The sequence below is a fragment of the Dactylosporangium siamense genome (genome assembly GCF_016862795.1).
GTDB classification, from domain to species: Bacteria; Actinomycetota; Actinomycetes; order Mycobacteriales; family Micromonosporaceae; genus Dactylosporangium; species Dactylosporangium siamense.
Window position 1 is genome coordinate 1 of the sequence record NZ_BONQ01000105.1, and the last position, 54740, is coordinate 54740.

The 54740-nt window shown below is 72.8% G+C and carries 54 protein-coding genes and 1 pseudogene; 30 read left to right on the forward strand and 25 right to left on the reverse strand.

Going from position 1 to position 54740, the window contains the following annotated elements; all coding sequences use genetic code 11:
* Positions 1-887, reverse strand: a pseudogene (locus Dsi01nite_RS32600) (hypothetical protein); the annotation flags it as partial.
* A 137-nt stretch (positions 888-1024) separates the two neighbouring features.
* Here Dsi01nite_RS32600 and Dsi01nite_RS32605 point away from each other — a divergent pair.
* Positions 1025-2176, forward strand: coding sequence for an RICIN domain-containing protein (locus Dsi01nite_RS32605; protein ID WP_239136338.1), 1152 nt, complete (start codon positions 1025-1027; stop codon positions 2174-2176).
* Positions 2177-2235: 59 nt separating this feature from the next.
* Here Dsi01nite_RS32605 and Dsi01nite_RS32610 read toward each other — a convergent pair whose 3' ends face one another.
* Entirely contained in the window at positions 2236-2880 is a 645-nt protein-coding gene (locus Dsi01nite_RS32610) for an RICIN domain-containing protein (protein WP_203850163.1), read from the reverse strand.
* 229 nt (positions 2881-3109) lie between these two features.
* Between Dsi01nite_RS32610 and Dsi01nite_RS32615 the strand changes: the two genes are divergently transcribed.
* From Dsi01nite_RS32615 to Dsi01nite_RS32660, 10 genes are all read left to right on the forward strand, one after another.
* Positions 3110-3640, forward strand: coding sequence for a COG4315 family predicted lipoprotein (locus Dsi01nite_RS32615; protein WP_203850164.1), 531 nt, complete (start codon positions 3110-3112; stop codon positions 3638-3640).
* A 70-nt stretch (positions 3641-3710) separates the two neighbouring features.
* Positions 3711-5159, forward strand: a complete 1449-nt coding sequence (locus tag Dsi01nite_RS32620; protein ID WP_203850165.1) for a rhamnulokinase — start codon at positions 3711-3713, stop codon at positions 5157-5159.
* A 43-nt stretch (positions 5160-5202) separates the two neighbouring features.
* Positions 5203-6096 carry a DeoR/GlpR family DNA-binding transcription regulator gene (locus Dsi01nite_RS32625; protein WP_203850166.1) on the forward strand — a complete coding sequence of 298 codons (894 nt, stop codon included), beginning with the start codon at positions 5203-5205 and terminating at the stop codon, positions 6094-6096.
* A 267-nt stretch (positions 6097-6363) separates the two neighbouring features.
* Positions 6364-7437, forward strand: coding sequence for an ABC transporter substrate-binding protein (locus Dsi01nite_RS32630; protein WP_203850167.1), 1074 nt, complete (start codon positions 6364-6366; stop codon positions 7435-7437).
* Positions 7438-7445: 8 nt separating this feature from the next.
* Positions 7446-8957, forward strand: a complete 1512-nt coding sequence (locus Dsi01nite_RS32635; protein WP_203850168.1) for a sugar ABC transporter ATP-binding protein — start codon at positions 7446-7448, stop codon at positions 8955-8957.
* Positions 8954-9910, forward strand: a complete 957-nt coding sequence (locus Dsi01nite_RS32640; protein ID WP_203850169.1) for an ABC transporter permease — start codon at positions 8954-8956, stop codon at positions 9908-9910. The genes Dsi01nite_RS32635 and Dsi01nite_RS32640 overlap by 4 nt, the downstream gene beginning before the upstream one ends.
* On the forward strand, positions 9907-10872 hold the full coding sequence (locus Dsi01nite_RS32645; RefSeq protein ID WP_203850170.1) for an ABC transporter permease: 966 nt from the start codon (positions 9907-9909) through the stop codon (positions 10870-10872). The genes Dsi01nite_RS32640 and Dsi01nite_RS32645 overlap by 4 nt, the downstream gene beginning before the upstream one ends.
* A complete protein-coding gene (locus Dsi01nite_RS32650; protein ID WP_203850171.1) occupies positions 10869-11897 on the forward strand; it encodes a Gfo/Idh/MocA family protein in 1029 nt (342 codons plus the stop codon). Before Dsi01nite_RS32645 ends, Dsi01nite_RS32650 begins: the two co-directional genes overlap by 4 nt.
* Positions 11898-11903: 6 nt before the next feature.
* Positions 11904-12662: a DeoR/GlpR family DNA-binding transcription regulator gene (locus Dsi01nite_RS32655; protein WP_203850172.1), complete on the forward strand. Its 759-nt coding sequence runs from the start codon at positions 11904-11906 to the stop codon at positions 12660-12662.
* A 158-nt stretch (positions 12663-12820) separates the two neighbouring features.
* The gene (locus Dsi01nite_RS32660; RefSeq protein WP_203850173.1) at positions 12821-13360 is read left to right on the forward strand and encodes a DoxX family protein; all 540 of its coding nucleotides are present in this window, start codon (positions 12821-12823) and stop codon (positions 13358-13360) included.
* Between the two features lie 81 nt (positions 13361-13441).
* Here Dsi01nite_RS32660 and Dsi01nite_RS32665 read toward each other — a convergent pair whose 3' ends face one another.
* The 3 genes from Dsi01nite_RS32665 to Dsi01nite_RS32675 all read right to left on the reverse strand — a co-directional run bounded on the left by Dsi01nite_RS32665 (position 13442) and on the right by Dsi01nite_RS32675 (position 17425).
* Positions 13442-14707, reverse strand: a complete 1266-nt coding sequence (locus Dsi01nite_RS32665; protein WP_203850174.1) for a condensation domain-containing protein — start codon at positions 14705-14707, stop codon at positions 13442-13444.
* Positions 14708-14798: 91 nt separating this feature from the next.
* Complete coding sequence (locus tag Dsi01nite_RS32670) at positions 14799-16880, reverse strand: NACHT domain-containing protein (protein ID WP_203850175.1); 2082 nt, start codon at positions 16878-16880, stop codon at positions 14799-14801.
* Between the two features lie 65 nt (positions 16881-16945).
* Positions 16946-17425, reverse strand: a complete 480-nt coding sequence (locus Dsi01nite_RS32675) for a hypothetical protein (RefSeq protein ID WP_203850176.1) — start codon at positions 17423-17425, stop codon at positions 16946-16948.
* A 205-nt stretch (positions 17426-17630) separates the two neighbouring features.
* On the opposite strand from Dsi01nite_RS32675, the gene Dsi01nite_RS32680 reads away from it, so the two are divergent.
* Both Dsi01nite_RS32680 and Dsi01nite_RS32685 read left to right on the forward strand, forming a co-directional pair.
* Positions 17631-19439, forward strand: a complete 1809-nt coding sequence (locus Dsi01nite_RS32680; protein WP_203850177.1) for an Hsp70 family protein — start codon at positions 17631-17633, stop codon at positions 19437-19439.
* Positions 19440-19497: 58 nt separating this feature from the next.
* Complete coding sequence (locus Dsi01nite_RS32685) at positions 19498-20124, forward strand: lipoprotein (RefSeq protein ID WP_239136342.1); 627 nt, start codon at positions 19498-19500, stop codon at positions 20122-20124.
* Between the two features lie 4 nt (positions 20125-20128).
* Here Dsi01nite_RS32685 and Dsi01nite_RS32690 read toward each other — a convergent pair whose 3' ends face one another.
* The 3 genes from Dsi01nite_RS32690 to Dsi01nite_RS32700 all read right to left on the reverse strand — a co-directional run bounded on the left by Dsi01nite_RS32690 (position 20129) and on the right by Dsi01nite_RS32700 (position 24648).
* Positions 20129-20911 (reverse strand): OmpA family protein, encoded by a 783-nt coding sequence (locus Dsi01nite_RS32690; RefSeq protein ID WP_203850179.1) that lies wholly within the window; start codon positions 20909-20911, stop codon positions 20129-20131.
* A 59-nt stretch (positions 20912-20970) separates the two neighbouring features.
* Positions 20971-21756, reverse strand: coding sequence for an SAM-dependent methyltransferase (locus tag Dsi01nite_RS32695; RefSeq protein ID WP_203850180.1), 786 nt, complete (start codon positions 21754-21756; stop codon positions 20971-20973).
* Positions 21757-21846: 90 nt separating this feature from the next.
* Positions 21847-24648, reverse strand: a complete 2802-nt coding sequence (locus Dsi01nite_RS32700) for a ricin-type beta-trefoil lectin domain protein (protein WP_203850181.1) — start codon at positions 24646-24648, stop codon at positions 21847-21849.
* A 244-nt stretch (positions 24649-24892) separates the two neighbouring features.
* Between Dsi01nite_RS32700 and Dsi01nite_RS32705 the strand changes: the two genes are divergently transcribed.
* Together Dsi01nite_RS32705 and Dsi01nite_RS32710 are read left to right on the forward strand one after the other, a co-directional pair.
* A complete protein-coding gene (locus Dsi01nite_RS32705; protein ID WP_203850182.1) occupies positions 24893-26599 on the forward strand; it encodes an MOSC and FAD-binding oxidoreductase domain-containing protein in 1707 nt (568 codons plus the stop codon).
* Positions 26600-26782: 183 nt separating this feature from the next.
* Positions 26783-27955 (forward strand): PP2C family protein-serine/threonine phosphatase, encoded by a 1173-nt coding sequence (locus Dsi01nite_RS32710; protein WP_203850183.1) that lies wholly within the window; start codon positions 26783-26785, stop codon positions 27953-27955.
* A gap of 3 nt (positions 27956-27958) precedes the next feature.
* Here Dsi01nite_RS32710 and Dsi01nite_RS57610 read toward each other — a convergent pair whose 3' ends face one another.
* The 3 genes from Dsi01nite_RS57610 to Dsi01nite_RS32720 form a co-directional block, all read right to left on the reverse strand.
* Positions 27959-28498: a GNAT family N-acetyltransferase gene (locus tag Dsi01nite_RS57610; RefSeq protein ID WP_239136339.1), complete on the reverse strand. Its 540-nt coding sequence runs from the start codon at positions 28496-28498 to the stop codon at positions 27959-27961.
* Positions 28495-29409: a YxiH-YxzG fusion protein gene (locus tag Dsi01nite_RS57615; RefSeq protein ID WP_239136340.1), complete on the reverse strand. Its 915-nt coding sequence runs from the start codon at positions 29407-29409 to the stop codon at positions 28495-28497. Before Dsi01nite_RS57615 ends, Dsi01nite_RS57610 begins: the two co-directional genes overlap by 4 nt.
* A gap of 88 nt (positions 29410-29497) precedes the next feature.
* Positions 29498-31759, reverse strand: coding sequence for an exo-beta-d-1,3/1,6-glucosidase (locus Dsi01nite_RS32720; protein ID WP_203850185.1), 2262 nt, complete (start codon positions 31757-31759; stop codon positions 29498-29500).
* Positions 31760-31894: 135 nt separating this feature from the next.
* Between Dsi01nite_RS32720 and Dsi01nite_RS32725 the strand changes: the two genes are divergently transcribed.
* The 5 genes from Dsi01nite_RS32725 (at position 31895) to Dsi01nite_RS32745 (ending at position 36347) form a co-directional block, all read left to right on the forward strand.
* Positions 31895-33994 (forward strand): MMPL family transporter, encoded by a 2100-nt coding sequence (locus Dsi01nite_RS32725; protein WP_203850186.1) that lies wholly within the window; start codon positions 31895-31897, stop codon positions 33992-33994.
* 200 nt (positions 33995-34194) lie between these two features.
* Positions 34195-34866 (forward strand): DUF6193 family natural product biosynthesis protein, encoded by a 672-nt coding sequence (locus Dsi01nite_RS32730; RefSeq protein ID WP_203850187.1) that lies wholly within the window; start codon positions 34195-34197, stop codon positions 34864-34866.
* Positions 34867-34882: 16 nt separating this feature from the next.
* Complete coding sequence (locus Dsi01nite_RS32735; RefSeq protein WP_203850188.1) at positions 34883-35302, forward strand: YfbO family protein; 420 nt, start codon at positions 34883-34885, stop codon at positions 35300-35302.
* A 149-nt stretch (positions 35303-35451) separates the two neighbouring features.
* Positions 35452-35745 carry a metallophosphoesterase family protein gene (locus Dsi01nite_RS32740; RefSeq protein WP_203850189.1) on the forward strand — a complete coding sequence of 98 codons (294 nt, stop codon included), beginning with the start codon at positions 35452-35454 and terminating at the stop codon, positions 35743-35745.
* The gene (locus Dsi01nite_RS32745; RefSeq protein WP_203850190.1) at positions 35745-36347 is read left to right on the forward strand and encodes a LysE family translocator; all 603 of its coding nucleotides are present in this window, start codon (positions 35745-35747) and stop codon (positions 36345-36347) included. Before Dsi01nite_RS32740 ends, Dsi01nite_RS32745 begins: the two co-directional genes overlap by 1 nt.
* A gap of 13 nt (positions 36348-36360) precedes the next feature.
* On the opposite strand, the gene Dsi01nite_RS32750 is transcribed toward Dsi01nite_RS32745, so the two are convergent.
* The 3 genes from Dsi01nite_RS32750 to Dsi01nite_RS32760 are packed head-to-tail and all read right to left on the reverse strand — an operon-like array spanning position 36361 to position 38832.
* Entirely contained in the window at positions 36361-36960 is a 600-nt protein-coding gene (locus Dsi01nite_RS32750; protein ID WP_203850191.1) for a dihydrofolate reductase family protein, read from the reverse strand.
* Entirely contained in the window at positions 36957-37802 is an 846-nt protein-coding gene (locus Dsi01nite_RS32755; protein WP_203850192.1) for a metalloregulator ArsR/SmtB family transcription factor, read from the reverse strand. The genes Dsi01nite_RS32750 and Dsi01nite_RS32755 overlap by 4 nt, the downstream gene beginning before the upstream one ends.
* Before the next feature lie 46 nt (positions 37803-37848).
* Positions 37849-38832, reverse strand: a complete 984-nt coding sequence (locus tag Dsi01nite_RS32760; RefSeq protein WP_203850193.1) for an aminoglycoside phosphotransferase/kinase family protein — start codon at positions 38830-38832, stop codon at positions 37849-37851.
* 133 nt (positions 38833-38965) lie between these two features.
* Here Dsi01nite_RS32760 and Dsi01nite_RS32765 point away from each other — a divergent pair, with 133 nt between their 5' ends.
* The gene (locus Dsi01nite_RS32765) at positions 38966-39496 is read left to right on the forward strand and encodes an RNA polymerase sigma factor (RefSeq protein ID WP_203850194.1); all 531 of its coding nucleotides are present in this window, start codon (positions 38966-38968) and stop codon (positions 39494-39496) included.
* Positions 39496-40584 carry a CU044_5270 family protein gene (locus Dsi01nite_RS32770; RefSeq protein WP_203850195.1) on the forward strand — a complete coding sequence of 363 codons (1089 nt, stop codon included), beginning with the start codon at positions 39496-39498 and terminating at the stop codon, positions 40582-40584. Before Dsi01nite_RS32765 ends, Dsi01nite_RS32770 begins: the two co-directional genes overlap by 1 nt.
* 244 nt (positions 40585-40828) lie before the next feature.
* Here the strand turns inward: Dsi01nite_RS32770 and Dsi01nite_RS32775 are convergent, their stop codons facing one another.
* Entirely contained in the window at positions 40829-41398 is a 570-nt protein-coding gene (locus tag Dsi01nite_RS32775) for a dihydrofolate reductase family protein (RefSeq protein ID WP_203850196.1), read from the reverse strand.
* A 139-nt stretch (positions 41399-41537) separates the two neighbouring features.
* Here Dsi01nite_RS32775 and Dsi01nite_RS32780 point away from each other — a divergent pair, with 139 nt between their 5' ends.
* Entirely contained in the window at positions 41538-41840 is a 303-nt protein-coding gene (locus Dsi01nite_RS32780; protein ID WP_203850197.1) for a DUF1905 domain-containing protein, read from the forward strand.
* 110 nt (positions 41841-41950) lie between these two features.
* Here Dsi01nite_RS32780 and Dsi01nite_RS32785 read toward each other — a convergent pair whose 3' ends face one another.
* Positions 41951-42220 (reverse strand): hypothetical protein, encoded by a 270-nt coding sequence (locus tag Dsi01nite_RS32785; protein WP_203850198.1) that lies wholly within the window; start codon positions 42218-42220, stop codon positions 41951-41953.
* A gap of 51 nt (positions 42221-42271) precedes the next feature.
* The gene (locus Dsi01nite_RS32790; protein WP_239136341.1) at positions 42272-43189 is read right to left on the reverse strand and encodes an AraC family transcriptional regulator; all 918 of its coding nucleotides are present in this window, start codon (positions 43187-43189) and stop codon (positions 42272-42274) included.
* Positions 43190-43337: 148 nt separating this feature from the next.
* Between Dsi01nite_RS32790 and Dsi01nite_RS32795 the strand changes: the two genes are divergently transcribed.
* A complete protein-coding gene (locus tag Dsi01nite_RS32795) occupies positions 43338-44111 on the forward strand; it encodes an SDR family NAD(P)-dependent oxidoreductase (RefSeq protein WP_203850199.1) in 774 nt (257 codons plus the stop codon).
* A 4-nt stretch (positions 44112-44115) separates the two neighbouring features.
* Here the strand turns inward: Dsi01nite_RS32795 and Dsi01nite_RS32800 are convergent, their stop codons facing one another.
* Together Dsi01nite_RS32800 and Dsi01nite_RS32805 are read right to left on the reverse strand one after the other, a co-directional pair.
* Complete coding sequence (locus Dsi01nite_RS32800) at positions 44116-44925, reverse strand: polysaccharide deacetylase family protein (RefSeq protein ID WP_203850200.1); 810 nt, start codon at positions 44923-44925, stop codon at positions 44116-44118.
* A gap of 74 nt (positions 44926-44999) precedes the next feature.
* Entirely contained in the window at positions 45000-46316 is a 1317-nt protein-coding gene (locus Dsi01nite_RS32805; protein WP_203850201.1) for an MFS transporter, read from the reverse strand.
* Positions 46317-46361: 45 nt separating this feature from the next.
* On the opposite strand from Dsi01nite_RS32805, the gene Dsi01nite_RS32810 reads away from it, so the two are divergent.
* The 3 genes from Dsi01nite_RS32810 to Dsi01nite_RS32820 are packed head-to-tail and all read left to right on the forward strand — an operon-like array spanning position 46362 to position 49144.
* Positions 46362-46997, forward strand: a complete 636-nt coding sequence (locus tag Dsi01nite_RS32810; RefSeq protein WP_203850202.1) for a TetR/AcrR family transcriptional regulator — start codon at positions 46362-46364, stop codon at positions 46995-46997.
* 33 nt (positions 46998-47030) lie between these two features.
* Complete coding sequence (locus tag Dsi01nite_RS32815) at positions 47031-48332, forward strand: flavin-containing monooxygenase (protein WP_203850203.1); 1302 nt, start codon at positions 47031-47033, stop codon at positions 48330-48332.
* Positions 48329-49144 carry an SDR family NAD(P)-dependent oxidoreductase gene (locus Dsi01nite_RS32820; RefSeq protein ID WP_203850204.1) on the forward strand — a complete coding sequence of 272 codons (816 nt, stop codon included), beginning with the start codon at positions 48329-48331 and terminating at the stop codon, positions 49142-49144. The genes Dsi01nite_RS32815 and Dsi01nite_RS32820 overlap by 4 nt, the downstream gene beginning before the upstream one ends.
* Before the next feature lie 90 nt (positions 49145-49234).
* On the opposite strand, the gene Dsi01nite_RS32825 is transcribed toward Dsi01nite_RS32820, so the two are convergent.
* Both Dsi01nite_RS32825 and Dsi01nite_RS32830 read right to left on the reverse strand, forming a co-directional pair.
* Positions 49235-49705, reverse strand: coding sequence for a TIGR00725 family protein (locus Dsi01nite_RS32825; protein WP_203850205.1), 471 nt, complete (start codon positions 49703-49705; stop codon positions 49235-49237).
* An 18-nt stretch (positions 49706-49723) separates the two neighbouring features.
* Positions 49724-50479, reverse strand: a complete 756-nt coding sequence (locus Dsi01nite_RS32830) for an SDR family oxidoreductase (RefSeq protein WP_203850206.1) — start codon at positions 50477-50479, stop codon at positions 49724-49726.
* 100 nt (positions 50480-50579) lie between these two features.
* On the opposite strand from Dsi01nite_RS32830, the gene Dsi01nite_RS32835 reads away from it, so the two are divergent.
* The 3 genes from Dsi01nite_RS32835 to Dsi01nite_RS32845 are packed head-to-tail and all read left to right on the forward strand — an operon-like array spanning position 50580 to position 52159.
* Positions 50580-51443, forward strand: coding sequence for a helix-turn-helix transcriptional regulator (locus Dsi01nite_RS32835; RefSeq protein ID WP_203850207.1), 864 nt, complete (start codon positions 50580-50582; stop codon positions 51441-51443).
* Between the two features lie 27 nt (positions 51444-51470).
* Positions 51471-51764, forward strand: coding sequence for a hypothetical protein (locus Dsi01nite_RS32840; protein WP_203850208.1), 294 nt, complete (start codon positions 51471-51473; stop codon positions 51762-51764).
* Positions 51761-52159, forward strand: coding sequence for a hypothetical protein (locus tag Dsi01nite_RS32845; RefSeq protein WP_203850209.1), 399 nt, complete (start codon positions 51761-51763; stop codon positions 52157-52159). The genes Dsi01nite_RS32840 and Dsi01nite_RS32845 overlap by 4 nt, the downstream gene beginning before the upstream one ends.
* 30 nt (positions 52160-52189) lie before the next feature.
* Here Dsi01nite_RS32845 and Dsi01nite_RS32850 read toward each other — a convergent pair whose 3' ends face one another.
* The 4 genes from Dsi01nite_RS32850 to Dsi01nite_RS32865 are packed head-to-tail and all read right to left on the reverse strand — an operon-like array spanning position 52190 to position 54681.
* The gene (locus Dsi01nite_RS32850; RefSeq protein ID WP_203850210.1) at positions 52190-52657 is read right to left on the reverse strand and encodes an SAM-dependent methyltransferase; all 468 of its coding nucleotides are present in this window, start codon (positions 52655-52657) and stop codon (positions 52190-52192) included.
* 9 nt (positions 52658-52666) lie between these two features.
* Positions 52667-53161 (reverse strand): GNAT family N-acetyltransferase, encoded by a 495-nt coding sequence (locus Dsi01nite_RS32855; RefSeq protein ID WP_203850211.1) that lies wholly within the window; start codon positions 53159-53161, stop codon positions 52667-52669.
* A gap of 42 nt (positions 53162-53203) precedes the next feature.
* Positions 53204-54019, reverse strand: coding sequence for a hypothetical protein (locus Dsi01nite_RS32860; RefSeq protein WP_203850212.1), 816 nt, complete (start codon positions 54017-54019; stop codon positions 53204-53206).
* Positions 54016-54681 (reverse strand): hypothetical protein, encoded by a 666-nt coding sequence (locus tag Dsi01nite_RS32865; RefSeq protein WP_203850213.1) that lies wholly within the window; start codon positions 54679-54681, stop codon positions 54016-54018. The genes Dsi01nite_RS32860 and Dsi01nite_RS32865 overlap by 4 nt, the downstream gene beginning before the upstream one ends.
* Between the last annotated feature and the right edge of the window lie 59 nt (positions 54682-54740).

Sequence of the window (54740 nt, forward strand, 5' to 3'; positions counted from 1 at the left end):
GCCGCGGGGGAGCCCGCACCCGCCTCCGGGCAGCCCGCTCCGGTCTCCGGGAGGCCTGCGCCCGTCTCCGGGAGGCCTGCGCCCGTATCCGGGAGGCCTGCGCCCGTATCCGGGAAGCCCACATCGGCCTCCGGGAAGTCCGCCCCCGGGTAGCCCGCGCCCGGCGCTGGGAGTTCGTCGTCCGGCGCTGGGAGTTCGTCGTCCGGCTCTGGGAGTTCGTCCGGTTCGGAGGCATCGTCGTGCGGTGACGGCTGTGGTGCGGCAACGAGATCGGCGGGCACGTCCGGGACCGGGACGGCGCTCAGCACGGCGACCGCGCCGGGCCGCGCCGCCATCGCGGCCCGGCACGCCGGGCAGTCGGCCAGATGCGCCGCGACGGCCTTGCGCAGCGAGGGCCGTAGCCGCTTCGCCGCCGCGACGACCGCGGCGAGCCCCGGGCAGTCCGGTTCCCCGGTGGTCGCATCGGCGGTGAACATGGCGACGTCCAGATAACCGCCCGGTGCCGTCAGCCGGTCGACCGCCTTCCGGGTGACCTCCACCGTTTTACCCAGCGCCGCGGCGACCGCCGTCAGGTCGAGCTGCCGGTGCCGGGGACGGTTCGCGAACTCGGGCAGCACCAGCGCCAGGAGGTTCCAGTGCTGTTCCTCCAGCGCCGGCCGCGCGGCGAACACCCCGTCACCCGGTGGTGTGGTCGCCTTCCGCTCGCGCAGCTCTGCCTTGACGGCGGCGCGGACCAGCGTGAACAGCGCGGCCGGGTCGTCCTCGCCACCCTCGCCACCCTCGCGCGCCGCGAAGGCGCGCAACGCCTCGGCGGTGGCGGCGCGCGCGGCGGGCTCGTCGCCGCACGCGAGGGTGACGCAGCAGCGGTACACCTGGATGTCCTGCATCGGCCGCCTCCTTCGCCTGGGTCCGCGGGCTCAACGATCGGGCCGGGTCGCAGGTGGCGACCGAAACAATTGCGAAACCTCTATGGGTTACGCCGCGGCGTCGCCGATGCTGACCGTCACCCGATCGGAGGTTGTCCATGCACCGAGCACGATCCAGGCGGACCGGGCTGCCCATGTTGCTGGCGGCGCTGGTCGTGCTGCTCGGCTTCACCGGCGCGGCCGCGATGCCGGCCGCCCAGGCCGCCGCGGCGCCCGCCGTCACCCTTCGCTTCCTGATGATCGTCAAGCCGGTGTCGCAGGTGCCCGGCCTGACCGCCACGCTCAGCCAGGCACAGGTCGACGCGGCCCGCACCGCGTTCCTCAGCACGTTCCCCCGGATGGTCGAGGACCTCACCGGCGGTGCCGTCGACATGAACACGTCAGTGGTCGTCTCGTCCCGGCCGCTCACCACGATCGGCTACCAGGGCCTCATGGTCGAGCCGGGCAACGTGCCCGACGACGTCGCGCAGTACGTCCACCCGCAGGAGTGGGACGGCGTGTTCGTCTACAACGCGTTCCGCCCGCACGCGTACTTCTCCAGCGGCGCACCCGGGCCGCACAACACCGGGTGGACCAGCGTGAACGCCCGCGACGACCTCGGCTACAACCAGGACGCCCTGGCCGGCTGGGTGCACGAGCTGCTGCACCAGCTCGGCGAGCAGTTCTACTTCCAGCAGCTGCACGTGCCCGGCGCGGTCGACGTGCACGCCGGCGAGGCCCACGGGTACAACCAGAACAGCAACGGGCTGCCCTTCTGGCTCGGCTGGTACCGCGACTACCTCAACGGCACCATCCCCGGCAACCTGGGTCTCGGCCTGAAGGCGTGGAGCCGGGGCAACCGCCGCGGCGTGGTGGACACCCCCGCCGGTCAGATGATCGTCGGCGCCGGCTCGAACCGCTGCGTCGACGTCGCCGGCGGCCGGGACGCGGACGGCACCAAGGTCCAGCTGTGGGACTGCCACGGCGGCCCCGAGGTCCGCTGGAGCTGGCAGGGCGGCACCCTGGTCAACAGCCGCACCGGCAAGTGTCTCGACGTCTCCGGCGGGCGCACCGCCGCCGGCACCAAGGTGCAGCTGTGGACGTGCCTGAACAACGGCGCCCAGCAGTGGCAGCTGGTCAACGGTAACCTGCGCAACCCGCAGTCCGGCCGGTGCCTGGACGCCGACGCCTGGGGCACCACGAACGGCACCCAGCTCATCATCTGGGACTGCGGCGCCGCCCAGTCGAACCAGACCTGGCGTTTCCAGTAGAAGGCCGGAAGGCCCGGCCTCGCGGGGTGCGGGGCCGGGCCTTCCTTTCGGCAACAGGATCACGCGCCGCCGACGCCGACCTCGCGCGGGCCCACCCGGAACAGCTGGGTGTTGGTGAGGCGGTTGCGCTCGCGGGTCTGCTCGCGAGACTCGTTCGGGACCCGCTTGAAGAAGCCGCGCTGCACCACGGTGCCATTGGCCTCGACGGTCATCTGCAGGCCGCTGCCCGCGTTCTGCACGAACGTCTGCGCGTCGTTGGTCAGGAACACGAACGCCTGGCTCGGCGTGCCGTCGCACGGCCGCAGCTCCAGGGCCGCGCCGGCCTGCTGCGAGTCGCCGACGACGTCGATGCACAGCGGCCGGCTGCCCGGCTGCAGGCTCGGCTGGAAGGCGTAGGACGTGGTGTTCCGCACGACCTTGCCGTTGGCGTCGATGACCTTCGGGAACAGCTTCGTCCACACCTGGGAGTCCGGCGTCTGGGCCGCCTTGCCGATGCGGGGCTTGGACACGATCCTCGCACCCGCGTTGGCGCCGTTGGGCACCAGCACGTTCGCGGTGCCGGCCGGCTCGATCACCTGGCTCTTGACCGGCGGCCGGACGTCCTCGGCCGCGGCCGGGCCGGCGGTGAAGCCGGCGAGGAGCCCGGTGGCGAGTGCGGCGCCGCCGATGAGGGACGCGGTGCGGCGGAAGGTCTTCGTAGGCATATCGGTGCTCACTTTCCTGTGATCGGCTGAGGGTTGATCGACGTTCGCCACCAGATACGGGCGGGCGGCGGGGTCCGGTTCAGCGAAGGGCCCGCGAATTGTGGTGCTGGCACGAGTTGAGGAGTGATACCGGCCGGGTTGTCGCGTTCCTGACCGGCGAAGGTCAAACCGGTCCGCCGGCTGCCGCGTGTGTACCGGCAATGCACCGCTGCCGATTTGGAGAACTCCCGTGAAAGCCCTTTCCGCTGCACTCGTGTTCGTCGTCGCGCTCGGCGGCCTGACCGCGTGCGGGTCCGATGACCCGCCCGCCGCGAACCCGCCCGCGTCCGCTGCCGCCGAGGTGGACCTCACCGACGGGCCGGCCGTGGCGATCCCGACGCCGAAGCCCGAGCCGATCGGCCTGACCGCCGGCAAGGCGAAGGTCGGTGACGCCGAGGCCGACGTGGTGCGGTTCAAGGACCGCGTCGTGTACCGCTTCGAGGCCGACGAGAACAAGCCGCCGAAGGTGAACTGCGTCGGCGACTGCCTCGTCATCTGGCCGCCGCTGCTCACCGACGGCACCCCGGTCAAGCTCGCCGGGGTCAACCCGGCGCTGGTCGGCTCGGTCCAGCGCGCCGACGGCCTCACCCAGGTCACGCTCGACGGCTGGCCGCTGTACCTCTACAAGCAGGACGAGTCTCCCGCCGACACCAAGGGCGAGGGCGTCGGCGGCAACTGGAGCGTCGTGCGCCCCGACGGCAAGCCCGTCGTCAAGAAGTAGGCGGTCCCGGGCCCGCTGCCGGCTCGGCGGCGGGCTCGGCGGCCGGCTCTGGGCGGTCTAAGCTCGGCCGGTGCCCGACTACCTGGCCGTCGACCTCGGCGCGGAGAGCGGCCGCGTGCTGCGCGGTGCGCTGCGCGACGACCGGCTGACGGTCACCGAGGTGCACCGGTTCGTCAACCGGCCGGTGGCGCTGCCCGAGGGCCTGCACTGGGACGCGCTCGCGCTGTTCGCGGATCTGTCGGAGGGGATCGCCGCCGCTGTCGCCGGCGGCGGGGAACCCGTCGCCGGCATCGGCATCGACGCGTGGGGCAACGACTTCGGCCTGCTCGACCGGGCCGGGCACCTGATCGGCAACCCGTTCCACTACCGGGACCGGCGCACCGTGGCCAGCACCGCCGTCGTCGCGGCGAGGGTCGGCGCCGCCGCCCTGTACCGGGCGACCGGCACCCCGCCGTTGCCCATCAACACCGCCAGCCAGCTGGTCGCGATGGAGGGCTCCGCGCAGCTCGACATCGCCGAGCGGCTCGCCATGCTGCCGGACCTGTTCGGGTACTGGCTGACCGGCGAGCTCGCGACCGAGCAGACCATCGCCAGCACCAGCCAGCTGCTCGACGTCACGACCCGCACCTGGGCGGGCGGGGTCATCGACCGGCTCGGCATCCCGCGGCGGCTCTTCGCCGGCGGTGTCGTGCCCGCGGGGACCAGGGTCGGGCCGCTGCTCGGGCACCCGCAGGTTCCACTGTGGACGGTGGCCGGGCACGACACCGCCGCCGCGGTCGCCGCCGTGCCCGCGACCGGTCCCGGGTTCGGGTACATCTCCTCGGGCACCTGGTCGCTCGTCGGCCTGGAGCTCGCCGCGCCGGTGCTCACCGACGAGGCCCGGTTGGCCGGGTTCTCCAACGAGGCGGGGGTGGACGGCACGACCCGGTTCCTGCGCAACGGCACCGGGCTGTGGCTGTTGCAGCGGTGCCGGGCGGCGTGGGCGGACACCTCCTACGCCGACCTGGTCGCCGCCGCGGCGGCCGTGCCCGGCTTCCGGTCGCTAGTGGACCCCGACGACCCCGCGTTCGTCGCGCCGCCGGACATGCCGGCGCAGCTCGCCGCCGCGTGCCGGGCGGCCGGGGAGCCGGTGCCGGTCGGTCGGGCCGCCCTGGTGCGGTGCGTGCTGGACAGCCTCGCGTGCAAGCACCGGTGGACCCTGGAGCGGGCCGAGGCGCTCGCCGGCCGCCGGGCCGACGTCGTGCACGTCGTCGGTGGCGGTGCCGCCAACCCGCTGCTGTGCCAGCTCACCGCCGACCTGACCGGCCGGCCCGTGCTCGCCGGCCCGGTCGAGGCGACCGCGGTGGGCAACCTGCTCGTGCAGGCCCGCGCCGACGGGCGGCTGGGCACCCTGGAGGACCTGCGCGCGGTCGTCGCCCGGTCGTTGCCACCGCGCCGCTTCGAGCCGGCCGGCGGCGCCGTGATCGACGACGCGTACGCTCGCTTCCTCGCCCGGCTCGACGCGGGTGACCGGATCTGACATATTCTGCAACAGACGTGTGGGTGCAAGGGAGGTGTCGTCGGTGCTGATCGCCGAGCGGCGTCGGCGGCTGCTGGAGCAGGTGCACGACCGCGGGTATGTGTCGTTCCGTGAGCTGGCCGATGCCCTGGACATCTCCGAGTCGACCGTGCGCCGGGACTTGCGCTCGATGGTCGACGAGGGGCTCCTGGCGGCGACCCGGGGCGGCGTCGGCCCGATCCGCCCGGCCCGGCCCGTCGCACCGCTGTCGGCGCCGCGTGCTCCCGCCGGCGGCCCGGACGCTGACCTCGCCGGGGGCGCCGACGACGGCCACGGTGCGGGCGGGGGCGTCACCGACGGTGGCGCGAAGGGCCGGGCCGGCGGCGGACGCCTTCCGGCCGAGCATCGCGCCGACCCCGTGCCGGACCAGCGGGAGGCGATCGCCGCGCACGCCGCGTCGCTGATCGTGCCGGGCACGGCGATCCTGCTCGGCCCGGGCCGCACCACGACCGCGCTCGCCCGCCGCCTGGGCGGGATCGAGCAGCTCACGGTCGTCACCAACTCCGTGTCGGTGACGCAGGCGCTCATCGACCTGCCGCAGATCGACGTCGTCCTGGTCGGCGGCGCCCTGCGGCGCTCCATCGGCGCCGTGGTCGGCCCGATCACCGAGCAGGCGCTGCAGGGCCTGCGCGGCGCCCAGGTGTTCCTGTCCGGCGAGGGTGTCACCGCGGCCCGCGGCCTGACCACACCCAACGTCTTCGCCGCGGCCACCGATCAGGCCCTCATGACCGCGGGCCGGCAGGTGATCGTGCTCGCCGACCACACCAAGGTCGGCCACGACACGATGTGCCAGACCGTGCCCAGCGACCGGATCGACGTCCTGGTCACCGACACCGCCGCGGACCCGGACACCGTCCGCCGCCTCCGTGCCGAGGGCGTCGACGTCCGCCTCGTCTGACCCGCCGCCATCTCCGTGATCCGGAAGACCCTGTGCGCCCCTGGGTACACGAGGTCCTCCGGATCACGGGAGGGGCACCGCAGTACCAACCAGAAAACGTCAACAAATTCCAACGCTTGACAACAGTTGGCATCACCTGACTACCATCTGGCAAGTTCGAATCAAACTCTTTCACTTCTTGGCATCATGCCTGAGCGGCATTCCCGCCTGTCCAAGGCCGCTCGCGCCGGGTGCTGATCCGCCATGCCCGCGTGAAGGGAAAGCCAGATGTCGCAGTCCCGTAACTCCGCTGCCCTCGCCACCGTCCTGGTCCTGTTCGCCGCCGCCGGCACCGCCTGCACCAAGACCGCCGACGACACCGCCGCCCCCGCCGCCACCGGCTCCGCCGCCCAGCAGGTCCAGGCGACCTCGGGCACCACCGGCTGCACCCCGGAGCGCTACAACGGCGGCGTGCCGAAGGTCGACCTCAAGGGCATCACCGTCGGCTTCGCCCAGTCCGAGAAGGAGGCCAACCCGTTCCGGATCACCGAGACCCAGTCCATCAAGGACGAGGCGGCCAAGCGGGGCATCAAGCTCATCACCACCAACGCGCAGTCCGACCTCAACAAGGAGATCGCCGACATCCAGGGCATGATCGCGCAGGGTGCCAAGGCGCTGATCATCTCGCCGCTGAACTCCGAGGGGCTCGACCCCGCGCTCAAGGCCGCGCAGGACGCGAAGGTGCCGGTCATGACGATCGACCGGCTGCTCACCACGAAGACCGCCTGCAAGGACTACCTCGGCTGGATCGGCTCGGACTTCGTCGTCCAGGGCCAGCGCGCCGCCGACGCGCTCATCACCGCCACCGGTGACCAGGGCCAGGTGGCGATCCTGCTCGGCGCGTCCGGCGTCAACGTGACCGTCGACCGCACCAAGGGCTTCAAGGACCAGCTCACCGCCAAGGGCTCCAAGCTGAAGATCGTCGCCGAGCAGACCGGCGACTTCACCCGGGAGAAGGGGCAGAAGGTCACCGAGCAGCTGATCTCCGCCAACCCCGGCATCACCGCCATCTACGCCGAGAACGACGAGATGGCCCTCGGTGCCGTCGCCGCCCTCAAGGGCGCCGGCAAGAAGGCGGGCGACGTCAAGATCATCACGATCGACGGGACCAAGGGCGCGGTCCAGGGCATCCTGGACGGCTGGATCGCCGGGGTCATCGAGTCCAACCCGCGCTTCGGCCCCCTCGCCTTCCAGGCCCTGGAGGACTTCTACAGCGGCAAGGGCGTCGCGGAGAAGACCATCATCTCCGACAAGGAGTACACCAAGGCCAACGCCCAGGCCGAGCTCGTCAACGCCTACTGAGCCGGACGATGACACCCGACGCCACGTTGGAGGTCCGCGAGGTGCGCAAGCACTTCGCGGGCGTCCAGGCCCTCGACAACGTCGACCTCATCCTGCGCCCCGGCGAGGTGCACGCCCTCGTCGGCGAGAACGGCGCCGGCAAGTCGACCCTGATCAAGCTCATCACCGGGGTGCACCGGCCGGACGGCGGCGCCGTGCACTACCGCGGTGCCCCCGTCGCGTTCAGCGGTCCGCGCGAGGCGCAGGCCGCCGGGATCAGCACCATCTACCAGGAGGTCAACCTGGTCCCGCAGCGCAGCGTCGCCGGCAACCTGTTCCTCGGCCGGGAGCCGGTCAACCGGTTCGGCCTCATCGACCGGCGCCGGATGCACCGCGAGGCGCGCGACATCCTCGCCCGCTACGGCATCACCGTCGACGTGCGCAGCCGCCTCGGCGAGCTCGGCCTCGGCGTGCAGCAGATGGTCGCGGTCGCCCGGGCCCTCGCCACCGACGCGCACGTCGTCATCATGGACGAGCCGACCTCCTCGCTCGAACCGCGCGAGGTCGACCTCCTCCTCGACGTCGTGGACCTGCTGCGCCAACGGCAGGTCGCGGTCCTGTACGTCACGCACAAGCTCGACGAGGTCTTCCGCGCCTGCGAGCGGGTCACGGTGCTGCGCGACGGCCGGCTCGCGCACACCGGCGAGGTCGCCGCCACCGACCGGCTCCGGCTCGTCGCCACGATGCTCGGCCGGGACGTCGACTTCGTCCGGCGGCACGGCGCCACCACGTTCACCGACGAGCACCGCACCGCCGCCGGCCCGCCGGTGCTGCGCGCCGAGGGTCTCACCCGGGCCCCCCGGCTGCGCGACGTGAGCCTCGACGTGCACGCCGGCGAGGTCGTCGGCCTCGCCGGGCTGCTCGGCTCCGGCCGCACCGAGACGGTGAAGGCCGTGTTCGGCGCGGCGCCGGTGGACGCCGGGACCGTCACCGTCGGCGGGCTCCGGAAGAAGCGCTGGGACCCCGCCGCCGCCATCCGCGGCGGCCTCGCGATGGTCCCCGAGGACCGCAAGGCCGAGGGGGTCATCCCGGAGCTGTCGGTCCGCGACAACATCGTCCTCGCCGCGCTGCCCCGGCTCAGCGTCGCCGGGTTCGTCTCCGAGCGCCGCCGGGCCCAGCTCGTCGACACCTTCGTCGAACGGCTCCGGATCAAGGTCGCCAGCCCCGCGCAGAAGGTCCGCGAGCTGTCCGGCGGCAACCAGCAGAAGGTCCTGCTCGCCAGGATGCTGTGCCTGCACCCGAAGGTGCTCATCCTCGACGAGCCCACCCGCGGGATCGACGTCGGCGCCAAGGCCGAGATCCAGGCCCTCATCGACGACCTCGCCGAACAGGGCCTCGGCGTGGTGCTCATCTCCTCCGACCTGGAGGAGGTCGTCGAGGGCGCCGACCGGGTCCTCGTGCTGCGCGACGGCGCCGTCGCCGGCGTCCTGCACGGCGACGGGATCACGGAGGAGGCGGTCATGCGCGTGATCGCCTCGTGAGCCTCGTCCAGGCAGTGCGCCGGCCCGTCGACGTCACGGGCCTGTTCCAGGTCGGCGGGGTCTACGTCGCGATCGCCGTCGTGCTGGTCTTCAACCTGCTCTTCACCCCCAACTTCGCCACCGCCGCCAACCTGCGGCTGCAGCTGGTCCAGGTCGCGCCGGTCGCGATCGTCGCGATCGGGATGGCGCTCGTCATCGCCACCGAGGGCATCGACCTGTCCGTCGGCTCGACGATGGCGATCAGCGCGGCGCTGCTGCCGCTGTACATCGGCTACGGCGCCTGGCCCGCGATCGGGATCGCGCTGCTGGCCGGTGCCGTCGTCGGCGCGGTCAACGGCTCGCTCGTCGCGTTCGCCGGCATGCAACCGATCATCGCCACGCTCGGCCTCCTCGTCGCCGGTCGCGGCCTGGCCCTCGTCATCGCCGACGGCCGGCTCACCGAACTGTTCGACCCGACGCTCGCCGGGCTCGGCAACGCGTCACTGCTCGGCGTCCCGGTCAGCGTCCTGCTGTTCCTGGCCGTCACCGCCGCCGCCGGGCTCACCGTGCGCTACGCCGCGGTCGGCCGCCGGATCCTCGCCATCGGCGGCAACCGGCCCGCCGCGACCCTCGCCGGGCTGCCGGTGCGGCGGACCCTCATCACCGTCTACGTCCTCAGCGGCCTGCTCGCCGCCGCCGCGGGGGTGCTGTCCACGTCCCGGCAGGGCGCCAGCGACCCGTCGTTCGTCGGGCTGCTCATCGAGCTCAGCGCGATCACCGCCGTCGTCGTCGGTGGCACCCCGCTGTCCGGCGGGCGGGTCCGGATCCTCGGCACCCTCATGGGAGCACTGCTCATGCAGCTCATCACCGCCACCGTCATCCAGCAGAACCTGCCGGACTCCACGGCGCGCATGATCCAGGCCGGCATCATCATCGCCGCCGTGTACGTCCAACGTGGACGGAGCCGCACATGACCACGTTCGGCCTCGCGGTGCCCCGCTGGCGGGTCGACCGGGCCGGCGCCCCGATCGTCCTGGGCCTGGTCGTCCTCGCCGGCGCAGCCGTCTTCGGCGGCAGCTTCGCCGGTGGGCAGAACCTCGGCAACATCGCCCTGGACGCCTCGTACCTGCTGCTCATCGCGACCGGCATGACCTTCGTGATCCTCAGCGGCGGCATCGACCTGTCCGTCGGCTCGCTGCTCGCGCTCAGCGGGGTGCTCACCGCGTACGGCGCGCGCTGGGGCACGCTCACCGCGGTCGCCCTGCCGCTCGCCGTGTGCGCCGTGTTCGGCGTCGTCAACGGCCTGCTCATCGGCCGGGCGAGGATAGCGCCGTTCATCGTCACGCTCGCCGCGCTGCTGTTCGCCCGGGGGTTCGCCTTCGCCGTCGCCGACGAGGGCAACCGGGTGTACATCATCCCGGCCGGGCTCACCCTGACCCGGCTCGGCCAGGCCCGCTGGCTCGGCCTCGGCGCGCCCGTCTGGCTCGCCCTCGCGGTGTTCGCGGGCGGGCTCGTGCTGCTCAACCTGACCAGGTTCGGCCAGGCCACCTTCGCCGTGGGGGACAACCAGGAGGCGGCCGAGCTGATGGGCCTGCCGGTGGCCAGGGTCCGCGTCCTCGTCTACGTCATCAGCGCCGTGCTCACCGGCGTCGCCGGGGTCCTCGTCGCCGCGCAGACCCAGTCGGGGCTGCCGACCATCGGCGAGGGCCGGGAACTGGAGGCGATCGCCGCGGTCGTCATCGGCGGCACGCTGCTGTCCGGGGGAGCGGGCTCGCTCAGCGGCACCCTCGCCGGGGTCCTGCTGCTCAAGGTGATCCAGAACCTCATCAACCAGGTCGGCACCCTCACCGCCTACTACCAGCAGGTGGTCAGCGGCACGTTCCTGGTCGTCGTGGTCCTGATCCAGCTGCGGCTGGCCCGAAGGCGGCGGGTGTGAACCGCGCCGCCGGGCACGCGCCCGGTGTCGTCCCGCCCCCGGTCGCCGACGGCCCGCCGTTGCGGGTGGCCGTCGTCGGCACCGGCGACTGGTGGGGCCGCCAGCACGCCGAGCTGTTCGCCGGCCGGCCCGACACCACGCTCGTCGCCGTCGTCGGCCGCGACCCGGGCCGGACCGCGGCGCGGGCCGCCGCCTACGGCGCGATGCCCTACGTCGACCTCGACGTGATGCTGGAGCGGCACCGGCCCGACCTGGTGTCGGTGTGCCTGCCGAACGAGGCGCACTTCGAGCCGACGCTGCGGCTCATCCGGGCCGGCGTGCCGCTGCTGCTGGAGAAGCCGCTGGTGTTCTCCCTCGCCGAGGCCGACGCGCTCATGGCGGAGTCGGCCGGCCGGTTCGTCGGGATCAACTTCAACCACCGCTACGCCCGTCCGGTCCGCCTCGCCGCCGCCGCCGTCGCCCGCGGTGACCTCGGCCGGCTCACGTTCGCCACCTGGCGCTTCGGCGGCGAGGCCGGCACCAGCAGCCACCCGCACGCCAACCTGATCGAGACCCAGTGTCACGGCCTGGACCTGCTGGAACACCTCTGTGGGCCGGTCGAGTCCGTGATGACCCAGGCGTTCGCGGGGGACCGGGGATTCTCGACGCTGGTCGTCGCGCTCCAGTTCGCCGGTGGGGCCGTGGGCAGCCTGGTCGGCAGCTACGACTCGTCCTACGCGTACACCGACACCCACCGGGTCGAGCTCAACGGCACCGCCGGGCGGATCCTCATCCACGACACCGTGCGGCGGTACACGTTCCAGCGGGCCGGTGACGAGACCGCCCAGGTCTGGCAGGCGGGCTACTTCAACGACACCGACCGCGGCTTCCACGCCACCTTCGACCGGCACGTCGACGACCTCCTCGCGGCGCTGCGGCAGGGCCGCGAACCACCGGTGCCGATCGCCGCCGGCCGGCGGGCGCTCCTGCTCGCCGGTGCCGTCATCCGCTCCTTCGAGAGCGGGACCCGGGTGACGATCGGTTGACCGGGGATGCTGTCCCAGCAGCGGCAGGCGATCATCCTCGACCTCGTGCACCGCGACGGCGGGGTGCGGCTGCGCGACCTGATGCGCCGGCTCGGCGTCTCCGACATGACGGTGCGCCGCGACCTCGCCGACCTCGCCGGGCAGGGCCTCGTGGAGAAGGTCCACGGCGGCGCGATCCTGCCCGTCGGGGCCACCGCGGCGGGCCCGCAGGCCGGTGTCGTCGCGGCGATCGCCCAGCACGCCCTGGACCTCGTCGAGCCCGGCGCCGCGATCGCACTGTCCGACGGCCCGCTCACCGCCGCCCTCGCCGAGGCCCTGGCCGACCAGCCGGCGACGACGATCGTCACCAACTCGCTGCGGGTCGCCGGCATCCTGCACGCCGGCGCGGCCCGGCACACCGTGATCCTGCTCGGCGGGGTCCGCGAGGCGTCCGGGGCGCTGGTCGGACCGGTCGCGGAGACCGCCGCCGGGCGGCTCAACGTCGACGCGCTGTTCCTCGACGCGCACGGCATGACCGTCCGGACCGGCTTCACCGCCGGGAGCCTCGCCGCAGCGGGCGTCGACCGCCGGCTGGTCGCCTCCGCCCGCCGGCTCGTCGTCCTCGCCGACCACAGCCGGTGGGGGGTCACCGGCATCGCGACCGTCGCCGGCCTCGACGAGGCGGACGTCGTCATCACCGATGACCGGCTCACCGACGACGCCTACGTGGCGCTCACCGACCACGCGGGCCGCCTGGTCATCGCCGCCACCGGCCCCGGCGGGTGACGTCCCAGCGCACGGCCACGGAACACGGTCATGTTCGCGCTGGTCGGCCGCGTTTCGGGTGTCCCACGGTGTCCCACGCACGGCGCGGACCCCGACCCCTCGATGGTCGGATACCTCCTGTCAGCAACACCCCCGAACGACACACAGGAGGCAGCGCCATGAACGTCCAGGCCGTCAGCACCACCCGCAGGTCCTGGTTCACCCTCAACGGTGTCCTCTGGACACTGCAGATCCTGTGGGGCTTCTTCTTCGCCGGCAGCGGCTTCGGCAAGGTCCTGCTCTACGACGCGACCCTCTACGCCGAAGCGCCCCGGGCCGTGGCCTGGTACGCCGCGGTGCCGCAGCCCCTCATCGTCTTCATCGGCGTCGTCGAGGTGCTCGGCGGGATCGGCCTCATCCTGCCGGCACTCACCCGGGTCACGCCGAAGCTCACGCCGCTGGCCGGCGCCGGTCTCGCGCTCACCATGCTCCTCGCCGCCGGCTTCCACGTCGTGCGCGGCGAGTACGCCCTGGTGCCCGCCACCGTGATCCTGGGTGCGGTCGCCGCGTTCCTCGCCGCCGGCCGGTGGAACCTGCGGCCCGTCGCACCCGAGCCGCTCACCAACCGGCGCACGCTCACGTCGGTGCTGGTGCTCGTGCTGATGGTGCTGACGACGTTCGTCCCGACCTGGTACACCATGACCCACACCCAGTTCTGAGCGCCGTCAGCCGAACTCGGCGGCGACCGCTCGACGTCCGGCTGCTGTCCCGGGTCCCGGCGCAGGGCAGCGGTCGCCGGCTCATACGCCTCGGTCATGACGTGCGAGCCTACGGGCCGCGACCGTCTCCATCGCCCACAGGACCGCGGCGGCGTCGTCGGGGGCGAGGAAGTGGCTGTCGACGAACAGCGTCAGCTCCAGCACCTCGTCGGAGCCGTCGGCGCTGAGGAAGAACCCCGACTGCGGGTCGTCGTGCGCGCTGACCCAGGCGAACTCGCTGTCCGGTCCGGCCGGTCGCGGGACGGGCCGCAGCGAACCGCCGAACCGGCGGTCGTTGAAGTTGACGTCCAGGTCGACGCCGGGACCGCGGTCGGCGACGACGGCGGCGACGCGGGCCTCGAGGTCGCGCCGGTCGTAGTAGGCGTGCTTGTACGCGGCCATCGCCGCACCCCGGGCCCGCCGCACGACGTCGCCGAAGTCGCCGGTCGTGTCCAGCACGCACAGCCCGTTCTGGGACACCGGGCTGACGCTGCCGTCCAGCTCGGCGCGGAACCGGTTGCTCGCCATCAGCCGCAGCGGCAGCACGGCGACGCCGGTCACCTCGGCGAACGCCGTCGCGAACGCGGCGAGGAGCACGGCGCCGGTGTCCGTGCCGTGATCCAGCGCCGCGGCCGACAGCGCCGCCGGCAACGCGGTGGAGCGGAACACGCCGTGGTGGTAGCGGGGGCTGCGCGCGTCCCGCGACGGCGGCATCGCCGGCACCGGGATCTGGCGCAGCCGGGTCTCCCAGTGCCGCAGCGCGGCCGCGTTGTGCCGCTGCGCCGCCGGCAGCGCCTGCTGCCGGGCCTGTTCGAGCGGCGCGACGCCGCGCACCGGGGCGGTGGTGCGCCCGGCGGTCTCCGCCATCATGACGAGCGCGCCGGCGCCGTCGAAGACCAGGTGCGACATGACGAGGACGGCGTGGGTGCACCGGTCACCGTCGACGACGGCGGCCATCCGCACCGGCCACTCGGTCGCATAGTCGAAGGGCGTGGCCCGGTATCGCCGTGCGACGTCCTCCGGGTCCGCGGTGGTGACTTCGAGGTCGATCGTGCCGTGGTCGTGGACGATCTGCCGCGGCGGGTCACCGGCGAACCGGGTCCGCATCGACTGGTACCGCCCCATCAGGTACGCGAGCTCACCGGCGACGTCCTCGACGGTGCTGCCCGGCGGCAGCGGCCGGGCTCCGCCCATCGCGAACGTGCGGCCCAGCCGGCGCATCTTCAACCAGACGTCGAGCTGCCCCCACGAGAGCTCCCCGGCCCCGGAGCCCTCCCCGGCGAACGACACGGTGCGACGGCCATTCATGGCGGTCACTCTAAGCGGTTCCGGGGCCCGCGAACGGCTGCGGCGGTTGCAGGAAATGTGCAGTCCTTCGCGACCCCGGTTACGGTGCGGTTCAGCGGTCGCGGGCGAGGTGGTCCTGCAGGTAGGCGTGGCGAAACTGGTACACCGGACCGACCTGACGCAGAATGCCGCGGCGGTGGGCGTCGTTGAGGAAGCGCAGCAGCCGCCACGGCAGCCGGCCCCACAGCGCGTAGTAGGCCGCGACGAGGCGGAAGCGGAACCACCGCGACACGGCGATCGTCATCGGCGTGATCAGCAGGCTGATGGCGAGCCCCACCACGACGGCGACGAACATGACCGCGACGAATCCGCCGGTCGTCATCGAGTCGTCCGTCATGCTGAAGACCAGGGCGACGGCGACGCCGATGAGCGCGAACGGGATCGGCCCGCTGATCAGGAAGATCACGATGACGCCGGCGATGCCGGCGCGGCGGCCGCCGGCGACGGAGGACTGGACGCTCGCGGGGCCGGCGGATCGGTCCGGTAGGCGCAGCCAGCGGATCAGCCCGACGAGAAGGCCGACCGGAACGGCGGCGGACAGGGTGGCCGCGGTGGCGACGGCCAGGACCTGGATGACCGCCGTCAGGTCGGAGGGCGCCACGAACAGCATCAGCACCAGCAGGGACGCCGTGACCGCGAGGGGGACGGTCAGCAGCATGGCCCACCCCACGGCGATCAGGAGCTGCCTGACGAGGGACCGGATGCCGGAGTCCGGCAGCGGCACCCGGGGACGCCGCACGCCATCGGTCGCCAGCAGGGCCAGCAGCGTGATCACGAGGATGCTGACCAGGACCCAGCGCAGGTCGCCCAGCGGCGTCTGGGTCTGCGGCCGGAACGTGGGACTGGAGGCGGTCACCGGGTCCACGTTCGCGGGCGGGCCGACCTCGACGGACGCGGCGAAGGCGACCGCCCAGAACACCGTGGTGCACGCCGCGACGGCGACGCTGAGCAGCAGCCACAACTCGACGAAGCGGGGCGCGCGGTGCAGCTCCCACCACCGCAGGTCGTACGTGCCGCTGCGATGCAGGTGCCGGGCGAGGAACGACAGCCACCGCCGGGCCCGCACCGGGTCGTACGGGCGGCCGCGATCGGCGTAGACGGCCGGGATGAGCGCGCCGAGCAGGTGCCGCTCGACGGCCGCCTGGTCCGGGAACCGGGTGGCGTCGAACAGCTCCGCGGGTCGGGTGCGGCGGTCGGTGTACACGGTGCGCGCCAGGCTCGCCATCAGTGGGTTCGACAGGGCGGTCGGCACGTGCCCCGGCTGGTTCGCGACGTGGGTGGTGAAGTCGCGCCAACGGTCGTCGCTCGCCGGGGCGCCGGCGGCGAGGAACCCGGTGACGGTCGCCGCCGCGGCGGGCAGCAGCTCGACCACCGCGGCGGCGGCCAGCACGCGTCCCGCCGCCGCGACCGTGGTGAGGTACTCCTCGCGCCGGCAGGTCAGGATCAGGTGGCTGCCGGCGTTGAGCATCGCGTCGAGGGCCGGCAGAGCCAGGGCCCGCCAGGCCGGCGGCATCTCGTCGAGGCCGTCCAGCACCGGCAGGATCCGGTCGTGGGCGAGGAGGCGGCCGATGACGTCGGCGCCGTAGGCGTCAGCGTCGCGCAGGAAGTTGTACTCGGCGCTGATCCGTTCGATCATCCAGTCCAGCGGGCTCTGCGTGGTGGGATTCCACGAGCCGAGCGCCAGCAGTACCGGAGCCGGCCCTTGAAATTGCTCTTGCCCGGAGCCGGCCGCGGCGGCGGACAGCAGGTCGAGGGTGCAGCGCAGCACGGCGGTGGTCTTGCCGGAGCCCGGCTCGCCCAGGATGACGAGCTGCCGCCGCGGCAGGCGCCGCCAGAGCTCGCCGAACTCGGTGACGTCACCGGAGACGCGAAGGTAGCTGACGGAGCCGGCCAGGGACGCGTCGCCGAGGACGACGGCCGGGTGGGCGCCGACCGCGCGACCGGCGGGGGTGGCGGCCGACCAGGTGAGCCGCATCGGGCTGACGTACAGGGAGTCGCGGATGGCGAGCTCGCGCGTCCACTGCAGCCGCGCCGCCGCGGTCAGTGCCGCCACCGCCGCGTCCAGCTGCTCCTGGGGCGACGGCGCGGCGACCCGGCCGTTGATCGTGACGTTGCCGTAGATGGCGCCGGCCATGACCCCGTGGACGTCCCGGGCGCTGGTGCTCTGGTCGGTGCGTCCGCCGGGTGCGGTTGACCTGACTACGCCCCCGGCCGCACTGGGGGGTTCGGCACCTGCCCACCCGACGGAACCTGCCCATACGGCGGGATCTGCCCATCCGGCGGCACCTGCCCGAACGGCGGGACCTGCCCGAACGTGATGTGCACCGGCGCGGAGATGGTGTGCGCAACCGCACCGTAGTTGGTGCGCACGTGCACGTTGCCGCCGCCGCCGGCCGCGGCCAGCAGCGTCCGCGCCGCCGCCAGCACCTGCGCGTCCTCGTCGGCGCCCGTCCCGGTCAGCGCCGCGCGGACCTCGTCCTGCCAGTCGCCGGGCCCGGGTTCGATCGCGTCCAGCACCGCGTCCGAGCGGCCCCGCCGGGTCAGCGTCCGGCGCAGAAGGTCCCGAAGGCCGGCGTAGGCGTCCTGGACGGCGGACTGCGTGGTCGCGGTCACCCCGGCCGCCCCTCCGGCCGTCGCGCCCGCCATCAACGCGGTCAGGATCATGTCAACATCGGACACGTAGATCACCTTCCGTAGACGAGACCCGCCGATTGTGTCACCGCCGGGCAACGGGCCGAGAGAAGGCGTGTCCGCCATGACGCGTCACGTCCACAGCGGCCATCTCCGCCCGCGTCCCGTGAAGTTCGAGGGGAGGGTCGTCGAGGCTGCTGTTCGTGGTGGCCACTGCCAGGGGCGTGTGGTCCGGATCAGTACCGTATCGGGTGTGACGCGGTTGGGGATCGACTTCGGGACGTCCACGACGGTGGCGGTCCTTGCCGCCGACGGGCGGGAGCCACGGCCGTTGCTGTTCGACGGTTCGCCGCTGATGCCCTCGGCGGTCTGTCTGGACGCGGACGGCGGGCTGGTCGTCGGGCGGGACGCGGTGCACCTGGGGATGGCCAGTCCCGGGCGGCTGGAGCCGAACCCGAAACGCCGGGTCGACGAGGCGGTCGTGCTGCTCGGCGACGCCGAGGTGCCCGTCGGGCGGCTGTTCAAGGCGGTGCTCGACCGGGCGGTCGCCGAGGCCGCGGGGATGTCGGGCGGGGCGCTGACCGGCGTCGTCGTCACGTGCCCGGCGGCGTGGGGGCAACGGCGGCGGCAGGTGCTGCTCGACGCGGCGCCGCCCGGGACGCGGCTGGTCGCCGAGCCCGTCGCGGCGGCACACTACTTCGCGGACGTGGCCGGGCATCGGGTGCCGGTCGGTGGGACCGCGCTGGTCTACGACTTCGGCGCCGGGACGTTCGACGCGTCGGTGGTGCGGCGCACGGAGGACGGGTTCGAGCTGCTCGCGACGCTCGGCCTCGACGCCGCCGGCGGCCTCGACGTCGACGCGGCGCTGCTCGCGCACCTGCGGGACCTGGTGCCGGATTCGCAGGGGTACTGGCCGCGCCTGACCAACCCCGCCGACGCCCTCGACCGCAGGGTGGCGCAGCAGGTGTGGGACAACGTGCGCACGGCGAAGGAGATGCTGTCGCGGCTGCCGTCCACATTGGTGCACCTGCCGCTGTTCAACGTGGAGGTGCCCCTGGACCGGGCCACGCTGGACCGGCTGGCGGCGCCGGTGTTGCAGCGGACGGTCAGCACCTGTGTGGAGGTCCTCGCCGTCGCGGGGCAGCCGATGTCGTCGCTGGCGGCGGTGTTCCTGGCGGGCGGGTCGAGCCGGATGCCGGCCGTGGCGGCGGCGCTGGAGCCGGCCCTCGGCGTCGCGCCGGTGGTCGTGGACCAGCCGGAGCTGGCGGTGGCGGAGGGCAGCCTGCGCGGCTTCGACCAGCCGACCCCGGGCGCGGCGGCGCCCATCTCCGCCTCGCCGCAGTCTCCGTCCCCGGCGACCTTCCCGGCGCCGGCCCGGCCCGCCCTGGCCGCCCCGCCCACCCCGCCCGCCTTGGCCACGCCGCAGCCGTTGCCGCAGCCTTCGTGGCGGGGCAGGCGAGGGCTCGTGGTCCTCGCCGCGGTCGTCGCCCTGGTGGTCCTCGCCGGCGGCGGAGCCCTGGCCTGGTCACTGCGCCCCGACCCGCGGGCGGACGCCCTCCCGGCGATCCTGCCCACGCCGTCCGCCTCGGCGTCGCCGTCGCCGTCCGTGTCGCCGTCGCCGGTGGTGAGCGTCGCGGCGGGGCTCGACCCGTGCCTGGTCGGCAAGTGGCGGCAGACCAGCAGCGAGATCCACGTCAACAACGGCTCGAAGCGGGAGCAGTTCAGCGGCGGCGCCGGGATCCTGCAGGAGTTCGACGGCGAGGGTCACATGGTGTACGACACCAACGCCTCCGCCCCGTACCGGGCCACCTTCGACGGCGCGACCTGGGACCAGACGTTCCGTGGCGTCGCCCGGGGCAACTACCGCATCCTCGACGGCGCCGTCGTCCTCAGTGGACAGTCCGGTGAGATCAGCTGGGTCATCAACCGCAACGGCAAGCGCAACAACAGCGGCAAGGGACCGCTCAGCACGAAACCCGAGCGCTACCTCTGCGATGCGCAGAAGCTCATCCAGTACGGCCCGGACGGCGACTACACCAACGAACTGGAGCGCATCCCGTAGGTCTGCCCGCGCGGGTCATCGGCGGCCGGTGGGTTGTGCGAAGATCTCGGCCGTGCGAATGATCCCCCTCGTCGCGGTTGCGGCCTCCCTCGCCCTGGTCGGTGCCTGCGCCGACGACCCCGCCACCCCGAGGGCACAGGCCTCCGGCACGCCGGTCCCGGCCGTATCCGTGTCCGCATCGGGCGCCGCTCCCTCGGCGTCGGCCGGTGCCGCCACCGATCCTGCGTTTGTCGACCCGGCGCCCGCCGCGGCCGCCGGCAAGATCGGTCCCGGCACCGAGTGCGCCATCCCCGCGACGCTGCCGACCGCGGCGAAATGGACCCCGAAGGACGCCTCCTCCTACCGCTGGTCGACCGGCGGGCTGACGCTGCGGTGCGAGATCGACGCCAAGCCGGCCGGCGCGATCGGCTTCATCCGCGTGTTCACCTACGAGGGCACCGACGCGCAGCAGGCGCTCGCGGTGCTGATGATCACGCCGCTGTTCGGTGGGAAGACGACCGGCGAACGGGAGATCACGATCGGCGGCAAGAGCGGCGTGGAGGCCGCGCTCGCCGCGAACATGAACGGCCCCGGCCGTGCGTTCGCCGCCGGCGGTGTCCTGGTGGTGTGGCGCGGGGCGGACGAGGACGAGTTCAAGGCAGGCCTGCCCGCCTACGTCCTGGCCCGCACCGCGATCTCGTTCTGAGCCGTTACTTCGGCAGGCGGATGACCAGTTCGACGCGGCGGTTGAAGGCGCGGCCGGCGACGCTGGCGGAGCCGTCGGTGTTCTTCTCCTCGACGAGGGGCTGGGTGCTGCCCAGACCGACGGCGGTGACGGCGGAGGCGCTGACGCCGTGCCCGGTCAGGTACGCCCGGACGGTCTCCGCCCGGCGCTGTGACAGGGTCTGGTTGCCGGCGGCCGAACCGGTCGCGTCGGTGTGGCCGCGGACCTGGATGGCGCCGTTCGGATACAGCTTGTTGATGACCTTGATGGTGTTGTCGAGGGTGTCGGTGCTGCCGACGTCGGCGCTGCCGGTGGCGAAGAGGGCGTCGCTGTTGAAGGTCACGATGTAGACGTGGACGCCGTTGGGGTCGCGGGCCTCCAGGACCGAGCCGGAGACGCCGGTGAGGTCGATGTCGGGGCCGGGCAGGCGATACAGGGAGTCCTTCACCAGGCGGGTGTCGTTCTCGGGGTCGTGCGCGTTGCCGATCTGGCACGGGATGCGCAGCACGAGCCCGGCGCCGAAGTCCTGGGTCGAGCAGGTGGGGTCCTTCTGCCCGTCGCCGTCGTAGTCGTCCAGGCCCGGTTGGGCGCCCGGCGGCAGTGACACGGGCTCCTCCGCGGCGGGCGCCTCGGTGGTGGCGTCCGCCGCGGCCGAGGTGGCGCCGCCGGTCGGGGTCTCCTTGGAGGCGGAGCCGCAGCCGGTGAGCAGCAGCACGCCGACAACCATGACCGGCAACCAGGCGCCGGCGTGACTCCGCACACGTCTCATGGGCGGGAGCGTAGGTTTCCGGTCGTGCCACCGCTCGTCACAGGCGGGTAGCCGACACCTCAGGGCTTACGGGCCACCCCGGCGTACTCGGACGCGGGCGTGGTGTCGTTGCCGTCGGGGCGCCACTGGGAGCAGGTGACGACGCCGGGCTCCAGGAGCTCCAGGCCGGTGAAGTACGCGGCGATCTGCTGCGGGTCCCGGACCGCCATGGGGGCGGCGCCGCTGCTGTTCCACATCTCCACGGCCCGGTCGACCGCGGCGGCGTTGACCTCACGGGTCGGGTGCGACATGACGAGGTAGCTGCCGGGTGGGACGGCGTCGACCAGGGTCCGGACGATGCCCGCGGCCTCCTCGTCGTCGACCACGAAGTTGATGATGCCGAGCAGCATGATCGCGACCGGCTGGGTGAAGTCGAGGGTGCGGGCCGCCTCGGCGAGGATCGTCTTCGGGTCGCGGACGGTGGCGTCGAGGTAGTCGGTGGCGCCCTCGGGGTTGCTGGTCAGCAGCGCCCGGGCGTGGACCAGGACCATCGGGTCGTTGTCGACGTAGACGATCCGGGCCGCCGGGGCGACGGACTGCGCGACCTCGTGCGTGTTGTCCGCGGTGGGCAGGCCGGTGCCGATGTCGAGGAACTGCCGGATGCCGGCCTCGCCGGCGAGGTGCCGCACGGCCCGGCCGAGGAACTGCCGGTTGAACCGCGCCGACTGCACCAGCTCGGGCATGTAGGCGAGCACCTGCTCGGCCGCTTCCCGGTCGACGGCGAAGTTGTCCTTGCCGCCCAGCAGGTAGTTCCAGAGTCGCGCGGAATGCGCGACGGTCGTGTCGAGCTCCTCGTTGACCGTCATGTCCGTCCTTGGACTGCGATGGGGAAATGTCCGGCCCAGACTAGTCCCCGCGCGGGGGCCCGGTACAGGCGTACCGGGCCCCCACGGCCGTCAGGCCGGGACCACCCACCTCTGGCTGGCCACGTTCGCGTAGTCCCAGATGTGGATCTGGGTGCCGTCGGCGGAGGCGCCGCCGAGGGCGTCGAGGACCTTGCCGGACTGCGGGTTCAGGATCGAACCGTTCGCCTGCGGCTGCCACACCTGCGAGCCGGTGCCGTTGCAGGTCCACAGCTGCACCTTGGTGCCGTTGGCGGTGCCGGCGTTGTCGACGTCGAGGCACTTGCCGTTGGCCTGGTAGGTGCTGCCGACCCGGGACCAGCGCTGGGCGGCGGTGCCGTTGCAGGTCCACAGCTGGATCTTCGTGCCGTCGGCGGTGCCCGCGTTGTCGATGTCGAGGCACTTGCCGGCGATGCCGGTGATCGGGCCGGACGTCGGGCCGGACTGCTGGTAGACCTCCAGCTCGTAGACCCGGGCGTAGGGCGTGTCGGTGGTGGCGAACCGCACGTAGCGGGCGGTCACCCCGCTGAGGTTGTGCGTGGTGATGTTCGCCGTGTTGCCGGTGACGGTCGCCCGGGTCGTCCAGGTGGTGCCGTCGGTGCTGGTCTGCAGCGTGAAGTTGCTGGTGTTGGCGACGGCCTCGCGGCCCGCGCCGGCGTGCCGGACCACGATCTGGCCGACGGTCTTGCTCGCGCCGAGGTCGACCTGCAGCCACTTGTTCGCGCTGTTGGAGCACCACTTGTCGCTGGTGCCGCCGGAGACGGTGCCGTTGACGGCCTTCGCCGGCGCCTCCGCCGCGGTGCAGGAGCTGTCGGCGGTGGCGGGTGCGTTCAGCGCCAGGTTCGCGACCGTGGCACCGCCGGGGATGGCGTTCAGCGTGTACCAGGCCTCGGTGCTCCACAGCGACAGCCCGCTGGTCGAGCTGAACGGCTTCGGCGACCGCACGTGCACGACCCGGCCGGGCTTGCGTCCGGCGACGGTCAGCGAGACCTTCTTGCCGTCCGAGGACAGGGTCGCCGCTGTGACGGTCAGGCTCTCCTCCTCGACCTTCGGGCCGCCGTAGGCCGAGGTCGGCTCGTATCGCCACTGCTTGAACTGATACTTCGACGCCAGATCGGTGGCGGTCGCGGCGGACAGCGGCTGCGTGTACTCCATCTCGAACCCGGCCGCGGTGGCCCGCATCGCGAGGATGTCGAACGTGGCCGTGCTGTTCGGGGTCAGCTTCTGCAGCCCGTAGTTGAGCTTGCCGGCCTGGCCCCAGTTGCCGCCGGCGCCGATCCCGCCGACGTAGATCGCGCCGTCGGGGCCGATGTTCACCTCGGACACGCCGGCCTCGAGACCCTGGGTCATCCGGAACAGGGCGCCCTGGTACTCGCCGTTGACCTTCTCCAGGTAGGCGCGCTGCAGGCCGCCGTACGTGACGTCACCGATGATCAGCTGCCCGGCGTAGACGCCGGTGGGCATGACGATCGGGGTGCTCGGGGAGTTGGCGATCTCGTTCTGCGGCATGTACAGCACCGGCGGCGTGACGGCGTTGTAGTCGAACGGCCCGGCCGGGGTGTTGTAGTGGTTGAAGAAGCGGCCGGGCTTGATCTGCACCAGCTTCGACGCGGGCACCCAGCCGCCCTGGTTGTCGGTGACGAACAGGCCGTTCTCCGGGCCCCATCCGATGCCGTGCGGGGTGCGCAGGCCGCCGGCGACGTACTCCACGGCGCCGGTCGTCGCGTTCACCTTGAGCGACGTGCCGCGGTTGGCCACGGGCTGCGGGACGGTGCTGGCGCCGCCGTAGTCGATCGGGACCGAGAGGCTCAGGTAGAAGAAGCCGTCGCGGTACAGCAGGCCCATCGCGAACTCGTGGAACGCGCCGCTGAACGGCCAGGTGGCGACGGTCTGGTACTGGTCGGCGACCTCGTCACCGGTCGTGTCGACGAGCCGCGTGAGCCGCGCCTTCTCCGACACGTAGACGACGCCGTTGACGACCTTCAGGCCCATCGGCTCCTTGAGGTTGCTGCCGATGCGCTTCGTCGTCACGTTGCCGGGCGAGGTCGCCCCGCCGGTGTTGCCGAGGATCCACACCTCGCCGGCCTGCGACGTGCCGGACTGGTCGCTGCCGCCCCAGGTGCAGATGACCAGGCGCCCGTCGGGCAGCCAGTCCATGCCGGTGACCTTCGGCTGGAACGCCGCGTTGGGACGCAGGTTCGTCAGCGTGAAACCGGGGTGCACCGAGGTCAGCGGCAGGCCGTCGCCGGGGGAGTCGCCGGCGCCCTCGCACTCCTTGCGCCCGGGGGCGGTCACGCGGACCACCCCGGCGTCGGTGCTGAGCACCGAGTTGGGCACGAGCACGAACGCCGACGAGCCGGGCGTCTTCCACTCCAGGGTGATCTGCTGCCCGCCGTCGCGCTCGAAGTGGTCGATGCGCAGCGCGTGGTAGCCGGTGGTGAGGGTGACGGTGCCCTCCTTCGGCGGTGTCGCGCCGTGCAGGCCGTCGTGGTTGATGACGGTGGCGCCGTCGATCGCGAGGCGGGACCCGTCGTCGCTGCTGAGCCGGAACGTGTAGCTGCCGGCGGTGGCGATGTTGACGTTGCCGATGACCTGGGAGACGAAGTTGTTGTCGTATCCGAAGTCGGCGGTCGTGGTCCAGTTGATCGTCGGCATCAGCTTGTCGACGTTGGGCGTCTGACCCGTCTTGAGCGTGCAGATCGCGCTGAGCGCGGTCTGCACGTCATAGACGCGCAGCGTCACCCCGGGCTCCTGGGCGGGGATCGCGCTGGCGGGCGGGGCCCAGATGCCGATGGCGGCAACCGTGGCGGCGGCGGTGGCGGCGATGGTGAACGAGCGCAAAGGCCTGATGCCCATGCTTCCTCCTGGGGGGACGGAGAAACGTCCCCGGATGGCGGTCGGGGGACGCTGAAGCTCGGGCGGGCCTATCGACGCCGACGACTGGACCACCCGCCGGAAGACTAGGCAGTTTCGATCAGCAAGTCCATAGCTTTTGCACGCTTCAGCGAAAGTTTGCTGAGTGCGCGCAGAAGGTCACTGGCGGGCGCCGTCATCCGTCGCAGGGGTGGCGCCGGCGGGTGGCGGCGATAGCGTCGGTTCCGTGGCGACGCTGGTGTCCGTGAACGTGGGCCTGCCGAAGGACGTCGCGTGGCAGGGTCGCACCGTGCACACCGGCGTCTGGAAGGCGCCGGTCGACGGGCCGGTCATGCTGCGCCGGCTCAACCTCGACGGCGACGGCCAGGGCGACCTCGCCGGCCACGGCGGCGAACAGCGCGCCGTCCTGGTCTACCAGCTCGACTCCTACCGGCACTGGCGCGAGTTCCTCGGCCGCGACGACCTGGCCCCGGGCCACTTCGGGGAGAACTTCACCGTCGACGGCCTGCCCGACGACGAGGTCTGCGTCGGCGACCGGTTCCGCGTCGGCGGCGCGGTCGTCGAGGTGACCCAGCCGCGGGTCACCTGCTACCGCGTCGGTCTGCGCCTCGGCGAGCCGCGCATCCCGGCCCTGCTGGTCGCGCACCACCGTCCCGGCTTCTACCTGCGGGTCATCACCGAGGGTGAGGTGCGCGCCGGCGACGACATCGTGCGCGTGGCCGACGGGCCGCAGCGGGTCACCGTCGCCGAGATCGACGCGCTGCTCTACCTGCCCGGGCACGACCGGAGCGCCGCCGCCCGGGCGCTGAAGATCGAGGCGCTCAGCCCCGGCTGGAAGGCGTCCCTGCGGGCCCTGCTCGACCAGCCGGAACACGCCGGCAACCCGGGCCTGGCGGCCGTGGCGGCGCCGCCGGCGTGGCCCGGGTTCCGCCCGCTCGTGGTCACCGCGGTCGAGCCGGAGACCGCCGACGTGGTGTCGCTGCGGCTCGCCGCGCCCGACGGGACCCCGCTGCCGGTGCCCGCCGCGGGGCAGTTCCTGACCTTGCGGCTGGCCCCGGGGCTGGTGCGCAGCTACTCGCTGTCAGGGTCACCGGGCGGGCCGGCGTACCGCATCAGCGTCAAACACGAACCGGGCGGCGCGGGCAGCGGCTACCTCCGCGACAACGTCCGGACCGGCACGACCCTCGACGTGGCCGCGCCGCGCGGCACCTTCACCCTCGACCGGTCGGACCGCCCGGTGCTGCTGGTGTCGGCCGGGATCGGCGCCACCCCGCTGCTCGCCATGCTGCACGACCTCGCCGACCACCCGACCGGCCGCGACATCTGGTGGCTGCACGGCGCCCGCGACGGTGCCGGCCACGCGTTCGCCGCGGAGGTCCGGGCCCTGCTCCCCGGCCGGCACGTGATCTGCTTCAGCCACCCCCGCCCGCAGGACCGCCCCGACATCGATTACGACATCGCCGGCCGCCTCGACGCCGGCGTGCTGAGCGGGCTCGGCCTGCCGCCGTCAGCCGTCGCCTACGTGTGCGGACCGGCGGGGTTCATGCGGGACGTGACCGCCGCCCTGACCACGGCCGGGGTCGCGGAGGTCCACCGGGAGGACTTCAGCACTGTCGCGGCAGTGACGCCAGGTGTACGCCCAGCGGCCGCCGGCCCGCCCCGGTCCCGCCCCGGCCCCGGTCCCACCATCACGTTCGCGCGCAGCGGCGTCACCGCCGGCTGGGCCGACGACGACGGCAGCGTCCTGAACCTCGCCGAGACCTGCGACGTCCCGGTCCGCTGGTCCTGCCGGACCGGGGTCTGCCACACCTGCGAGTCGGGTCTGCTGTCCGGCGAGGTCGAGTCGGTCCCGGAGCCCCTGGACCCACCCGCCGAGGGCACCGTGCTCATCTGCTGCGCCCGCCCGCGGACGGATCTCGTCCTGGACCTGTGAGGGCCGCGGCGGCACGGGTCCGGTGGCGTGCACGTACACCACCCGGCGAGACCGGCATGGTCACGTCCGGTCTGGTGATCGCGGTCGCATTTGGTGTTTCGGGGATGCTGCAGCACCATCGTGGAGGCGTGAGGACAGCAACCGAGGCGAGGGCCTGACCGGGGTGGCAGTGTGACGGGTGCGATGCAGGCGGTTCACAACCTGGTCGACGCGTTGCACCATGCCCGGCCCGAGGACCTGCCGGCCGTGGCCTCCAAGGTCGCGGCCGTGCTCGGGGCCGTGGACATCGAGCTGTACCTGGTCGACTACGGGCAGGTCGAGCTGCTGCCGCTGGCCGGGGCGGGCGGCGTGCCGGGCGAGCCGGTCCGCATCGACGGCACCCTCGCCGGGCGCGCCTACACCAGCGGCGAGCCGGTCCGGGGCGGCACGCCCGACGCGCCGGACGGCGAGCGGATCTGGGTGCCCGTCGTCAGCGGCGCCGACCGGCTCGGCGTGCTGGCCGCGCACCTGGGGACGCTGCCCGACGACGACGCGGCGTTCGTGCGGGACCTGCGGGCCCTGGCGGCGGCGTTCGCCGGGATCGTGGCGACCCGCCGCACCTACGGCGACGCCCTGGAACGCACCCGGCGCCGGCTGCCGATGCAGCTCGCCGCCGAGATCATCTGGAACCAGCTGCCGCCGCTGACGTTCGCGACGCCCGGCGCGGCCGTCGCGGCGATCCTGGAGCCCTGCTACGACGTCGGCGGCGACGCGTTCGACTACGCCATCAACGGGTCCGTGCTGCACGTGGCGGTCTTCGACGCGGTCGGGCACGGGATCGCGGCGAGCGCGCTGACGTCCCTCGCCATCAGCGCGTACCGCAACGCCCGCCGCTGCGGCCTGGACCTGGTCGACTCGTACCGGTCGGTGGACAAATGGGTGCACGCCCAGTATCCGGAGGACTACGTCACCGCGATCCTCGGCGAGCTCGACATCTCCACCGGCGCCTACCGGAAGATCAGCGCCGGGCACCCCGAGGAGCTGCTGCTGCGCGGCGGCCGGCTGGTGCGGACCCTGCCGGGGCCGACCGCTCTGCCGCTCGGCCTGGGGTACCTCGGCGACCCGATGCCGATCGTCGCCGAGGAGCGCCTCGAGCCGGGCGACGCCCTGCTGCTCTACACCGACGGCGTGGTGGAGGCCCGCACCGAGGACGGTGAGCAGTTCGGGATCGACCGGCTGGTCGACTGCGTCACGAAGGCCCTGGCGGATCAGCTCCAGCCGGCGGAGACGATGCGCCGGCTCGTGCGGACCCTGCTCACCCACCAGCAGGACCAGCTGCAGGACGACGCGACCGCCCTGATGCTGACCTGGTCGTAGGGCTCAGCCCGCCCGGAGGTCCAGCATCAGCAGGACCTTGTCGTAGCGGCGGCTGCCGACGGCGACGAAGCCGGGCAGCCGGCCGTACTCGGTGAAGCCCAACGACCGGTAGAGGTGCAGCGCATTGCTGTTGTCGCCGCGGGCGTCCAGCGTCAGGACCTCGATCGCGGCCTGCCGGGCGGCGTCGATCAGCGCCGCCGTCAACGCCCGGCCGACGCCTTGACCGTGGGCGTCGGCGGCCACCGCGAGCTTCTCCAGGTCGGCGTGCGGCCGATGGGTGGGCCGGGCGTACCGCAGCCAGTATCCGAGCCCGACGAGCCGGTCCCCGGCGTAGGCGACCCGCAGCGCACCGTCCCCGGCCCGCGCCGCGGCGGCGACGTGACCGAGCAGGTCCGCGATGTCGGGCAGTGCCGGCGGCTCGACCCAGCCGAGCGCCGCACCGCCCCGGACGAGATCCGCCAGGATGCCGTGCGTCGCCTCGACGAACCGCGGATCGCCGGCCAGCTCCGCCCCGTCCAGCACGGCCGGTCGGGACCGCGTCACAGCAGGTCCTCCAGGCCGAGCCGGAGCCACGCCGTCTCGGTGAACACGTGCAGGTCCGTGCCCCGCCCGACGAACCGGGGCCGCTCCGGCAGCGCCCCACCGTCGGGCAGGACCAGCCGCGTCTCCGTGGCGACCTCGCGCCGGCCGCCGGTGAGCCAGCCGACCGTTGCGAGGTCGCGGCTGCCGGCGTACCCACCGATCAGCGCGCACATGCCCGGCGCGGCGAGCAGCGCGTTGGCGCCCTGACCGCCGGCGTTGCGCCAGCCGGTGACCGCGTCCCCGGCCAGGTGCACGACTGGGAAGTCGCTGTAGTAGCAGGACCATGCGTCCTCACCGTCGACATTGAGGGCGTAGCAGTCGTCGACGGCCCCGAACCCGGTGTCGAACGGGAACAGCCACTCGGTCTCGAGGTCGGCGTCGTACCGGACGATGCCGTGGTGCGCGACGGGGTCGCCGCCGTACACGCCCTCGTCGAAGTAGCCGATCCAGACCCGCCCCGACGGCGTGGTCAGCACGTGCTCGATGCCGTCGCTCACCCGCGCCCGCCGCAGCCGCACCCCGTCACCGTCGAAGATCGCGGCGCCGCCGCCCCTGGCCGCCACCACCAGCAGGCGCCCGCCGGGCAACGGCTGGACGTGGCAGTAGGGCAGGTCCAGGTCGGCGATGGTGGTCACCGTCGTCCCACCCGCCGCCTGCACGACGACCCGGGCCGCGACGGGCCGCTTCGCGCACGACCCCGGCGCCCTTGCGCCCTTGCGCAGCGCCTCCCGCGCGCCGGGCGCCGCCCATAGCGTGATGGCCTCCCCGCCCGCCCCGGCGGACGCCGTCACCAGCACGTCCCCGGACTCCGGCGGCGTGAGCTTCCCGTGCCCCCGCAACGCCACCCGCCGCAACCCGTCAGGTGCATCCATGATCAGACAATGATATTTGCGGGTTGTGACGACGGAAAGCGATCGGCGGTGAGCTGAGCAGCGGGCCCAGCTCACCGTCGCAAAGCCGCTACAACGTCGGGTGGACCGGCTTGCTCACGTTGAAGTCGGCGCGCAGCAGGTCCTCGTCGCGCGAGGAGGATCCGACGAGGAGTTCGAACGCGCCCGGCTCGACGACCCGTACACCTGCCGCATTGACAAACGTGCATTCCGCCACGGGCACTTCGATGGCTACCGAGCGCCGCTCGCCGGGGGACAGGAACACCTGCGTGTAGGCCTTGAGCTCCTTGTCGGCCCAGGTCGCCGAGGTGACGGTGTCGCTGACGTAGGCCTGCACCGTCTCCAGGGCCGGCCGGGTGCCGGTGTTGTGCAGGGTGACGGTGGCCCGCAGCGTGTCCGCGGCGGTCACCTCGGGCTGCTCGATGTGCAGGTCGTCGTAGGCGACGGTGGTGTAGCTCAGGCCCTGCCCGAACGCGAACGTCGGGCGCTGGGTCAGGTCGGCGTAGCGGCTGCCGTGCTGGCCGCGGACCTGGTTGTAGTACGTGGGCTGCTGGCCGGAGTGCTGCGCGAAGGAGATCGGCAGCCGGCCGGTCGGCTCGATGACGCCGAGCAGCAGCTCCGCGATCGCGCGGCCGCCGCGCATGCCCGGGTTGGCCGCGTAGATGATCGCGGCCGCGTTGAGCGCCGACGGCGGCAGGACGAGGGGCTTGGAGCTGATCAGGACGACCACGAGGGGCTTGCCGGTCGCGGCGAGCGCGTCGAGCAGGGCGATCTGGCCGCCGATGAGCTCCAGGGTGGCGGTCGACTTGCCCTCGCCGACGAGCTCGATGTGGTCGCCGACCACCGCGACCATGTAGTCGGCCTCCTCCGCCAGCGCGACCGCGGACGCGATCATCGCGGGGTCGGGGGCGCTGGGGTGCACGACGTGCGGGCGGGGCTGGCCGTCGGGGAAGAACTCGCCCTCCGGGTCCGGCCCGACCGTGAGGATGTCGGCGCCGCGGGCGGTCGTGACGGTCCAGCCCTCGGGGGCCACCAGGCGCAGGCCGTCCAGCACGGTCTCGGTCAGCTCGCGGGGGTGCCCGTCGGGCAGCCACTCGGTCTGGCCGGACGCGCCGGCCCAGTCGCCGAGCTGGGCGTGCTGGTCGTCGGCGTTGGGGCCGACGACGGCGACCGTCTTCGCGGCACCGGACATGGGCAGCGTGCCGTCGTTGCGCAGCAGCACCAGGCTGCGCCGGGCGATCTCGAGGTTGACCGCGGCGTGCGGGCCGGAGCCGATCACGGCGGCCTGGCGGTCCGGGTCGGGGTGGCGGGGCTGCTCGAACAGGCCGAGCTCGAACTTGAGCGTCAGCACCCGGCGCACGGCCTGGTCGATGTCGGCCTCGTCGAGCATGCCCTTGGCGACCGCGTCCTGGGCGCCCTCGAAGAAGCCCGGGGTGGTCATCACCATGTCGTTGCCGGCCTTGACGGCGGCCGCGGAGGCGGAGGCGTAGTCGACGTGGACCCGCTGCTCCCAGACCATCCGCCCGACGTTGTCCCAGTCGGTGACGAGGGTGCCGGTGTAGCCCCACTCGCCGCGCAGCACCTCGTCGAGCAGCCAGCTGTTGACGGTGATCGGCACGCCGTCCATCGACTGGTAGCCGAGCATGAACGTGCGGCAGCCCTCGCGGGCGACCCGCTCGAACGGCGGCAGGAACCAGGCGCGCAGCTTGCGCCGCGAGATGTCGGCCTCGCTGGCGTCGCGGCCGCCCTGCGTCTCGGAGTAGCCGGCGAAGTGCTTCGCGGTGGCCAGGATCGCGGTCGGGTCGGCCAGGCCGTCGCCCTGGTAGCCGCGGACCATCGCGGAGGCGAGCTCGCCGATGAGGAACGGGTCCTCGCCGAAGGTCTCGCTGACCCGGCCCCAGCGCAGGTCCCGGGCGATGCACAGGACCGGGGAGAAGGTCCAGTGGATGCCGGTGGCGGCGACCTCGACGGCGGTGACGCGGGCGACCTTCTCCACGAGGTCCGGGTCCCAGGAGGCGGCCATGCCGAGCTGGGTCGGGAAGATCGTCGCGCCGCTCCAGAAGGAGTGGCCGTGGATGCAGTCCTCGGCGACCAGCAGGGGGATCCGCAGGCGGGTCCGCTCCACCAGGGCGGTGGCCTCCAGGACCCGCTCCGGCGAGGCGTGCAGGATCGAGCCGGCGTGCATGTCCTCGACGAGGTGGCGGACGCCGTCGCGCGCGTTGAGCTGCAACATCTGCCCGACCTTTTCGGGCAGCGTCATGCGGGCGAGCAGGTCGGCGACGCGCTCGGCGACGGCGAGGGATGGGTCGAGGTAGGGCAGGGAGGCGGGCACGGAGTTCCTTTCACACTGGTCCGCCCAGAACGATACGCGGGAGAGCGCTCTCTGGAGAACCCCCTACCTCGGGGCATCACGCAGCGTGTCCTGGGTCACAATGCGTAGCGCGCCTACCTATGTAAGCATCGACGCATGGGGAAGTCTGTCGCCGGGGCGATTTCGGGCCGCCGGATCAAGTACATCTTCGTGATCTTCTGGCTGGCCGTCGCGGCCTTCGCCGGTCCTCTCGCCGGCAAGCTGACCGATGTCGAGCGCAACGACGCCAAGTCGTGGCTGCCCGGTGGCGCCGAGTCCGTGCAGGTCATCGACGTGCAGTCGAGCTTCGCCTCACCCGATACCGTCCCGGCCATCATCGTGTACGAGCGGTCGTCCGGGCTCACTGGTGACGACACCACCAAGATCAAGGCTGACGCCGCCGCGTTCGGCCGGCTCGCCGAACTCGACGGCACCGTCACCGGCCCGATCCCGACGAAGGACGGCCAGGCCGCCCAGATCATCGTCCCGCTCAACCTCGGCGCCGACGGCTGGGCCAAGGCCGGCGCGCTCGCCGACCAGCTGCGGGACACCGCCACGCAGGGTGCCAACGGGCTCGCCGTGCACGTCACCGGCCCCGCCGGCACCGCCGCGGACTCCAGTGCGGCGTTCGAGGGCATCGACAGCAGCCTCCTGCTCGGCACGGTCGCCGTGGTCGTGGTGATCCTGCTCATCACGTACCGTAGCCCCCTGCTGTGGCTTCTGCCGGTGATCTCCTCGGGTGTCGCGCTCATCGCCGCGCAGGCCGTCATCTACCTGCTCGCCAAGCACGCCGACCTGGTCGTCAACGCGCAGAGTGCCGGCATCCTCACGGTCCTGGTCTTCGGCGCCGGCACCGACTACGCCCTGCTGCTCATCGCGCGGTACCGGGAGGAACTCCGCCGGCACGACGACCGGCACGAGGCGATGGCCGAGGCGCTGCACCGCTCCGGGCCCGCGATCATCGCCAGCGCCGCCACCGTCGTGCTCGGCATGCTCTGCCTGTTCTTCGCCGAGACCAACTCGACCAAGGGCCTCGGCCCGGTCGCCGCGATCGGCATCGCGGTCGGCCTCGCCGTCATGCTCACCCTGCTGCCGGTGCTGCTGACCATCTGCGGCCGGTGGATCTTCTGGCCGCTGCGCCCGAAGGTCGGCTCGGCCGAACCGACCGCGACCGGCCTCTGGGCCCGCGTCGGCGACCGCATCGCCCGCCGCCCCCGCAGCGTGTGGGTCGCCACCGCGCTGATCCTCGCCGTCGCGACCGTCGGCGTCGTCCAGCTCGACGCGACCGGTCTCACCAACAAGGAGTCGTTCCGCAGCACCCAGGACTCCATCGTCGGCGAGGAGGTCCTGGCCCGGCACGGCGCCGGCGCCGCCGGCAGCCCCGTCGCCGTCGTCAGCACGGCCGGTGCCGCCGCCGCGACCAGGGCCGCGTTCGCCGGGGTGCCCGGCATCGACCCGGCGTCGATCAGCGAGCCGGCGATCAAGGGCGACTACGCCTATATGACCGGCGACCTCGTCGACCAGGCCGACAGCCAGGCGGCCTACGACACCGTGGACCGGGTCCGGGCGGCCGTGCACGCCGTGCCCGGCGCCGCCGCGAAGGTCGGCGGCACCACCGCGATCAACCTCGACGTCCAGCGCGCCGCGAAGCGCGACCGCAACCTGATCATCCCGATCGTGCTCGCGGTCGTGCTGCTGATCCTCATCCTGCTGCTGCGCTCGGTGCTGGCGCCGGTCATCCTCATCGCGACCGTCGTGCTGTCCTTCGGCGCCGCGCTCGGCGTCAGCGCGCTGGTCTTCCGCCACGTCTTCGGCTTCGGGGGCGCCGACTCGTCGCTGCCGCTGTTCGTCTTCGTGTTCCTGGTCGCGCTCGGGATCGACTACAACATCTTCCTCATGACCCGGGTGCGCGAGGAGGCGGTCAAACACGGCACCCGGCGCGCCGCCCTGGTCGGGTTGTCGGCCACCGGGGGCGTCATCACCTCGGCCGGCCTGGTCCTCGCGGGCACATTCGCGGTCCTCGCCACGCTGCCCCTCACCGCGTTCGCCGAGATCGGTTTCGCGGTGGCGTTCGGTGTGCTGCTCGACACGATCATCGTGCGGTCCGTGCTCGTCACGGCGTTGAATCTCGACGTCGGTGAACGCATGTGGTGGCCCAGCGCTCTCGGCCGGACCACCGGGCCGTCGGTCCTGGAGAAGGACCGGGTGGCCGCCTAGAGGATCGGGCGCCCGTCGCGGTACGGACCGCTGACGTGCTCCTCCTCGACAATCAGCAGATCCTCGTCGTGCTCGAACTCGCGGTACTCACGTTCGTCATGCGACAGCATGCGTGCCTCCCATTCGTTGCGGCAGCACTGGTACCCATGTCCGGAAACAAGCAAACTGTGTCGAATGCCTCAGTCGATAGACTCATGGCCATGTTCGAGGTGGATCCCGGCCTGTATCCCGATGTGGCACCGGCGGGATCCCTCGCCGCGGCGTTGCAGGTCGCCTGCGCCGCGGCGGGGGTGCCGCTGCGGCCCGGGCCGGACCCGGCGCCGGGCTGGGCGGGCAGCGGCGCCAGGGTCTTCAACGGCTCGTTCCTGGCGACGGTGCTGCTCGACCTGGAGGAACGGGCGTTCCGGATGGAGTTCCGGGACGGTGCGACGCTCGTCGCGCACGCGTCCACCACCGAGCTGGCCACCGTGGTCGCCGGCCTGCGCGCCTGGATCCTCGGGACGCGGCTGGAGGAGCTCGCCACCGTCGTGCCGGCGGTGTCTCAGGGTGCGGCTGCGGCGACCCACGGCCGCGGCTCGATCGTCGAGCACTCGTGGCGGCGCTACCTGGAGGCGGGACCGCAACACCTGCTGCCGTTGCTCGCGGCTGCGGGCCGGGAACCGCAGATCCGGTCGCTGATGCCGTACCAGACCAACCGCGGGATGGTGTTCCACCGGACTGTCGGGTATCCGCCCAGCGCCGACAACATCTCCGTCGTCGTTGTGGATGGCGGCTACCAGGTCGAGGACTGGAACGGCGCCGATCTCGGCACCGCCGACGCGGACGGTGCCGTGGCGCTGATGGTGGATGCGCTGCGGGCCCGCTCCACTTGATCATACGATCGACAGCGTGCTGGCAGCGTTGCTCGCCGAGATCGACCGGCAGGGTGGATACGACGCGGGGGTCGGACCCGAGCCGGTCGTCGGGCTGGAGCTCTTCTTCGACGGCAACGACGCATACGGGTCGATCGGCTGCAACCTGATCGAGCATCCCGGGCCGGCCACGTTCTACCGCGTCCTGCGCGCGGTGCGGGACCGTCCCGACGTGCACGGCGTCTGGGTGGGCATCAGTGAGCTCACATTCCCGGACGAGTGGCCCTTCAGCGACCACGTCTACGTGGTGACGACCGCGTCGGCGGAAGCGGTCGCCGCGTGGGCGGCGTCGCTGTCCCCGGACGAGCCCGGCTACGGCTGGTGGGGCAGCGGGCCGCCGCTGCGGCCGATCGAGGTCCCGGCCGGCGCCCACGTGGTGACGCTCTGGTGGGACTGACTCAGGAGTTGCGCTGCCGCTGGTAGTGGCAGGCCATCCCCGGCCGCGACGAGGGCCTCCTCACCGGGGACACCCTGGAGTGGCTCGCCGGCACCCTCGCCGAGCTGGGCGGCGATACCCCGGCGCTGATCGCGTTCCACCACCCACCGGTGCCGCTGCACCACCCACTGCCCGATTCGATGTCGCTGCAGCAGGTGTACGAGTACGCGGCGCTCCTCGACGCGCACCCGAACGTGATCGCGACCCTGGCCGGGCACGCGCACACGGCCGCGGTGTCAACCTTCGCCGGCCGGCCGCTGCTGGTGGCGCCCGGGGTCACCTGGACCCTGCGGCTGCCATGGGAGAGCGACCGGCTGGCGGACCTCGACGCGCCGCCCGCGCTGGCGTACCACATCCTCGACGACGACCGGAACCTCGTCACGCACTACCGCGTCGTGCGCTGATGCCCACGCCCGCCGTCGCCGGTTTCGTGGTGGCGATCCTGCCGCTGATCGTCATGCCCGGCGCCAGCCTGACCCTGCTCACCCACCGGGTCGCCCGCGACGGCGCCCGGCGGGCGGTGCCCGTCATCCTCGGCACCGTCACCGGCCTGTACCTCCACGCCACCCTCGCCGCCGCCGGCCTGTCCGCGCTGGTGATGCGCTCCAGCGAGCTGTTCACCGCGGTCCGGCTCGGCGGCGCCGCCTATCTGATCGGGCTCGGCATCTGGACCTGGCGGTCGCGCCCGCCCGCGGCTTTGGCTTCGGCTTCGTTACAGTCAGCCGGCCCGCCGCAGCCCGCGTATCAGCAGGCGTTGCTCGGCAACGTGCTCAACCCGAAGGCCGCGGCCATCGTCCTGACCCTGGTGCCGCAGTTCATCGACCCGCACGCGGCGGTCGTCCCGCAGATCTTCGTCCTCGCCACCGCGCAGGCCACGCTGATCACCATCTGGCTGCTCGGCTGGACCGTGCTGATCGGCCGCGCCCGCCCGCCGTCGTTCCCGGTGGTGCAGCGGGTCGCCGGGGCGGTCCTCGTCGCCCTCGGCGTCCGCGCCGCGGTGGCGTGAGGCTGAGCGGGGCTTATCGGATCCGGTCGTAGACGAGCGCCAGGGTGCCGTGCTCACCGGCGGTCTGGCTGGTGAGGGTCCACTGCCCGGTGGGCAGGCCGTCGTCGAAGAGGCGCGGCCCGCCGCCGAGGAACACCGGGAAGATGTTCAGCGCCAGCCGGTCCACCTGGTCGGCGGCGAGGAGCGCCTTGATGACGCTCGCGCTGGACAGCACGAGGATGTCGCCGCCCTCGGTCGCCTTGAGATCCGCGACCACCTCGGCGGTCGGCTTGTCGACGACCGTGGTGCGCTCCCACGGTGTCGCGCCGAGGGTCGAGGACAGGACCACCTTGTCGGTGTCGACGAGCCACTGCGCGAACGCCTGGTCCCGTGGGTCGGCGCCCTCCATGCCGATGACGGTCGGCCAGAACCCGAGGAAACCCTCGGCGTTGACCCGGCCGAGCAGCGCCGTCGTGGCCGGCTGCCACAGGCTCGTCAGGTGGTCCCGGGCGACGTCGGTGATGGCGTACGGCATCACCCAGCGCATGTCCACGGGGTTCTCCGGCGCCGCGTAGCGGCCGTCGAGGGAGAGGCTCATGTTGGTGACGACCCTGCGGCCACTGTGCTCGGTCATTTCGCGCTCCTGGTCTCGGTGTTCATTGGGTACGCGGCCACGGCCGCGACGAGCTTGTCGAGGCTCTGGCCGAAGCCGAGCTCGATCCCCGCGATGAAGTCGGCGGAGTCGATCGTGCTGTCGGTGATGCGGTACAGGACGTCGAGCCCCGTGCCCGCGCCGCTGGGCCGCAGGTGCAGGTCCACGTGGGAGGTGAAGGCGGCCGCGCCGCCGGGCAGCAGCGGCGAGTTGTGGTACTGAAGGCGCTCGCCGGGACGCACGTCGTCGACGACGCCCTCCGCACGCCCGACGACCAGGTCGGAGCCGTCGGCGTCCTCGACGTCGCGGTACTCCAGGACGACCCGCCCGCCGGGGCGCGCCTCGAAGACGAGCTCGGAGACCCGCAGATCGTCCGGCGTCCACCAGCGGGCGAGCAGCTCGGGCTCGGTCAGGTGCCGCCAGACGAGCTCCGGGCTGCCGGTCAGGTCCCGGTGGAACGTGAACGACCGGCCGTCGGCCCACCCCTCCTCGTCGGCGGCGAGCCGCTCCGCCTGGACGGTGCGCCCGTGCCGCTCGAACGCCTCGTTCGGCCCGCCGGCCCGCTCGGCGGCGTCGGCGAGCCGGACCAGCTCCATGGCGAGGTCCCGCAGCGGGCCGGGCCGCAGCGCGTAGACGCGGCGCTGGCCGACCCGCTCGGCGGTGACGACCTCGGCGCGCTCGAGGGTCTGCAGGTGCTTCGTCGTCTGCGGCTGGCGCGCCCCGGTGAGCTGAGCGAGGACACCGACCGAGCGGGGGCGCTCGGCCAGCAGCGCGACGAGCCGCCACCGGGCCGGGTCCGCCAGAGCGGTGAGCAGTACGTCCATGCCAGGAAGTATGCTTCCAAAAGAATATTCCTGTCAAGGAATAACTTCAGGCGCCCGCCAGCTCCAGCCGCTGCTCGGCCTCGTCCGGCTCCAGCCACCGGCCACCGTCGAGGTGGGCCTTCTTGGCGTTGAACGCATACACCCACAGTCCCGCGGCCCAACCGGCGGCGACCTCGTCGGCGGACCAGACGCGACCGGCGGCGCGCTGGTAGGCGTCCAGGAACGCGGCCGACTCGGCGACGGTCGCCGCCCTGGGCACCATCCCGCACGGCCACACCGCGGCGGCCAGCCCGACCAGCACGGCCTCCGGTGCCGCGATGACGCTGTCCCAGTCGTGGACCACGAGCGGCCGGTCCCCGTCCCAGCGCAGATTCTGCGCCTCCCAGTCACCATGGCCGATGAGGTTGCGGCGTCCGGCGGGGGTACCCACGAACCGCCGCAACCGGCGCCGCACCCGCATCCCGGCCTCGTCGAGCCAGGGCGTGGCGTGCTCGGGCGCGTTGAGGTCGTCGTCCCGGTCGTCGGCGACCGGCCAGATGCCGGGCAGCGGGTGGTCCCACGCCGTCCAGGGCGGTGCCGGCGCGAGGGTGCCGATCGTTTCCGGCCGTGGAGCGAGGGCGATCAGGCGGGCCAGCAGCCCGGCGAACCGGCCGGCCGGGTCGGAGCCGGGAGCGCTCGACCCTCCCGGCACGTACACCTCGGCGCTCACCGCGAGGCCGTTCCCGCTCGTCGGGCCGTTTTCGGTCGTCGGGCTGCTCTCGGTCGTTCGGCCGTTCTCGGTCGTTCGGCCGTTCTCGGTCGTCGGGCCGGTGAGTGGCTCGGGTGCGGGGAAGCCGGCACTCCACAGCGCGCGCTGCACGGCGGTGCAGGCGGCCAGTCGGGGCAGGTCGGGCCGGACCTTGACGACCACCGAACGGCCGCCTGCCAGCCGCACGCCGTACACCCGGGACAGGTGCCCGGACGTGAACAGCTCGGCGTCGACCGGAGAACCGAGGTGGCGCTCACACCAGCGCCCGACGTCGAAGCTCACACCCGGTCCCGTAGCGGCCATCGTCAATCAATATCGGAACCGTTGACCGCGCACCAGGATCGGCGGTAAGAATCCGGCCCCGGCTCGCACTACTCGTGACGGCGTACCTTCCCTTTCCGAGGAGCTGAAGCCCGTGACAGACGCCGAACGGTTCACCTCGATCTACGACGCGCATCATCGGCAGGTGTACGGGTACGCGGTGACCCGGGCCGGCCGCGAGCACGCCGACGACGTGGTGGCCGACACCTTCCTCGTCGCCTGGCGCCGGGTGCGCGAGATACCGGCGACCCCGCTGCCGTGGCTGCTGGGCGTCGCCCGGAACGTGGCCCGTGAACGATTTCGCGACGAGGTCCGGCAGGGCGCCATCGCCGCCGAGCTGCGGACGTGGATCCGCGAGGCGGAGGACGACGTGGCCGAGCACGTGACCGACCGGGCCGCCGTCCTGCACGCGCTGAGCGGTCTCAGCGAGGACGACCGGGAGCTGCTGACCCTCACCGCCTGGCACGGGCTGTCCGCCCGGGACGCCGCGCGGGTCGTCGGCTGCTCGACGGCCACGTTCTTCGTCCGCCTGCACCGGGCCAGGAAACGGCTGCAGGAGGCCATGACCGCGACACCCCGCACCGACCGCCGGGCCAGGACCGCCCTCACCGAGGAGTACAGCTGATGCCGACCCGACCCGAAGACGTGATGCGGCTGCTGACCGACGCCCGGCCAGGGCGCCTCGACCCGGACGGCCGCCCGGATGCGGCGAACTACACCACGCAATCGATTCCGCGCCGGCGCTCGGTGCCACGGCGCCTGATCCTGGCCGCGGCGCTGCCGGCGGTGGCCGCGGCGACCGCCGCCGCAGTGGTGCTGACCGCGGGCGGCACCGACCCCGCGCCCGCCCCGTCCGGCCTGGGCGGCGCGCCCGGCGGGTCCGGTGCCGCCGCGGCGCCCGGCTCGGCCCGCGAGCTGCTGCTGGTCGCCGCCGCGCAGACCGACGCGAGCGCCACGGCGACCAGCGGCCGGTACTGGGTGCGGGTCCAGGAGCACGGAGAGCGCAAGGAGGTCGGCCGCTACGGGATCGCGTCGCGCCTGCTCATCGAACGGTGGCTGGCGACCGCGGCCGGCGACCCGAACGTCGAGGTGTATCAGGACCTGGGCGCCGCCCCGGTCACCGCGGCCGACGAGGCGGCCTGGAAGGCCGACGGCTCGCCGCAGCAGTGGACCGAGACCGGGCCGAAGGGCACGACGCCGATCGTCCGGACCACCGCGGCCGGGCCGCGGCAGGTGCGTGCCGTTCGCGGGTCGCTGCCGATGATGATCGCCGGCCTGCAGGTGACCGCCGCCGACCTCGCCGGCCTGCCGTCCGAGCCGGGTGCGCTGAAGTCGTGGTTGACCGCGCGGCTGCCGCAGCACGCCGACGGCGACCTGTTCTACGCCGGCCGCGACCTGGTCGCGGAGCTGCCGGTGAGCGCGGCGGTGCGGGCGGCCGCGTACCGGATGCTCGCCGACCTCTCCGGCGTCGACTTCCTCGGCGTGGTCCAGGACCGGCAGGGCCGGTCGGGCCTGGCGGTCGCGTTCACCCGCCGCGGCGACGGCGGCTGGGGCCAGCAGCGGCTGATCGTCGACCCCGGGACCGGACGGGCGCTCGCGCAGGAGTCGTGGTTCCTCGGCTCCGCCGCGACACCCACCGCGCTCGGCACGCTCATGAGCTGGACCGTGCACGTCCGCGCCGGCTTCACCGACGACGCGGCGCCCACCGCCTAGCCCGGTCCGGGTGGCACCGCGCGACCGTCCACGTTGTACGGTGCCACCCGTGACGTCGTGCCACCGGCGGTTCCTGGCCGGCGAACACAGTGCTGTCTGGGCCGGGCTCGGCGGTCTCGATGCGGTCCCGGCGGGCCTCGCCGACGACGTGACGGCGATCCCGGGCCGTTCCGCTTCACGTTCTCGCCCGACGACCTCACCAAGGCGAAGGACGACGTCCCCGCGGAGCTCGGGCGGCTCCGGGTCACGCCTGACTTCTGACCTCGTAGTGGGTCACGGCGACCTGGCCGTCCAGCAGCTGTGAACCGACGGTCCGCAGGTTCAGGCGCCGGTCGGGCGCGGCGAACAGGCGCCGGCCGCCGCCGAGGACGACGGGGTGCACCGCCACGTGGTACTCGTCGATGAGGCCCAGCTCGGTCAGCGCGGCCGCAACGGTGGCGCCGCCGGTCAGCAGCAGGTCCGCGCCCGCCTCGGCCTTCAGCGCGGTCACCTCGTCGCGGAGGTTGTCGCTGATGACGCGGCTGGTCCAGGCGTCGCCCTGGAACGTCCGGGAGAACACGATCTTCGGCGTGGCCCGCCAGAACGGCGCGAAGGCGGTCACGTGCGGATCGTCGGTGAGCTGCTCGGCGGTCGGCCAGAACCCGACCATCATCTGCCACACGGGCCGCCCGAACAGCAACGTGTCGACCCGCTTGTCGAGCCCTTCGGAGTACGCCGACAGCTCCGGGCCCATCGTGGGCCAGTCGAACTCACCGTTCGGCCCGTCGATGAACCCGTCGACGGAGGTGTGCACCCAGTAGATGATCTTGCGCATGGCCGGCTCCTCTGTGGCTTCGTGGTGTGGCTTCATCGTGTCGCCGATTGGTCGGCGCGGCCCGGGACCTCTCGACATGGGCGGGATGTGACGTGGGCCACTCGGGGGTTTTGTCGTACCCCTGTGCGAAGGTGTGCGGGTGGTCGTCGTGTTTGAGGGGCAGCTGTGGTCGTGGGACGCCAGGCGGGCCGACAGCTGGGTGTTCGTGACGCTGCCGGAGGACGAGTCGGAGGAGATCCGGGACGTGGCCGGGGGAGTGCGCCGCGGGTTCGGGTCGCTGCGGGTGCGGGTGACGGTCGGCGGCACCAGCTGGAAGACGTCGATCTTCCCGGGCAGCGGAGGCGGCGCTTACGTGCTGCCGCTCAAGCGACCGGTGCGCAAGGCCGAGTCGCTTGAGCTCGGCGACGTCGCGTCGGTGACGGTCGAGCTGCTCGACGTGTGACCGGGGCGGACCGCGTCGCCGTCGTAGACCCGGAACGTGTGGTCGACGCGTGAACTCCCTGAGATAGGTCGACGCGTGAACTCCCTGAGATAGACGGCGTGGCTTTGCCGCTACCTCGGGGTCGAGCCGTCCACGGTGCGCACCTGCAGCCACATGCCCGAGGACCGTAGCCGTTGCACGAGGTCCAGGCCGGGGCGTTGGTTCGTGCCGGGCAGCACGAAGACGAACTCGGCGCCCTCGCCGCGGCCGCCGGGCCAGACGACCGTCACGGCGGTGCGGGTGAACGTCAGCGCGGCGGCCAGCAGTGCGTGCTCGACCGCGTCCACGCCCTCCGCGACCGTGGTGAGGTGATAGGCGACCACTCCCCGGTATACCTGCACCGGCTCATTGTCGCCGCGCGGCACCCCGTTGCCCAGGGGCAAGCCCGCGCCCTACGGCACGAGTTGCGCGGCGGGCGGGGCGGTGTCGCGGAGGCGGGCGGCGTCCTGGCTCGGCGGCGCGCCGAACTGGCGGCGGTACTCGCGGCTGAACTGCGACGGGCTGTCGTATCCCACCCGATGGCCGACCGTGGTGACGTCGTTGGGGTGGGTGGACAGCAACAGCCGGGCCTGCTGCAGCCGGATCTGTTTCTGGAACTGGATCGGGCTCATCGCGGTGACCGCCTGGAAGTTGCGGTAGAACGCCGACACGCTCATCCCGGCCAGCTTCGCCACGTCCTCGACCCGGAACGCGGAGCGGTAGTTGTCGCGGATCCAGCGGACCGCGTGGGCGACGTGGGAGAGGCTGCTGTCGGCGAGGCCGAGCTGGCGCACCACGGCACCCTGCTCGCCGGTGATGAGCCGCCACAGGATCTCCCGTTTGATCAGCGGGGCGAGCACCGGGATGTCGCGGGGCCGGTCGAGCAGGCGCAGCATCCGCACGGCGGCATCGACGAGCTCGGCCGGAGCGTCGCTGACGGCGAGAGCGGACGGGGCGCCGCCGGCGGACGGGCTGCCGCCGTCGGTGCGGGCGAGGTCGCCGGGTGCCGCCTGCAGGAGCAGTTCGGCGATCGCGGACGGGTCCAGGCGCAGGCCGAACCCGAGGGCCGGGCGGGCCCGGCTGGCCTCCGTGTAGTGGCCGGTCACCGGAAGGTCGACGGACGCGACGAGGTACTGGCCGGCGCGGTACTCGTACACCCGATCGCCCAGCGCGAGGGTCTTCGCGCCCTGGGCGATGAGGGCGAGGACGACGCCCGACATCGACGCCGACGGTTCGTTGGCCCGTTCGGACCGGCCGATGAGGACGCCGTCGACGGCGGTGGTCCAGTCGGGCCGGGCGTGGCGCTCCAGCAGCGTGCGCAGTTCCTCCACATGACGATGACAGCACACGGACAGAGCTCCCGGCAAGGAGAGGATCAGGCAAGTCATCGCGAGCATCGTTCTACCGTTTCGGCTGCTCAGACCGCTTTCGTGAAGGGGACGGAAATACGGGTCAAGCAACGAACAGGCAGGTGCAGCGATGAGCGTGGCAGTCGTCATCGGAGCGAGCTCCGGCATCGGGCAGAGCACGGCGGTCCAGCTGGCCAAGCGCGGGACGGACGTGATCCTGACCTACAGCGGCAATGCGGCGGGCGCAGGCGAGACCGTCGCCGCCGTCGAGAAGGAGGGCCGCGTCGCCGTCGCGCTGCGGCTGGACGTCGGTCGCACGGAGACGTTTCCGGCGTTCCGCGAGCAGGTGGTCGCCGCGCTGCGCGACACCTGGCAGCGGGACACGTTCGACCACCTCGTGAACAACGCCGGGTTCGGCGGGATGGCCAGGTTCGAGGACACCACCGAGGAGCTGTTCGACAAGTTCCTGCGGGTGCTGCTGCGGGGTCCCTACTTCCTGACCCAGCAGCTGTTGCCGCTGCTGGCCGACGGTGGTGCCATCGTCAACGTCAGCAGCAACTCGGCGCTGCCCAGTGGGCTGGTCGAGGCCGGGTACTCGGCGTACGCCACGATGAAGGGCGGCCTGAACGTGCTGACCCGCGTCCTGGCCAAGGAACTGGCCCCGCGGGGCATCAGGGTCAACGCGGTCTCGCCGGGCCCGACGCGCACCAGGATCTCCGACGCCTCAGGGGTGGTGGCGTTCGAGGCGTTTCCGGAGGCCATCCCCATGCTCGCGGCAAAGACCGCGCTGGGGCGGATCGGGGAGCCCGACGACATCGGCATGGTGATCGCCACGCTGCTCGGGGAGGAGGGGCGCTGGATCACCGCGCAGAACATCGAGGTGTCCGGCGGATACGACCTCTGAGGCCTTACAGCGCGACGAACTGGTAGCCGCGCGCCTGCAGTGCCGGGATGACGGTCGCCAGGGCGGCGCAGGTCTGCGCGCGGTCGCCGCCGCCGTCGTGGCAGAGCAGGATCTGGCCGGGGTTGGCGGCGAGCATCCGGTCGGTGATCGAGCGGGTGCCGGGGCGGGTCCAGTCGCGGGGGTCGTTCGTCCAGTTGATCGGCACCATCCGGGACTTCGCGGCGGCGGCGAACACAGCCGGGGAGACGGCGCCGCCGGGGGAGCGGAAGATGGTCGGCAGCTTCCCGGTGGTGTCGTAGATCTTGTCCTGGGCCCGGTCGACCTCCTGCTGGACCCGGTCCGGGACGTACCCGGCGATCTTCGCCGGGTGGCTCCACGTGTGGTTGGCGACGTGGTGACCCGCCGCGACGATGTCCTTGGCGACCGTCTCGTGGCCGAGGACCTGGTTGCCGATGAGGCAGAACAGGGCGGGCACGTGATACCGGTCGAGCAGCCGCAACACCTTCGGCGTCCACATGGGGTGCGGGCCGTCGTCGATAGTGAGGGCCACCGCGTTGGCGGGGAACGGCGGGCCGGGGACCAGCCGGCGGTATTCCTCGAGGGTGAACACCGGCCGGTCCAGGGTCGGCAAGGCGGGCGGCGGGGAGGCGGACGGCGTCGGGCCGGCGGGAGGCCCGGCGACGGGCGTCACCACCGTCGCCGGGAGGGTCGTCGGACGTGGGCCCGCAGAGCCGCCGGCGACGAGCGCTGTGCCCGTCGCGGCCAGGCCGGCGCCGATCAGGCGTCTGCGGGACAGTCCGGCCAACTCGGCCACCTCCGGTGCATGGTCACGTCGCGCCGACGCACTGTTCATGACGCGGTCGCCGCACGATCGGTTGCACACGAGCGTCAGGCGGAGCGGTCCAGCGTGTACCGCCGTTGCAGGATAACGGCCACCGTCATGAGCGCGGCCGGCACCAGGGCGAAACCATACCGGACCGCGGCGAGCGCGCCGGGTGACTGCGCGGTGTGCTCGCCGGCCTCGCTGGCCACGAAACCGCCGATGGCGAGGGCGGCGGCGTAGACGTACGGGCCGAGCGCGCCGCCGGTCGCCTCAGTCGCGGTCCAGACGCCGGTGTAGCTGCCCGCCCGGGTCGTGCCGCCGGGACCGGACGCCGCGATCACGTCGGGCAGCATCGAGAACGGCAGCAGCTGCATCGCGGCGAACGCGACGCCGAGCACGGCGACCGCGCCGACGATGAGCGGCAGGCCGGCCGTGCCGCCGAGGGCCAGGACGAGCGAGCCGGCCACGAACGCGGCCTGCGCGAGGAGCAGCCCGCGCTGCTTGCCGATGCGGCGGGCCACGACGACCCACACCGGTGTCGCGAGGATCGCGGGTGCCACGAATGCTGCGACGAGGACCGTGGTGAGCTTCGGCCGGCCCAGCTCGTACTCCGCGAAATACGGAACGGCGGCCAGCACCAGGTGGGTCGTGGTCGACATGGCCAGGTAGGCCGCGACCAGGGGGCGGAACTGCCGGTCACGCAGGGAGGACAGCAGGCCGTGCGCCGCCTGGCCCGACGGTGCCGCGGCCAGCGGGGCGGCGGTGGTGAGCCGGCGGACCCCGGCGATGCCGACCAGCATCGCGGCCAGCATGGCGGCGCCGAGCAGCAGGCCCATGCGGGTGTACCCGCCGACCGTCGGGTCGTCCTGCCCGGCGATCAGTGGCGCGGCGACCCCGCTGAGCAGGATGCCGACGGTGAGCACGACCATCCGGAACCCCATCAGGCGGGTCCGCTCGTGGTAGCCGATGCTGAGGTCGGCCGGAGTGGCAAGGTAGGGGACCTGGTAGGCGGCGAACAGGAGGTTCCCGGCGATGAACGCGACCGCGACCCACAGTCCGGCCGGGGCGCCGCGCAGGCCGGCGGGCACGGCGAACATCGCGGCGAACGCGACGGCGAGCGCGCAGCCGGCGAGCATGAGCCGCCGGCGGTGCCCGCGCCGGGCCAGGTCGGCGTCGGAGAGGCGGCCGACCCACGGGTGCAGCACCACGTCGACGACTTTCGGCGCGAGCAGCACGAACCCCGCGAGCAGCGGCGGGACGGCGAGGACGTCGGTGAGGAAGTACAGCAGGAGCAGGCCGGGCACGGTGACCCAGACGCCCATGCCGACGGATCCGGTCGCGAACGGGACGAGACCGCGCAGCGGCAGCCGGACGTTCGTCATCAACCACGCTCCCGTAATCCAACGTGCGATGGATAATAGGCGACGATGGACGATCTGAACAGCACGCGACGCCGACCCGGCCGGCCCCGCGCCGAGGATGCCGGACCGACCCGTGACGTGATCCTGCGGGTGGCGACGGACCTGTTCGCGCGCAACGGTTTCGACGCGGTGAGCCTCCGCGCGGTCGCCGACGCCGCGGGGGTCGACGTGGCCACCGTGCACCACCACGCGGGCGGCAAGCTGGTGCTGTACCAGTCCTGCTTCGCGCTCGTCTTCGAGGCCGAACGCCGGGCCCTGGAGCCGGTCATCGCGGCCGCGGCCGACCCCGGCGACGACCTGCTCGCCGCGCTGCACCGGGTCGTGGACGCGTTCGTCGGCTTCCTGGAGGAGCGGCCCGAGACCACCGGCCTGTGGCTGCGCCGGTGGCTGGAGCCGGACCGGCACGCCGGCATCGACGAGCAGTTCTCGACGCCGCTGTATGACCAGGTGGAGCGGGTCCTCGCCGAGGCGGACCGGGCCGGGGTGCTGCACGAGCCGCAGCCGCACCTCGCCGTGCGCAGCCTCATCTGGGCCGTGCACGCGCACGCGGTGACCGGGCTGCACGGTGAGATCCCGGCCGACAGCCGGTTCGCGCTGCGGGCGTTCGTGCACCGCTGGCTGGAGCGCATGTACGGGCCTTGACGCTCCGGCGGTCGGTGGCCCAGAATCCAACGCGTGTTGGAATATCGGGTGGTGGTGATCGGCGCCGGTCCGGCCGGGCTGGCCACGCTCAAGGCCCTGGCCGACGCCGGCGTGCCCGCCGTGTGCTTCGACGCCGGCGACCGGCCCGGCGGCCTGTGGGTGTTCGGCGGCCCGCACTCGTCGGCGTATCGCACCCTGCACCTCAACACCAGCCGCACCCGCACCGAGTTCGCCGACTTCCCGATGCCCGCCGACTGGCCCGACTACCCGGGCCACGCGCTGATCGCGGGATACCTGGCCGACTACGCCCGCACGTTCGACCTCGCCAGGATGATCCGGCCGCGGCACGTCGTCACGCGGGTCCGCCAGAATCCGGCCGGCGGCTGGACGGTGACCGCCGACGGTCCACAGGGGACGGTCGAGGTGACCGCCGAAGCGGTCGTCGTGGCCAGCGGGCACAACACCGTGCCCCGGTTGCCCGATCCACCGCATCCCGGTGAGCCGACCGCCGAGCAGCTGCACAGCCACGACTACCGCGGACCCGAGCAGCTGCAGGGCCGGCGGGTGCTCGTCGTCGGCGGCGGCAACTCGGCCATGGACATCGCCGTCGACGCGTCCCACGTCGCCGCGCGCACCCTGCTGTCGGTGCGCCGCGGCATCTGGATCGTGCCGAAATACCTGTTCGGCAAGCCTTCCGACACGCTCAACGGTGCCCTGGCCAAGCGCCTGCCGTGGCGGGCCCGGCAACGCATCAGCCAGACGATGCTGCGGCTCGCGGTCGGCCCGCCGCAGCGCTACGGACTGCCCGCGCCCCGCCACGGCTTCCTGCAGGACCATCCCACGCTGTCCGACGCCCTCCTGCCCCGCATCACCCACGGCGAGATCGAGGTGCGCCCCGCGATCACCCGCTTCGACGGCGCCGACGTGGTGTTCGACGACGGCCGCACCGACCCGGTCGACCTGGTCGTCTGGTGTACGGGATACCGCGTCGACGTGCCGTTCCTCGACCCCGCGCTGCTCGGCGAGGGTGCCGACCGGCTGCCCCTCTACCGGCACGTGTTCCACCTCGACGCGCCCGGGCTGATGTTCGTCGGGCTGATGCAGTCCACGGGCGCCGCGCTGCCGGTCGTCGAGGCCCAGGCCCGGCTCGTCGCTGGGCACCTCGCCGGCTCCTACGCGCCGCCACCCGTGGCCGCCCAGCGCGAGGACTGCGCCGCCGAACTGCGCGCCGCGAGGGCCCGCTGGGGCGACCGGCGGCCGGCGATGCGGATCGACTTCGACGCATACCTCGACCTCGCCGCGCGCGAGCTGGCGGCTGGACGGAAACGGGCATGAACAGTCTGCACGGCCGGCGGGTGCTGGTCACCGGCGCCAACGGCACGTTCGGCCGGCTGCTCTGCTCGCGGCTCACCACCGCGGGCGCGGTCGTGGCCGGCATCGACCTGGTCGCCGTCGACGGCCCGGTCACCGTGTTCGGGTGTGACCTCACCTCGTCCACCGCCGTCCCGGACGTCGTCGCCGCGGCCGTCGCCCACCTCGGCGGCCTCGACCTGCTCGTCAACAACGCCGGCGTCGGTGGTCCGGCCCCGGCCGAGCTGCCACCGGACGAGGTCGTCACCCGGCAGCTGGAGGTCAACCTCCTGGCCGCCTGGCGGACCACCGCCGCGGCCCTGCCGGCCCTCGAGGCCTCCCGGGGCCGGGTGGTGTTCGTCGCCAGCCGGATGGCGGTCCTGCCGCTGCCGCTCGCCGCCGCCTACGGCGTCAGCAAGCGCGCCCTCGTCGCCTACGCCGACGCGTTGCGGCTCGAGGTCGGCAGCCACGTCGGGGTGAGCGTCGTGTATCCGAGCATGGTCGCCTCCCCGATCCACGACACGACCGCCGCGGCCGGCCTCTCCCTGCAGGGCGTGTCGCGGCTCGAACCGGTCGAGGGCGTGATCGCCGCGATCCTGCGCGCGGCGACGTCCCGCAAGCCTCCGCGCGACGTCGCCACGACCCGCCGTGGCCGCTTCGAAATGGCCGTGGCACGGCACTTCCCGGCCCTCGCCGACGCGATGGTCCGCCGCACCGTGACGTCCCGCCTCGCCGCCGGCGCCTTCGACGGCGCGCCCCTCGCCGCGGGCATGGTCCGCCGGCACCTGTCTCCGTGATCCGGAAGACCTTGGGTAGTCAGGGGTGCACAAGGTCTTCCGGATCATGAGCAACCGCGCGGCGCAACGGCATCGAGCTGGTCGGACCGGTCAGCTGAGCTGCCGCAGCACCAACGAAACCGCCGCCTCGGCGGTCTCGACCGTCGGATAGGACAGCCCGGCCTCGGGACCCGAGACCGTCCAGCTGCCGACCGCGGCGAGCGGCCGGCCGAGGCGCATCGCGAAACCGATTTCGCTCAACGTGCCCCATCCGCCGCCGACGGCGATCAGCCCGTCCGCGGTGCGGGCCACGAGCCCGTTGCGCAGCTCGCCCATGCCGGTCGGCAGCGCGACGGTCAGGAACGGGTTGCCCTCGGCCCGGTCCGCGCCCGGCAGCAGCCCGACGGTCGTGCCGCCGCGCTCATACGCCCCGCGGCACGACGCGAGCATCACCCCGCCACGGCCGCCGGAGACGAGCACGGCACCCGCCTCGGCGAGCAGCGCGCCGACCCGCTCGGCCACCCGCTCCTGCTCCGGCGTGGCCTGCCCGGCCCCGATCACCGCGACGTAGGGCCTGTCCATTCCCCCGACGATACCCAGTCAGCCCTGCTGCGTCGGCACGATGATGACCTCGGCCAGGTTGACCCGGGTCGGCGCGGCGGCCGCGTAAACGATTGCGTCCGCGACGTCCGCCGGGGTGAGCACCTCGAGGGAGTCCCGCCACTGGGCGAGGGTCTCCCGCTGGCCGGTGTCGAGCATGCCGTCGCCGAGCTCGGTGAGGACGAAGCCGGGCTCGATGTTCTTCACCCGCACCCCGCGCGGCCCGAGCTCGGCCCGCAGGTTGCGGGTGAGGTGGGCGACCGCGGCCTTGGTGGCCGTGTAGACGCCGTAGTTGGGAAAGACGGTGTGCCCGCCGATCGAGCCGACGTGCACCAGGTCCGCGGGCCGGCCCTCGGCCGCGGCGGCGAGCAGGTCGTCGATGAAGGCCCGACCCGTGTACAGCAGGCCGCTCACGTTCGTGCCGATCATCTGGTCCCACTCGGCGGTCTGCGCCGACTCGAACGGCGCGGCGAGCATGACGCCGGCGTTGGCGACGACGAGGTCCACCCGGCCGAACGCCGCACGGACGGTCGCCGCCGCGGCCCGCATCGCGTCCAGGTCGCCGACGTCCGCGGCGACCGGCAGGGCGTTGGCGCCGATGCCGGCCGCGAGTTCCTTGAGGCGCCCCTCGCGCCGCCCGACGAGGGCGACGGACGCGCCGCCGTCCGCCAGCCGTTGCGCGGTCGCCGCGCCGATGCCGCTGGTGGCCCCGGTGACGACCGCGACGCGGCCGGCCAGAGCGTTCGTGTTGGTCATGCGTCCACCGTCGCGCCCCTCCAAGGCCGCTGCCAGGACGGTGTTTTCCTAGGGGTACGAGGGCCAGGCAAACCGTCGTCCCCCGGCCTAGCCTGGGAGGATGCAGAGCGACAACCGCCTCGGCGAGTTCCTGCGGGCCCGCCGGGAGGTGGCCCGACCGGAGGACTTCGGCCTGCCGGAGCCCGGCCGCCGCCGGACCCCGGGCCTGCGCCGCGAGGAGGTCGCCCTGCTCGCCGGGGTCAGCGCCGACTACTACGTCCGCCTGGAACAGGGCCGCGACAAGCACCCGTCCGACCAGGTGATCGACGCCTTGGCAAGGGTGTACACCCTGAATGACGACGGCGTCGCACACCTGCGGGAGCTGGCCCGGCCCGCCGCCCGCCCCCGCCGCCGCTCGCGCCAACCGGAACGGGTCAGCCCCGCCCTGCTGCGCCTGCTGGACCTGTGGCCGGACACGCCCGCCCTCGTGGTCGGCCGGCACCTGGACGTCCTGGCCAACAACCGCATCGCGGCCGCCCTCAACCACTGCTCGACCAAGGGCCAGAACATGGTCCGGGCCACGTTCCTGGAGCCCTACACGCGCCGCGTCTACGCCGACTGGCCGCGCGTCGCCGCGGAGACCGTGGCGAGCCTGCGCGCCAGCGCCGGCACCGACCTCGACGACCCCCGCCTGACCGAACTGGTCGGCGAACTGTCCCTGAAGAGCGACGACTTCCGCCGCCTGTGGGCCCGCCACGACGTGGCCGCGAAGACCGCCGGGACCAAGCGCTTCGACCACCCGATGGTCGGCGACCTGACCCTGTCCTACGAGACGTTCACCGTCAACGGCGCCCCGGGCCAGCAGCTGCTCGTCTACCACGCCGCCCCGGACACCCCGTCCGCCCAGGCCCTCACCCTGCTCGGCAGCATCGCCGCTGACCAGCGCATCCGCACGCCCATGGCCAGCGATCAGCAGTCCCGCTGATGTTCATACTGTTGTAGGCTATCCGGTATGACAACGGTCAGGTTCACCGTATCCTTGCCGGAGGACGTCGCCGGTCCTCTCAAGGATCTGCCGGCCGGACAGGTGTCGGCCTATGTGACCGACGCACTGCGGCGCCGGCAACTCGTCGAGCGCATGCAGGCGGCGCTGACCGCGGCTGGGCATCGGCAGTTCACGCCGGATCCGGCCGAGACGGCCGCGTTGCGCGAGCAGTTGCGTGTGCCCGCCAACGTCCGGGAGGACGCCATCGCCCGGCTGAAGTCCGAGGGAATGCTTCCCGACAATTGGCAGCCGCGCCGATGATCGTCGAGGCTGTTCTCGACACGGGCGCCGTCATGGCGTATGTCAATGGCGTCGACCGCGTCGGCGAACTGCTCTTCCGGGCAGCCGAGGACCGTTTTGGTGTGGCGGTGCCGAGCACCTGCCTGCTCGAGGCATATCAGGCGATGCATGTCGAAGACTTCGACATGCTCCGACTGCTGCGACTTCTGCCCATCGTTCTGATCGACGAGCCACAGACGGATGTCAGCGGCGCGGACGATCTGCCGATCATCGGTGGGATGGCAGCACGAGCCGGGCGGATCGGCGCCGGACACGCGGCGTTGACGGCGGCGACCCACTCGGCGGCCGTGTTCACATCGCTTCCCGCGCAGATCGAATCCGTGCTCGGCAAGAGCTGGCCGATCGTCGAGGTGTAGCCGACCGGTAGCACGTCGCGGTTGGTGTCCTTACGGCTGGAAGTAGTCCGACATCACGCGGCTGACCCATTCGGGTTGCCTGGTGCCGGTGGGGAGGAACTCGGTCATCGTCGGCTTCAGGTCGATGACCGGGGTGCCAGAGACCGCGTCGAGGCCCACGACGGTCAGCTCGCGGCCGTGGACGGACTCGATGGCGCAGGTCGTGACGCCGATGCGGTTCGGGCGGCGGGGGCCGCGACCGGCGAAGATGCCGATCGGCGGGAGGTCGGGGCGGCCGCGCCAGGGGCGGGGTTCGCGGTGGTCGCCGCTGTCGGGGAACTGGTCGAAGACGTAGAGGACCTCCACGTGCGAGTAGTCCTCCAACCCCTGCAGGCACGCGTCGCCGAAGCGCTCGTCGACGACGATCGTGCTGCGCACCGCGCCCCAGTTGTCGCTGTGCTGGACGTCCGTCCGGTCGTTGTGGACCGTGCCGATCGAGGCGATCTCGAAGGTGACCATGACCCGAGGCTATCCGGTGACCCGCCGGCCCAGGGAAAGGCCCGAGTCGGCGTACCCGTGACGGCCGTAGAACCGGACGGCACCGGCGTTGCGGTGATGAATCCCGGCCGACAGGTGCGCGATCCCGGCCGCCACCGCCCACCGCTGCGCGGCGATGACCAACGCCGAACCGACGCCCCGGCCACGCGCGTCGTCCGCCACCACAGTGTGGATCTGCGCCGAGGACTCCGGCCGCAGGATCTGATGATCCGGCGGCTCCGGGCTACGGATCACCTCGACCATCCCGACGACCCGGCCCGCCACCTCCGCCACCAGCACCGCGTGCCGCCCCGCCGCCCCGGCCAGGACCGCGGCGAAGTGCCGCCGCACCGCCGCTTCGTCCGGCACGCGATAGATCGCCGGCTCCAGGGCGATGTGCGCCTCGGCATTCGCCACCCGCAGCCGCACGAGGACGTCGATGTCAGCGGGCGTCGCCGGCCGTACCGTGGGCGCTCCGTCTCGCATGTCCCCGACACTATCCGCGACGCGCCCGGATCGTTGAAGGCATCACGGCAGCGCCAGGAGCCGCTCGGCCGCCGGATTGAAGTCGGCCATGGTGCGCAGCGCGGGCATGGCGTCGAGATAGCGCCGGTACGCGGTCGCGTAGTGAGCCGCGACGCGGTCCACTGTGGACGTCGCGGTCGGGGTCATGACGGTGAGGATGTTGTCCCAGTCCGTGAACCACTCGTCGCGGACCGTCGCCAGGCTGACCATCATCTCGCCCGGCCGCAGCAGGGCGGCCGGCGGCGGACGGTCCTGGTCGTCCAGCGCGGCGGCGACCTCTTCGAAGCGGCCGCGGTGCAGGCCGAACACCGTCACCTGGGCGCGGATCTCGTGTTGCACGACCGAGTCCAGCAGCGTCAGGTCGGCGAAGGAGGCCAGGGGGAACAGCCCGGCGAAGTCGCGGTGGTCGAGCTCCCACTGGTCCGGCGGCGGTGAGATCTGCACGCCCGACGCGGCCGCGACGAACCCCGGTCCGCCGTCGGCATCGGCGTCGTACTCCCAGCGCACGAGCCGTACCGCGGACCGCTCGACACCCAACACCGACGCTGCGCTGTTGCGAACCCAGTGCGGGCTCGCGCAGCGGTGCAGGCCCTCCGTGACGGCCCAGGCGACGGCCCGCCACACCGCGAGGCGCTCGCTGACGAAGTTGCTGATGCCGAACCGTTCGGCCGGGTTGAGCTCGGGGTCGTCGTCGGGGTAGGGCGCCAGATACTGCAGCCCGGGCCACTCATGCTCGACCATGGTCCGGCCGGCCCGCGCGGTGTACGTGTGCAGGCCGTCGCGGACCTCGTGCTCGAAGCGCAGGAAGTGCTCGGTCATGGTGTTGCATTGTGGACGTGCGCGCCGGTGTACCCGCATTCGGCGTTGAGGGTCTGCGCCGGGCGCAGGGAGTCCGGGTCGAACGTCGTGCGCCAGGTGGTGCCGTTGTCGAGGGTCAGTTCCACCTCGTGCGCGGCGGCGAAGCGGGCGGACGTGATCCGGATCTTGGGGTGGTCGCCGAAGGTCGCCTGCACGCAGGCGAGGGGACGCGTCGACTCGCGGGTGAGGACGCCGTCGGGGTGGGCGACGCGCAGTTCCTGGCGCCAGGTGAGGCTGTCGTCGGTCAGGCTGACCACCTCGTAGCCGCCGGGCGCGGTGGCGAGCGTGGCCCGTTTCCAGGCCGGGTCGGTCCAGAGCGTGAGACCGGCGCCGCCGCACAGGGCGATCAGCGCCGCCACGCCGCAGACGACCGCGATGGTGACAGCTGCCGCCCTGGTACGCACGAGCAACAGCACCAGCACCCCGGCGGCGGCCGGCAGCACGACCGCGACGGCCACCGGGGCGAGGAGACCGGTGTCGAGGACGACGTAGCCCCGCGGGTTCCACCAGGCGAGGACCGCCGCGACGCACAGCCCCACGGCCACCGTGACGGTCACCCCGGCGGCGCGCTTGCGGGTGCGGGTGAGCGGAGGGACCGGCGGGGGCGGCGTCGTGAAACTCATGCGGCCGATACTGACCACTCCGGCGCCCGCACCGCTCGCGGCTGTCACGATCTTGACAG

Excerpts from the sequence above, each read along its gene's own strand:
- Dsi01nite_RS32860 (WP_203850212.1), bottom strand. The coding sequence starts at position 54,019 with ATGACCGAGCACTTCCTGCGCTTCGAGCACGAGGTCCGCGACGGCCTG.
- Dsi01nite_RS32805 (WP_203850201.1), bottom strand. The coding sequence starts at position 46,316 with ATGACGAACGTCCGGCTGCCGCTGCGCGGTCTCGTCCCGTTCGCGACC.
- Dsi01nite_RS32660 (WP_203850173.1), top strand. The coding sequence starts at position 12,821 with ATGAACGTCCAGGCCGTCAGCACCACCCGCAGGTCCTGGTTCACCCTC.
- Dsi01nite_RS32855 (WP_203850211.1), bottom strand. The coding sequence starts at position 53,161 with ATGCGAGACGGAGCGCCCACGGTACGGCCGGCGACGCCCGCTGACATC.
- Dsi01nite_RS32665 (WP_203850174.1), bottom strand. The coding sequence starts at position 14,707 with ATGAATGGCCGTCGCACCGTGTCGTTCGCCGGGGAGGGCTCCGGGGCC.
- Dsi01nite_RS32745 (WP_203850190.1), top strand. The coding sequence starts at position 35,745 with ATGCCCACGCCCGCCGTCGCCGGTTTCGTGGTGGCGATCCTGCCGCTG.
- Dsi01nite_RS32725 (WP_203850186.1), top strand. The coding sequence starts at position 31,895 with ATGGGGAAGTCTGTCGCCGGGGCGATTTCGGGCCGCCGGATCAAGTAC.
- Dsi01nite_RS32775 (WP_203850196.1), bottom strand. The coding sequence starts at position 41,398 with ATGCGCAAGATCATCTACTGGGTGCACACCTCCGTCGACGGGTTCATC.
- Dsi01nite_RS32645 (WP_203850170.1), top strand. The coding sequence starts at position 9,907 with ATGACCACGTTCGGCCTCGCGGTGCCCCGCTGGCGGGTCGACCGGGCC.
- Dsi01nite_RS32810 (WP_203850202.1), top strand. The coding sequence starts at position 46,362 with ATGGACGATCTGAACAGCACGCGACGCCGACCCGGCCGGCCCCGCGCC.
- Dsi01nite_RS32630 (WP_203850167.1), top strand. The coding sequence starts at position 6,364 with ATGTCGCAGTCCCGTAACTCCGCTGCCCTCGCCACCGTCCTGGTCCTG.
- Dsi01nite_RS32845 (WP_203850209.1), top strand. The coding sequence starts at position 51,761 with ATGATCGTCGAGGCTGTTCTCGACACGGGCGCCGTCATGGCGTATGTC.
- Dsi01nite_RS32830 (WP_203850206.1), bottom strand. The coding sequence starts at position 50,479 with ATGACCAACACGAACGCTCTGGCCGGCCGCGTCGCGGTCGTCACCGGG.
- Dsi01nite_RS32850 (WP_203850210.1), bottom strand. The coding sequence starts at position 52,657 with ATGGTCACCTTCGAGATCGCCTCGATCGGCACGGTCCACAACGACCGG.
- Dsi01nite_RS32770 (WP_203850195.1), top strand. The coding sequence starts at position 39,496 with ATGCCGACCCGACCCGAAGACGTGATGCGGCTGCTGACCGACGCCCGG.
- Dsi01nite_RS32605 (WP_239136338.1), top strand. The coding sequence starts at position 1,025 with ATGCACCGAGCACGATCCAGGCGGACCGGGCTGCCCATGTTGCTGGCG.
- Dsi01nite_RS32755 (WP_203850192.1), bottom strand. The coding sequence starts at position 37,802 with ATGGACGTACTGCTCACCGCTCTGGCGGACCCGGCCCGGTGGCGGCTC.
- Dsi01nite_RS32730 (WP_203850187.1), top strand. The coding sequence starts at position 34,195 with ATGTTCGAGGTGGATCCCGGCCTGTATCCCGATGTGGCACCGGCGGGA.
- Dsi01nite_RS32820 (WP_203850204.1), top strand. The coding sequence starts at position 48,329 with ATGAACAGTCTGCACGGCCGGCGGGTGCTGGTCACCGGCGCCAACGGC.
- Dsi01nite_RS32635 (WP_203850168.1), top strand. The coding sequence starts at position 7,446 with ATGACACCCGACGCCACGTTGGAGGTCCGCGAGGTGCGCAAGCACTTC.
- Dsi01nite_RS32825 (WP_203850205.1), bottom strand. The coding sequence starts at position 49,705 with ATGGACAGGCCCTACGTCGCGGTGATCGGGGCCGGGCAGGCCACGCCG.
- Dsi01nite_RS32685 (WP_239136342.1), top strand. The coding sequence starts at position 19,498 with ATGATCCCCCTCGTCGCGGTTGCGGCCTCCCTCGCCCTGGTCGGTGCC.
- Dsi01nite_RS57615 (WP_239136340.1), bottom strand. The coding sequence starts at position 29,409 with ATGGATGCACCTGACGGGTTGCGGCGGGTGGCGTTGCGGGGGCACGGG.
- Dsi01nite_RS32710 (WP_203850183.1), top strand. The coding sequence starts at position 26,783 with ATGCAGGCGGTTCACAACCTGGTCGACGCGTTGCACCATGCCCGGCCC.
- Dsi01nite_RS32700 (WP_203850181.1), bottom strand. The coding sequence starts at position 24,648 with ATGGGCATCAGGCCTTTGCGCTCGTTCACCATCGCCGCCACCGCCGCC.
- Dsi01nite_RS32840 (WP_203850208.1), top strand. The coding sequence starts at position 51,471 with ATGACAACGGTCAGGTTCACCGTATCCTTGCCGGAGGACGTCGCCGGT.
- Dsi01nite_RS32865 (WP_203850213.1), bottom strand. The coding sequence starts at position 54,681 with ATGAGTTTCACGACGCCGCCCCCGCCGGTCCCTCCGCTCACCCGCACC.
- Dsi01nite_RS32610 (WP_203850163.1), bottom strand. The coding sequence starts at position 2,880 with ATGCCTACGAAGACCTTCCGCCGCACCGCGTCCCTCATCGGCGGCGCC.
- Dsi01nite_RS32655 (WP_203850172.1), top strand. The coding sequence starts at position 11,904 with ATGCTGTCCCAGCAGCGGCAGGCGATCATCCTCGACCTCGTGCACCGC.
- Dsi01nite_RS32695 (WP_203850180.1), bottom strand. The coding sequence starts at position 21,756 with ATGACGGTCAACGAGGAGCTCGACACGACCGTCGCGCATTCCGCGCGA.
- Dsi01nite_RS32835 (WP_203850207.1), top strand. The coding sequence starts at position 50,580 with ATGCAGAGCGACAACCGCCTCGGCGAGTTCCTGCGGGCCCGCCGGGAG.
- Dsi01nite_RS32795 (WP_203850199.1), top strand. The coding sequence starts at position 43,338 with ATGAGCGTGGCAGTCGTCATCGGAGCGAGCTCCGGCATCGGGCAGAGC.
- Dsi01nite_RS32670 (WP_203850175.1), bottom strand. The coding sequence starts at position 16,880 with ATGGCCGGCGCCATCTACGGCAACGTCACGATCAACGGCCGGGTCGCC.
- Dsi01nite_RS32690 (WP_203850179.1), bottom strand. The coding sequence starts at position 20,911 with ATGAGACGTGTGCGGAGTCACGCCGGCGCCTGGTTGCCGGTCATGGTT.
- Dsi01nite_RS32750 (WP_203850191.1), bottom strand. The coding sequence starts at position 36,960 with ATGACCGAGCACAGTGGCCGCAGGGTCGTCACCAACATGAGCCTCTCC.